The sequence below is a fragment of the Micromonospora sp. NPDC005298 genome (assembly GCF_040607375.1).
Classification (GTDB): Bacteria; Actinomycetota; Actinomycetes; order Mycobacteriales; family Micromonosporaceae; genus Micromonospora.
Genome location: NZ_JBEXGP010000021.1, coordinates 55039 through 111737, shown reverse-complemented (window position 1 = coordinate 111737; position 56699 = coordinate 55039). Strand labels below are relative to the sequence as shown.

At 73.1% G+C, this 56699-nt stretch carries 49 protein-coding genes and 1 pseudogene (2 of these 50 only partly in view); 19 read left to right on the top strand and 31 right to left on the bottom strand.

What is annotated here, in order from left to right:
* Both ABZS77_RS24190 and ABZS77_RS24185 read right to left on the bottom strand, forming a co-directional pair.
* On the bottom strand, positions 1-1112 hold the 5' portion of the coding sequence (locus ABZS77_RS24190; RefSeq protein ID WP_354826910.1) for a hypothetical protein. It extends 148 nt beyond the left edge of the window; 1112 of the gene's 1260 nt are visible here — the first part of the coding sequence; the start codon lies at positions 1110-1112; its stop codon lies off the left edge, out of view.
* Between the two features lie 57 nt (positions 1113-1169).
* Positions 1170-2999 carry a DUF2079 domain-containing protein gene (locus ABZS77_RS24185; RefSeq protein ID WP_354826907.1) on the bottom strand — a complete coding sequence of 610 codons (1830 nt, stop codon included), beginning with the start codon at positions 2997-2999 and terminating at the stop codon, positions 1170-1172.
* 235 nt (positions 3000-3234) lie between these two features.
* Between ABZS77_RS24185 and ABZS77_RS24180 the strand changes: the two genes are divergently transcribed.
* The gene (locus tag ABZS77_RS24180; RefSeq protein WP_354826905.1) at positions 3235-4482 is read left to right on the top strand and encodes a PHB depolymerase family esterase; all 1248 of its coding nucleotides are present in this window, start codon (positions 3235-3237) and stop codon (positions 4480-4482) included.
* Between the two features lie 69 nt (positions 4483-4551).
* Here the strand turns inward: ABZS77_RS24180 and ABZS77_RS24175 are convergent, their stop codons facing one another.
* Both ABZS77_RS24175 and ABZS77_RS24170 read right to left on the bottom strand, forming a co-directional pair.
* Complete coding sequence (locus tag ABZS77_RS24175) at positions 4552-5469, bottom strand: TIGR01777 family oxidoreductase (RefSeq protein ID WP_354826903.1); 918 nt, start codon at positions 5467-5469, stop codon at positions 4552-4554.
* A gap of 145 nt (positions 5470-5614) precedes the next feature.
* On the bottom strand, positions 5615-6604 hold the full coding sequence (locus ABZS77_RS24170; protein ID WP_354826900.1) for an aldo/keto reductase: 990 nt from the start codon (positions 6602-6604) through the stop codon (positions 5615-5617).
* A gap of 56 nt (positions 6605-6660) precedes the next feature.
* On the opposite strand from ABZS77_RS24170, the gene ABZS77_RS24165 reads away from it, so the two are divergent.
* On the top strand, positions 6661-7026 hold the full coding sequence (locus ABZS77_RS24165) for a MerR family transcriptional regulator (protein ID WP_354826897.1): 366 nt from the start codon (positions 6661-6663) through the stop codon (positions 7024-7026).
* Positions 7027-7029: 3 nt separating this feature from the next.
* Here the strand turns inward: ABZS77_RS24165 and ABZS77_RS24160 are convergent, their stop codons facing one another.
* From ABZS77_RS24160 to ABZS77_RS24150, 3 genes are all read right to left on the bottom strand, one after another.
* The gene (locus tag ABZS77_RS24160; RefSeq protein WP_354826947.1) at positions 7030-7557 is read right to left on the bottom strand and encodes a hemerythrin domain-containing protein; all 528 of its coding nucleotides are present in this window, start codon (positions 7555-7557) and stop codon (positions 7030-7032) included.
* A gap of 61 nt (positions 7558-7618) precedes the next feature.
* The gene (locus ABZS77_RS24155; RefSeq protein ID WP_354826894.1) at positions 7619-8956 is read right to left on the bottom strand and encodes a low temperature requirement protein A; all 1338 of its coding nucleotides are present in this window, start codon (positions 8954-8956) and stop codon (positions 7619-7621) included.
* 46 nt (positions 8957-9002) lie between these two features.
* On the bottom strand, positions 9003-9572 hold the full coding sequence (locus tag ABZS77_RS24150; RefSeq protein ID WP_354826891.1) for a helix-turn-helix domain-containing protein: 570 nt from the start codon (positions 9570-9572) through the stop codon (positions 9003-9005).
* Positions 9573-9720: 148 nt separating this feature from the next.
* Here ABZS77_RS24150 and ABZS77_RS24145 point away from each other — a divergent pair, with 148 nt between their 5' ends.
* Positions 9721-10656: an SDR family NAD(P)-dependent oxidoreductase gene (locus ABZS77_RS24145; RefSeq protein WP_354826888.1), complete on the top strand. Its 936-nt coding sequence runs from the start codon at positions 9721-9723 to the stop codon at positions 10654-10656.
* Positions 10657-10717: 61 nt separating this feature from the next.
* Here ABZS77_RS24145 and sucB read toward each other — a convergent pair whose 3' ends face one another.
* Entirely contained in the window at positions 10718-12559 is a 1842-nt protein-coding gene (sucB, locus tag ABZS77_RS24140) for a 2-oxoglutarate dehydrogenase, E2 component, dihydrolipoamide succinyltransferase (RefSeq protein ID WP_354826885.1), read from the bottom strand.
* A gap of 66 nt (positions 12560-12625) precedes the next feature.
* Entirely contained in the window at positions 12626-14017 is a 1392-nt protein-coding gene (gene lpdA, locus ABZS77_RS24135; protein ID WP_354826882.1) for a dihydrolipoyl dehydrogenase, read from the bottom strand.
* Positions 14018-14195: 178 nt separating this feature from the next.
* Here lpdA and ABZS77_RS24130 point away from each other — a divergent pair, with 178 nt between their 5' ends.
* A complete protein-coding gene (locus tag ABZS77_RS24130) occupies positions 14196-14525 on the top strand; it encodes a hypothetical protein (protein WP_354826879.1) in 330 nt (109 codons plus the stop codon).
* A gap of 45 nt (positions 14526-14570) precedes the next feature.
* On the opposite strand, the gene ABZS77_RS24125 is transcribed toward ABZS77_RS24130, so the two are convergent.
* Complete coding sequence (locus tag ABZS77_RS24125) at positions 14571-16145, bottom strand: leucyl aminopeptidase (RefSeq protein WP_354826787.1); 1575 nt, start codon at positions 16143-16145, stop codon at positions 14571-14573.
* A gap of 162 nt (positions 16146-16307) precedes the next feature.
* On the opposite strand from ABZS77_RS24125, the gene gcvT reads away from it, so the two are divergent.
* Entirely contained in the window at positions 16308-17438 is a 1131-nt protein-coding gene (gene gcvT / locus ABZS77_RS24120; protein ID WP_354826784.1) for a glycine cleavage system aminomethyltransferase GcvT, read from the top strand.
* 57 nt (positions 17439-17495) lie between these two features.
* Here gcvT and ABZS77_RS24115 read toward each other — a convergent pair whose 3' ends face one another.
* From ABZS77_RS24115 to ABZS77_RS24100, 4 genes and pseudogenes are all read right to left on the bottom strand, one after another.
* Positions 17496-18800, bottom strand: coding sequence for a DUF2314 domain-containing protein (locus tag ABZS77_RS24115; RefSeq protein WP_354826782.1), 1305 nt, complete (start codon positions 18798-18800; stop codon positions 17496-17498).
* 66 nt (positions 18801-18866) lie between these two features.
* A complete protein-coding gene (locus tag ABZS77_RS24110) occupies positions 18867-19640 on the bottom strand; it encodes an adenosylcobinamide-GDP ribazoletransferase (RefSeq protein ID WP_354826779.1) in 774 nt (257 codons plus the stop codon).
* On the bottom strand, positions 19630-21504 hold the full coding sequence (locus tag ABZS77_RS24105) for a bifunctional adenosylcobinamide kinase/adenosylcobinamide-phosphate guanylyltransferase (RefSeq protein ID WP_354826776.1): 1875 nt from the start codon (positions 21502-21504) through the stop codon (positions 19630-19632). Before ABZS77_RS24105 ends, ABZS77_RS24110 begins: the two co-directional genes overlap by 11 nt.
* Before the next feature lie 389 nt (positions 21505-21893).
* A pseudogene (locus tag ABZS77_RS24100) lies at positions 21894-23303 on the bottom strand (protein kinase); the annotation flags it as partial.
* A 146-nt stretch (positions 23304-23449) separates the two neighbouring features.
* On the opposite strand from ABZS77_RS24100, the gene ABZS77_RS24095 reads away from it, so the two are divergent.
* Positions 23450-23650: a hypothetical protein gene (locus tag ABZS77_RS24095; RefSeq protein ID WP_354826774.1), complete on the top strand. Its 201-nt coding sequence runs from the start codon at positions 23450-23452 to the stop codon at positions 23648-23650.
* Positions 23650-24447 (top strand): site-2 protease family protein, encoded by a 798-nt coding sequence (locus ABZS77_RS24090; protein WP_354826772.1) that lies wholly within the window; start codon positions 23650-23652, stop codon positions 24445-24447. The genes ABZS77_RS24095 and ABZS77_RS24090 overlap by 1 nt, the downstream gene beginning before the upstream one ends.
* A gap of 55 nt (positions 24448-24502) precedes the next feature.
* Here the strand turns inward: ABZS77_RS24090 and ABZS77_RS24085 are convergent, their stop codons facing one another.
* The 6 genes from ABZS77_RS24085 to nadA all read right to left on the bottom strand — a co-directional run bounded on the left by ABZS77_RS24085 (position 24503) and on the right by nadA (position 34756).
* Positions 24503-25501 (bottom strand): aldo/keto reductase family protein, encoded by a 999-nt coding sequence (locus ABZS77_RS24085; protein WP_354826769.1) that lies wholly within the window; start codon positions 25499-25501, stop codon positions 24503-24505.
* A gap of 74 nt (positions 25502-25575) precedes the next feature.
* Positions 25576-30189 carry a WG repeat-containing protein gene (locus tag ABZS77_RS24080; protein WP_354826766.1) on the bottom strand — a complete coding sequence of 1538 codons (4614 nt, stop codon included), beginning with the start codon at positions 30187-30189 and terminating at the stop codon, positions 25576-25578.
* 387 nt (positions 30190-30576) lie between these two features.
* A complete protein-coding gene (locus tag ABZS77_RS24075; protein ID WP_354826764.1) occupies positions 30577-31137 on the bottom strand; it encodes an XRE family transcriptional regulator in 561 nt (186 codons plus the stop codon).
* A gap of 144 nt (positions 31138-31281) precedes the next feature.
* The gene (locus ABZS77_RS24070) at positions 31282-31875 is read right to left on the bottom strand and encodes a DUF3043 domain-containing protein (protein WP_354826761.1); all 594 of its coding nucleotides are present in this window, start codon (positions 31873-31875) and stop codon (positions 31282-31284) included.
* A gap of 113 nt (positions 31876-31988) precedes the next feature.
* Entirely contained in the window at positions 31989-33344 is a 1356-nt protein-coding gene (gene murA, locus ABZS77_RS24065; protein ID WP_354826759.1) for a UDP-N-acetylglucosamine 1-carboxyvinyltransferase, read from the bottom strand.
* A 212-nt stretch (positions 33345-33556) separates the two neighbouring features.
* The gene (gene nadA / locus ABZS77_RS24060) at positions 33557-34756 is read right to left on the bottom strand and encodes a quinolinate synthase NadA (RefSeq protein WP_354826757.1); all 1200 of its coding nucleotides are present in this window, start codon (positions 34754-34756) and stop codon (positions 33557-33559) included.
* Positions 34757-34824: 68 nt separating this feature from the next.
* Here nadA and ABZS77_RS24055 point away from each other — a divergent pair, with 68 nt between their 5' ends.
* From ABZS77_RS24055 to ABZS77_RS24045, 3 genes are all read left to right on the top strand, one after another.
* Positions 34825-35964 (top strand): glycerate kinase, encoded by a 1140-nt coding sequence (locus ABZS77_RS24055; protein WP_354826945.1) that lies wholly within the window; start codon positions 34825-34827, stop codon positions 35962-35964.
* Between the two features lie 171 nt (positions 35965-36135).
* Positions 36136-36504, top strand: coding sequence for an iron-sulfur cluster insertion protein ErpA (gene erpA / locus ABZS77_RS24050; RefSeq protein ID WP_074313193.1), 369 nt, complete (start codon positions 36136-36138; stop codon positions 36502-36504).
* 167 nt (positions 36505-36671) lie between these two features.
* Positions 36672-37649 carry a carbohydrate kinase family protein gene (locus tag ABZS77_RS24045; protein WP_354826754.1) on the top strand — a complete coding sequence of 326 codons (978 nt, stop codon included), beginning with the start codon at positions 36672-36674 and terminating at the stop codon, positions 37647-37649.
* 112 nt (positions 37650-37761) lie between these two features.
* On the opposite strand, the gene ABZS77_RS24040 is transcribed toward ABZS77_RS24045, so the two are convergent.
* Both ABZS77_RS24040 and ABZS77_RS24035 read right to left on the bottom strand, forming a co-directional pair.
* Positions 37762-37995 (bottom strand): sulfurtransferase TusA family protein, encoded by a 234-nt coding sequence (locus ABZS77_RS24040; RefSeq protein WP_354826751.1) that lies wholly within the window; start codon positions 37993-37995, stop codon positions 37762-37764.
* Positions 37992-39143, bottom strand: coding sequence for an aminotransferase class V-fold PLP-dependent enzyme (locus ABZS77_RS24035; protein WP_354826748.1), 1152 nt, complete (start codon positions 39141-39143; stop codon positions 37992-37994). Before ABZS77_RS24035 ends, ABZS77_RS24040 begins: the two co-directional genes overlap by 4 nt.
* Before the next feature lie 194 nt (positions 39144-39337).
* Here ABZS77_RS24035 and coxB point away from each other — a divergent pair, with 194 nt between their 5' ends.
* Together coxB and ABZS77_RS24025 are read left to right on the top strand one after the other, a co-directional pair.
* Complete coding sequence (gene coxB / locus ABZS77_RS24030; RefSeq protein WP_354826745.1) at positions 39338-40309, top strand: cytochrome c oxidase subunit II; 972 nt, start codon at positions 39338-39340, stop codon at positions 40307-40309.
* A gap of 10 nt (positions 40310-40319) precedes the next feature.
* The gene (locus ABZS77_RS24025) at positions 40320-40745 is read left to right on the top strand and encodes a cytochrome c oxidase subunit 4 (RefSeq protein WP_354826742.1); all 426 of its coding nucleotides are present in this window, start codon (positions 40320-40322) and stop codon (positions 40743-40745) included.
* Between the two features lie 73 nt (positions 40746-40818).
* On the opposite strand, the gene ABZS77_RS24020 is transcribed toward ABZS77_RS24025, so the two are convergent.
* From ABZS77_RS24020 to ABZS77_RS24005, 4 genes are all read right to left on the bottom strand, one after another.
* Positions 40819-41025, bottom strand: coding sequence for a hypothetical protein (locus ABZS77_RS24020; RefSeq protein WP_354826739.1), 207 nt, complete (start codon positions 41023-41025; stop codon positions 40819-40821).
* Positions 41026-41159: 134 nt separating this feature from the next.
* Complete coding sequence (gene trpD, locus ABZS77_RS24015) at positions 41160-42206, bottom strand: anthranilate phosphoribosyltransferase (protein WP_354826736.1); 1047 nt, start codon at positions 42204-42206, stop codon at positions 41160-41162.
* A gap of 91 nt (positions 42207-42297) precedes the next feature.
* A complete protein-coding gene (locus tag ABZS77_RS24010) occupies positions 42298-42693 on the bottom strand; it encodes a hypothetical protein (RefSeq protein ID WP_354826734.1) in 396 nt (131 codons plus the stop codon).
* Between the two features lie 107 nt (positions 42694-42800).
* Positions 42801-43730, bottom strand: coding sequence for a cytochrome c oxidase assembly protein (locus tag ABZS77_RS24005; protein ID WP_354826942.1), 930 nt, complete (start codon positions 43728-43730; stop codon positions 42801-42803).
* Between the two features lie 99 nt (positions 43731-43829).
* Here ABZS77_RS24005 and ABZS77_RS24000 point away from each other — a divergent pair, with 99 nt between their 5' ends.
* The 5 genes from ABZS77_RS24000 (at position 43830) to ABZS77_RS23980 (ending at position 48999) form a co-directional block, all read left to right on the top strand.
* Positions 43830-44429 carry a heme-copper oxidase subunit III gene (locus ABZS77_RS24000; RefSeq protein WP_139585788.1) on the top strand — a complete coding sequence of 200 codons (600 nt, stop codon included), beginning with the start codon at positions 43830-43832 and terminating at the stop codon, positions 44427-44429.
* A 70-nt stretch (positions 44430-44499) separates the two neighbouring features.
* Entirely contained in the window at positions 44500-45336 is an 837-nt protein-coding gene (locus ABZS77_RS23995) for a cytochrome c (protein ID WP_354826731.1), read from the top strand.
* A 64-nt stretch (positions 45337-45400) separates the two neighbouring features.
* Positions 45401-46489, top strand: a complete 1089-nt coding sequence (locus ABZS77_RS23990) for a Rieske 2Fe-2S domain-containing protein (RefSeq protein WP_354826728.1) — start codon at positions 45401-45403, stop codon at positions 46487-46489.
* The gene (locus tag ABZS77_RS23985) at positions 46486-48117 is read left to right on the top strand and encodes a cytochrome b N-terminal domain-containing protein (RefSeq protein ID WP_354826725.1); all 1632 of its coding nucleotides are present in this window, start codon (positions 46486-46488) and stop codon (positions 48115-48117) included. Before ABZS77_RS23990 ends, ABZS77_RS23985 begins: the two co-directional genes overlap by 4 nt.
* Before the next feature lie 192 nt (positions 48118-48309).
* On the top strand, positions 48310-48999 hold the full coding sequence (locus ABZS77_RS23980; RefSeq protein ID WP_354826722.1) for a DUF4142 domain-containing protein: 690 nt from the start codon (positions 48310-48312) through the stop codon (positions 48997-48999).
* A 69-nt stretch (positions 49000-49068) separates the two neighbouring features.
* Here ABZS77_RS23980 and ABZS77_RS23975 read toward each other — a convergent pair whose 3' ends face one another.
* The 5 genes from ABZS77_RS23975 to ABZS77_RS23955 all read right to left on the bottom strand — a co-directional run bounded on the left by ABZS77_RS23975 (position 49069) and on the right by ABZS77_RS23955 (position 54574).
* A complete protein-coding gene (locus ABZS77_RS23975) occupies positions 49069-49356 on the bottom strand; it encodes an Lrp/AsnC ligand binding domain-containing protein (RefSeq protein WP_282257498.1) in 288 nt (95 codons plus the stop codon).
* 79 nt (positions 49357-49435) lie between these two features.
* Positions 49436-50287 (bottom strand): sugar phosphate nucleotidyltransferase, encoded by an 852-nt coding sequence (locus ABZS77_RS23970; protein ID WP_354826718.1) that lies wholly within the window; start codon positions 50285-50287, stop codon positions 49436-49438.
* A 14-nt stretch (positions 50288-50301) separates the two neighbouring features.
* Positions 50302-50844, bottom strand: coding sequence for an NUDIX domain-containing protein (locus tag ABZS77_RS23965; protein ID WP_354826716.1), 543 nt, complete (start codon positions 50842-50844; stop codon positions 50302-50304).
* A gap of 53 nt (positions 50845-50897) precedes the next feature.
* Positions 50898-52691: an HD domain-containing protein gene (locus ABZS77_RS23960; protein ID WP_354826940.1), complete on the bottom strand. Its 1794-nt coding sequence runs from the start codon at positions 52689-52691 to the stop codon at positions 50898-50900.
* 128 nt (positions 52692-52819) lie between these two features.
* A complete protein-coding gene (locus ABZS77_RS23955) occupies positions 52820-54574 on the bottom strand; it encodes a DEDD exonuclease domain-containing protein (RefSeq protein WP_354826712.1) in 1755 nt (584 codons plus the stop codon).
* A 127-nt stretch (positions 54575-54701) separates the two neighbouring features.
* On the opposite strand from ABZS77_RS23955, the gene ABZS77_RS23950 reads away from it, so the two are divergent.
* Positions 54702-56123, top strand: coding sequence for an NYN domain-containing protein (locus ABZS77_RS23950; protein WP_354826710.1), 1422 nt, complete (start codon positions 54702-54704; stop codon positions 56121-56123).
* 106 nt (positions 56124-56229) lie between these two features.
* Positions 56230-56699: the 5' portion of a DinB family protein gene (locus ABZS77_RS23945; RefSeq protein ID WP_354826707.1), read on the top strand. It continues 250 nt past the right edge of the window; 470 of the gene's 720 nt are visible here — the first part of the coding sequence; it begins with the start codon at positions 56230-56232; the stop codon falls past the right edge of the window.

Sequence of the window (56699 nt, the reverse complement as noted above, 5' to 3'; positions counted from 1 at the left end):
AACGCGGCCCGGGTCAGCAGCTCGCCCGGCACCGCCAGGTCGGTCGACCCGGCCGGTGCGGTCACCAGCACCTCTCGGGCCCCGCCGGGCGACAGCGCGGCGAGGACGACCCGCCGGTCGGTGTCCCGCTCCGTCCCGCTCACCTCCTGCACCACCGGGTCGTCACCGCGCCAGCCGACGATCTTGCTGGTCGAGGTGGCGACCGGCAGCGGCTGACCGACGGCCTGACCGGAGGCGGCGTCCACGAACTCGATCCGCCAGGCGCGCGCCGCCGTCTGCTCCGGGGTGCAGCCGGGGCCGGCGCACCCGTCGAACGCGAGCAGCGCGACCCGGCTGCCGTCCGGGTGCCAGGCGGCCGGGCCGGCCAGCACCCGCCGATCACCCAGGTCGACCTGCCAGCGAAGGCTGCCGGAGGCCGGATCGACCACCACCAGCCGCTGCCGCTCGGCGACCGACGCGGCCACGTCCGGTGGACCGGCCACCGCCACCAGGTCACCGGCCGGCGACCAGGCCGCCGCGTGGTGGGCGGCGAAGGTGCCGGCCGGGACCACCTGCTCGGTGCACTGGTACGGGTCCACGACGAGCAGGTCGTCGGGCTTCTCCGGGTCGTTGAGCTGCTGATTGTCCGGCCCGAAGCTGATCACCGAATCGTCGTTGCTGCGGGTGCCGAGCACGCGCCGCCCGTCCGGCGACCACGCGAACGGGCCCAGCCCTGGCTTCATGGTGCGGCGCTGCCGGCCGGTGGTGAGGTCCAGCAACTCACCGGACTGCGGCCGCAGGTAGTGCCGCCCGTCGGGGGAGAGCAGCCCGTGCCCCTCGGCGACGCGGATCGGGATCAGCCGGTACGCGCCGTCCCGCGCGACCAGTACGCCTGTCGACTCGAAGTAGCGGGTGCGGTCGGTGAAGAACACGAGCGCCGCCGGGCCGGCCGGCCGTTGCCCGACGGTGGCCTGCCACAGCCACGGATCGCGCACCTGGCTCGGCACGACGCCGGCCGTGCTGTCCGCGACGGCGCTGTTCGCGGCCGTGGCGGCCGGCGCGCCGAGCACGACGAGCCCCAGCGCGACCCCGACCACTGTGGCGCGCCGCAGCCGCCCAACGGTCTTCCTCATCGGCCCATTAGACGCGATGACTGTCGATCACGACGCCCCACCCGGTCAGGTGGCGGTCTAGCGGTCGGCCGGGGGGATTCGCCAGAGCCAGACGTCGTCGACCCGTTGCGGTTCGCCGAACAGGGCCGTGGCGGTACGCCGGACGGCGTCCTCGTCGACGGGGAACTTCGCGCCGTGCACCTGGTCGGCGAGCACCACCGTCTCGATCCGCCAGTGCCGCAGGTCCGACTCGACCTCCCGCCGGGTGCCGTCGGTGACGATCGGCACCAGCCCGGTACGACCGGCCTGGTCCATGAGCGCGCTCAGGGTGCGCGGCACCGGGCCGATCCGGCCCCGCCCGTCGGGCCCGCCGGGGCCGAGGAAGAAGCCGCCCGGAATGGCGAACTCGCCCTGCCGGTGCGACAGCGCGTACGCCTGCCAGCGCTGACCGTCCGGGTAGATGTCCACGGTCAGCGGCACCGGTGTGAGCACGCCGTCCGGCGACACGTACTGCCGCCAGGTGCCGGACGTGATGAACTGCGGGATCGGCTCCCGCTCGTGGGTCAACAGCGGGGTGGGCAGCAGCGGCAGCAGGGCCACCGCGAACCCGAGCGCCCAGGCCACTTCCGTGGAGCGGTGCCGTGGTGGCGCGGCACGCAGCTGGTCGACGGTGAACGCCAGCAGCAGCCCGATCACCGGTGCGACCACCAGGGCCAGCCGGGCGGGCAGCGCGGCGTTCACCACCGGCAGTTGCCCGAGCACGTCGAACGGCATCGGCAGGTCGGTACGCCGTCCGTCGATCTTCGCGACCGGGCCGAAGGAGAGCACCGTGAAGATCAGCGCGAGGATGCCCAGCGCCCAGAGGGTGGCGCGCCGGCCGGGATCGGCACGCCGCCACAGCGCCACGAAGCAGACCACGGTGAGGACGAGCAGCCCGATGCCGAAGAACGAGTTCTCCTCGGTCGGGTTCGGCGCCAGCGAGGTGCCGAGCCCGACCTCGCCGGCGAGCGAGCGGCGCGGGAACGCGGCGAACGCGGCGATGTCCTCGGAGTGGATCACCGGGTCGAAGCCGGTGCCGTGGAACCGTTGCGGCCCGGCGAAGTGCAGCCACAGCGGGTACGACAGCAGCACGCCGGCGACCACGGCGGTCACGCCGAGCCCGCGCAGGAAATTGGGCAGCGCGGCACGGGCCTCGGCCCGGCGGGCCGGGTGCAGCGCCCAGACGGCGACGAAGATGCCGAGCGCGAGCGCGGTGAAGAAGAGCCCCTCGGCGGCGATCGAGAAGGCGACCGCCACCAGCAGGCCGAGGATCACCCCGTCGCGCAGCCAGTGCCCGGGTCGGCGCAGCGCGAACAGCCGCCAGATCAGCAGCGGCACCAGCCAGCCAGCCGTCCAGTTCAGGTGGGCGTTGGCGTGCGAGACCATGCCGGGGGAGTAGGCGATGAACAGGCCGCCCACCCCGGCGGCCAGCCGGCTGCGGACCAGGTGCCGCGAGAGCAGCCAGTACCAGGCCAGCGCGGTGGCGAACAGGTTGAGCGTGAGGATCACCAGGAACGTCGCCGGAGCCCCGACCAGGTACGTGAGCGGGGCGAAGACCACCGCGTACACCGTGATCGAGGTGTTGACCGCGAGGTTGACGCCGTCCGGGACGTTGATCAGGTACGTGAAGAACGGGTTCTCCCCGTGGGTGACGGCGTGCCCGCCGAAGGCCAGCAGCCACTCGAAGAGCGCCTGGTCGCTGGAGTTGACGGTGATGGTGCGGACGTTCGGGTCCCGCCACAGGCCGCTGGTCACCCACACGGCGAGTACGAGCGCCACCAGCACGACGATCAGGTCGGCCCGGCGGTCCCGGACGGCACGCGGCGGTGACGTGGGAGCGGGCCCGGTGGCCAGCGACGAGGACGGCACGCAGCGGACGTTACCAACCGGACCTGGACGGGCCGGTCAGACCTGCAAGGAGGGGACCCCTGTTATCGCCTGAGGTAGAGGAGGGGGCCCTTCCTAACACGTCGACGCCTACGGCGTACACACCGGTCGTCGTGAATGTGTGCGTGCGCGCCATGTCATGGCGGCGACACATGGACGTAACGTCGCGGCAATTCGACCGTGACCCAGTTCACAGTCCGCTCCTCAGGAGGCCGCCGTGCGCCGCTCCTCGTCCACCCTCAACCGCCTGATCGGTGCGGTCGCCGGGCTCGTCCTCGCCGCGGCCGGTGCGATCACCCTCGCCACCCCCGCCCAGGCCGCCACCCTCACCCAGGTCACCGGGTTCGGCTCCAACCCGGGCAACCTCGCCATGTACGCCTACCGGCCGGACAGCCTGCCGGCCAACTCGCCGGCCGTGGTGCTGCTGCACGGCTGCACCCAGAACGCCTCCGGCTACTTCGCCAACTCCGGCTGGCAGAAGTACGCCGACCAGTGGAAGTTCGCCCTGATCGTCGCCCAGCAGCCGTCCGGCAACAACGCCAACTCCTGCTTCAACTTCTTCGAGTCGGGAGACACCACCCGGGGGCAGGGCGAGGCGCTGTCGATCAAGCAGATGGTCGACCACGCCAAGACGAACTTCGGCGTCAACGGCTCCCGCGTCTACGTCAGCGGCCTCTCCGCCGGCGGGGCGATGAGCGCCGTCATGCTCGCCACCTACCCGGACGTCTTCGCCGCCGGATCGATCATCGCGGGTATCCCGTACCGCTGCGCCACCAGCATGGTCAACGCCTTCAGCTGCATGAACCCGGGCGCGGACAAGACCCCGGCCGCCTGGGGCGACCTGGTCCGTGGCGCGTACTCCGGCTACACCGGCCCGCGGCCCCGGGTCGCGATCTGGCACGGCACCTCGGACACCACCGTCACCCCGCTCAACGGCACCGAGTCCCGCGACCAGTGGACCAACGTGCGGGGGATCTCGCAGGCCCCGACCAGCACGTCGTCGCTGCCCGGCAACACGAGCCTCGAGGTGTACGGCAACGACGAGGTACGCCTCTACCGGGTCTCCGGAATGGGGCACGGCACCCCGGTCGATCCGGGCTCCGCCGCCGAGCAGTGCGGCACCGCCGGCGCCTACTTCCTGGACACCATCTGCTCGACGTACCGGGACGCGCTCTTCTTCGGACTGAACGGCGGCGGCACCACCCCGACCCCGACGCCCACGGCCACGGCCACCCCGACGCCCACTCCCACGGCCACTCCGACGCCGACGCCGACGCCGACCCCGACCACGCCGGCGACCTGCGTGACGGCGAGCAACTACGCCCACGTCACGGCCGGGAGGGCGTACCAGTCCGGTGGCTACGCCTACGCGAACGGCTCCAACCAGCGGATGGGCCTCTACAACACCTTCTACACCAGCGCCCTCAAGCAGACCGCCCCCAACTACTGGGTAATCGGCTGCTGACCCCCCTCGGACCTGTTGATCAAGAGGTTTGCGTCAGATTCCGGCCGCCGGATGACGCAAACCTCTTGATCAACGCAAAGGGCTGGGGGTGGGGGTCAGGGCTGCCTGTAGCGCACTGCGTAGGTCGGGGTGGTGGTACGGGAAGGCGGCGCGCGTCAGGACGCCGGGTAGGACGCGGGTGCTGGTGAGAGCCTCGTGGGAGAAGCCGCCGAGGGCCACCTTGAGCGCCAGTGCGGGGATCGGGATGATCGCCGGGCGGTGCAGCTGCCGGGCCAGCTCGCGGGTGAACTCGGCGTTCGTCACCGGGTTCGGGCCCACCACGTTGACCGGGCCGGCGATGTCGGCGCGGGCCAGCAGGAAGAGCGTCGCGTCCAGCCAGTCATCCATCGAGATCCATGGCAGCCACTGCCGACCACTGCCCAACCGGCCGGCGATCCCCAGCTTGAACGGCAGCAACTGCGGCTTGAGCAACCCGCCGTCGCGGTGCAGCGGCAGGCCCGTACGCAGCCGCACCACCCGTACCCCGGCGTCCTCGGCCGGGCGGGTCGCGGCCTCCCACACCCGGCAGACGTCGGCCAGGAAACCCTCGCCGGCCGGCGCGTCCTCCTCGACCACCCGGTCACCGGTGTTGCCGTACCAGCCGACGGCCGAGGAGTTGAGCAGCACCCCCGGACGGTCGGCGGCCGGCAGCCCGGCCAGCGTGGTCGCCAGGGTGGTGGTGCTGTCGACCCGACTGGTCCGGATCAGCCGCCGGTAGTCGTCGTTCCAGCGCTTGTCACCGACACCCGCGCCGGCCAGGTTGACCACCGCGTCCGCACCGGCGACCTCGGCCGGGTCGAGCTGACCGGCGGCCGGGTCCCACCGCCGCTCCCGCGGGTCGCGGGGCGCCCGTCGGACCAGCCGGATGACCTGGTGCCCGTCGGCGGCGAGGCGGTCGCCCAACCGGGTGCCGAGGAAGCCGGACGCGCCGGCCAGAATGATCCGCATGCCCACATCTTCGTCGAAAACACCGCGCACGGACGCGTCCCGGCCCCACTCCTCGCCGATCTTGCACTTCGTGTCGCCGTTTCGCGAGGAGAAGACCGTTTCGCCCGGACAGCAAGTGCGAGATCGGCGAGGTGGCGGGTGCGGGTCAGGCGGTGCGTAGGTCGGTCAGGAGGCGCTCCACCTCGGCGTAGGACTCGGGGCTCAGGGGGCCCAGGTTCAGCGTCGCCAGGTTCTCGTCGGCCTGGGTCACGGTGCGCAGGCCGGGGATCGGCACCGTACGCGGGCTGCGGGCCAGCAGCCAGCCGAGCGCGCCCTGGGCGAGGGTCCGCCCGTCGGCGGTGAGCGCGGCGCGTACCTCGTCGACCCGTGCCGCCCAGCGCGGCGTCGGCTTTCCGTCGGTGAACCACTTCAGCCACTCGGGCGCGCGACCGCGCACGTCGTCCGCGCCGAGCGCCCGGGTCGAGCCGGTGAGCAGGCCCATCGCCAGCGGCCCCCGGTTGAGGCTGGCCAGGTCGTGCCGGTCGCAGACGGCAAGCACCGCCGCGTTGTCGCTGAGCACCGACTCGTCGTGCTGGATCGCGGCGCAGTGCGGGCCGGCCGCCGCGAAGGCTTCGGCCGAGGCCGGGTTGTCGGTGCTCCAGCCGTACGCCCGGATCTTGCCCTGGTCGACCAGGGCCTCCAGGGTGCCGACCAGGTCGAGCGCGGCGGGCACCGGCAGGTCGTTGATGTGCAGTTGGTAGAGGTCGACGTGGTCGGTGCCGAGGCGGCGCAGCGAGTCCTCCAGGCTGCGGACCGCGAAGGCGGGGCTGGCGTCGGTGCCCAGCGCCCGTCGGGTCGCCTCGTCGCTGACGTTGCCGAACTTGGTGGCGATCACCGCGCTGTCGCGGCGGCCGGCGAGTGCCCGGCCGAGGACGCGCTCGCTGTGCCCGGCGCCGTAGTTGCTGGCCGTGTCGAACAGCGTCACCCCGAGGTCGAGCGCGCGGTGGATGGTGCGGATCGACTCGTCGTCGTCCACCTCGCCCCAGCCGAACGGCTGCCCGTCGTCACCCCAGAGCGGTCCACCGATCGCCCAGCACCCCATCCCGATCGCGCTAACCTTGATGCCGCTGCGCCCCAGCGTCCGTGTCGTGGTCATGGGGAGCAGCCTCCAACCTGGAGTGCGCTCCAGGTCAAGGGCTACCATCGGCCGACATGACCGGTTACGCCCCCGCGGAGGCCGCTCGGCGCAGCGGCTTCAGTCTGGACACCCTGCGGTACTACGAGAAGATCGGCCTGCTCGCCGACGTGGAGCGCACGGCGGGCGGGCAGCGGGTCTTCACCGACGACGACCTCAGCTGGCTGGTGCTGTTCCGGTGCCTGCGCGACACCGGGATGCCGATCGCGCAGATGCGCCGCTACGCGCAGCTGGCCCGCGAGGGCGAGCACACCGTGGACGAGCGCCGGGAGCTGCTGCGACGGCACGCCGAGCAGGTCGAGGAGCAGATGCGGCTGCTCCAGCGCCAGTACGACCACCTGCGGGAGAAGATCCGCTTCTACGAGCGGCTGCCCGGCCGGTGACCGTCAGTCGAAGGCCGGCGCGGTCAGGCCGAGCAGTGCCTCTGCCGTCCCCGGCTGACCGCTGAGGGCGTTCAGCGCGGTCACCAGTCGCTTCTCCTCGTACCGGAAGTGGGACTCCAGCAGCGCGGCCAACCCGTCCAGCTCGGCGCGCACCTGGGCCGCCGGCATCGACGTGTCGGCGCCCAGCAGCGCCTCGACCCGGTGCAGGATCCCCGCCACCACCTCGTGGTCGGTGATCAGGTTCGCGATGACCGGGCGCAGCTCCGGGACCTGGTCGGCGAGCAGCCGGAACGCGCCGTCGTCCTCACCGGTGTGGTGCCGGCCGAGGGCGGCGCAGAAGCTCAGGCAGTGTGCGCGCAGGTCCCGTGACCGGTCGGCGCCGTCGGGGTCGTCGAGGCTCTCCCGCAGGCGGGCCAGCTCCGCGCCGAGCCAGAGGTGGACCTCGATCATCTGGTTGCCGACGGCGGCGAGCCGGTCGGCGGGTGAACTCGTCGGGTGCACGTTCGTCCCATGCCGTCCCCGCGCCTCCATGCCCACGGCGGCCTTCGTGCCGGGTGCACCGCGACGCTGTGCCGGAGCCTACCCCGGCGGGTCACGGCGTGGTGGGCTCGTCCGGCTCGCGGAGGTCGTGCCAGCGGGCCCGCCAGGCGGCCTCGTGCGCCTCGTGGCTGGTCCGCTCCTCGAAGACGGCCGCGCGCAGCGCGTGCCGGGACTGCGACATCACCAGCACCTCCACGGCCACCAGCGCGACGCAGATGACCGTCGCCAGGGTGAGCGCGCCAAGCGCGGGCAGGACCCGGCCGACCGGCAGTGCTGCGGTCAGCACCACGATGACGCCCACCCGGGTCCAGGAGAGGGTGTGCAGGGTACGGAGCTGGAACAGGATGTTGACGGCGTAGTAGCAGATCAGCCCGCCGAACAGCATCGGCACGGCCGGTCCGTCGACCTTCTCGGCGAGCCCACCGGCCGGGTCGGTGATCTTGTGCAGGATCTCCTCGTTGCCGATGGAGAAGAGGATGATGCCGGCGATCATCGGTAGGTACAGGTACGCGTACGCGTCGCGGGCCATCGCCACGCGCGGGGCGCCCTCCGCCGCGTGCAGGGCGATCCGGGCCGCCGGGCCGATGAAGTCGAAGTGCGCCCACCACAGGGCGGCGGTGACCACGATGCTGAGCGTGGCGGCCGCGACCGCCGGCCAGGTCACCGGCTTGCCGAGCAGGTTGCCGCCCACGCCCGTGGAGATGACCGACTCGCCCAGCGCGATGATCAGGATGAGGTCGTAGCGCTCGGTCCAGTGCTCGGCGCTGGTCACCCCCCAACCCCAGGTGCCGACGATGAAGCCGGTGGCGAACTGGACCACCACCACGGCGATCCACAGGCCGTCCCGGATCATCGCGGCATGGTCCGGGTCGGCGACCTGCGGCGGGATCAGCGCGGCGGCCAGCAGCAGGACGATGCTGGCCGCCAGCTCGGGGGCGAACCGGCGCAGCTGCCGGCGCTCCTGCGGGCTGTCCCGCACCACATGCTGGTAGAGGATCATGTGGACACCGCGGACCACCACGTAGCTGATGGCCACCAGCATCGGGCCGCCGGCGCTGCCCGTCGGGTCGCTGAAGGCCTGCGGCAGGGCCAGCGCGAACGCGAACAGGGCGGCCATCGCCACCACCATGAGCACCGGGACGTACCCCTCGCCGAGGCGTACCCGGGTGGCGACCAGGCTGTGCACCACCCAGCACCACCAGAGCACGGCGAGCACCAGGGCGGCGTGCAGCAGTTGCCGGCCGGAGACGTTCGCGGCGGTGGCCCGGGTGATGATGAAGAACGAGAAGACGAAGACCAGGTCGAAGAAGACCTCGAACTTGTCCACCCGCGCGCCGGGGGCGATCGGGACGGCCGGCCCCAGTTGCCCACGCCGCCGGTAGCCGCCCACGGTCCCACTCTGGCAGCGTCCGGCCTGACCAGAGGCCGGAACGGGCTCAGTCCGTCCGGCGGTGTCGCAGGCCGTCCATGAGCAGGTCGAGCAGGCGGTCGGCCTGGTCGCGTTCGCCGGTGGCGAGGCTGATCCCGCTCACGCCGGCCAGCACGTCGGCGACGTCCACGTCGGCCCGGACGCTGCCGTCGGCGACACTCGCGCCGAGGAGCCGACCGAGCGCCTCCAGCAGCCGGTCGCGGCTGTGGGCGTACGGGTTGGCGCCGGAGGCGATCACCAGGCGCAGGGCGTCGGCCATGCCGCGTTTGGTGGCCAGGTAGTCGACGAACCGGGACATCCAGGCCCGCAGGGCCTGATCGGGCGGCAACCGGTCGAGCAGGTCCGGTGCCGCGTCGCAGAGCTTGCCCAGCTCGTTGCGGTAGGTCGCCTCGACCAGGGCCTCGCGGGTGGGGAAGTGGCGGTAGAGGGTGCCGATGCCCACGCCGGCCTGCCGGGCGATGGCGTCGAGCGTTACCTCCGGGCCGGGGCGGGAAAACGCCTGGACCGCGGCTTCCAGCAGCCGCTCGCGGTTGCGCAGCGCGTCCGCCCGTAGGGGGCGGGGGCTGGTCTCCGGCACGTCTCCTCCTTGGCGGTGCGGGGCCGACGGTTCGCCGTCGAGTGGTAAACGGAGGCAGCTCCGGTTAGTCTCGGCCTTAGCGGAGGATCCTCCGCTTCCATCGTACCGGCGGGCCGGTGGGCCCGCCCTCCCCGAACAAGGATGGATCATGACGACGAGCAACCCGATCACCACCCCGTTCGCCCATCACTCCACAGCCATGGACGTGATCCAGGGCGTGGACCTCGTCGGGCGACGGGCGGTCGTCACCGGCGGATCGTCAGGCATCGGCGTGGAGACCGCCCGCGCCCTCGCCAGCGCCGGCGCCGAGGTCACCCTGGCCGTGCGCAACACCGACGCCGGCCGGAAGGCCGCCGACGACATCACCGGCACCACCGGCAACGACCGCATCCTGGTCGCCCCGCTCGACCTCGCCGACCAGGGCTCGGTCGCCGACTTCGTGGCCAACTGGGACGGCCCGCTGCACATCCTGGTCAACAACGCCGGGATCATGGCCGCGCCGCTGAGCCGCACCCCGCAGGGCTGGGAGATGCAGTTCGCGACCAACCACCTCGGGCACTTCGCGCTCGCCACCGGGCTGCGCCGGGCGCTCGCCGCGGCCGGCGGGGCCCGGATCGCCTCGGTCAGCTCCGCCGCCCACCTGCGCTCCGCGGTGGTCTTCGAGGACATCCAGTTCGACCGCCGGGAGTACGACCCCTGGCAGGCGTACGGGCAGTCCAAGACGGCGAACGTGCTGTTCGCCGTGGACGCGACCCGCCGCTGGGCCGACGACGGCATCTTCACCAACTCGTTGATGCCCGGCGCCATCCGTACCAACCTGCAACGCTTCGTCAGCGACGAGGAACTGGACCGGATGCGCGCCGGCAACGCGGCCGCCTGGAAGACCGTCGAGCAGGGCGCCGCCACCTCGGTGCTGGTCGCCGCGTCGCCGCTGCTGGACGGCGTCGGCGGGCGCTACTTCGAGGACTGCCGGCAGGCCGCCCCGGCCCAGCCCGGCGGTCGCACGGGAGTCGCCGACTACGCGCTGGACCCGGAGGCCGCCGAACGGCTCTGGGAGGTCTCCGAGACCCTGCTCAAGAGCTGAGGCACGCACACGAAAGGGCGCCCCGGTCGACGACCGGGGCGCCCTTCGGCGTTGGCGCGGATCAGGCCAGGCCCAGCTCCGACTCGAAGTTGCCGGCCTCCAGCCGCTCCTTGACCGCGGTCAGGAAGCGGGCCGCGTCGGCACCGTCGATCAGCCGGTGGTCGTACGACATGGCCAGGTAGACCATCGAACGGACCGCGATGACCTCGCCCAGCTCCGGGTCGTTGACCACGACCGGCCGCTTCACAACGGCACCCGTGCCGAGCATCGCCGACTGCGGCGACGGCACGATCGGGGTGTCGAAGAGCGCGCCCCGGCTGCCGGTGTTGGTGAGCGTGAAGGTCGCCCCGGCCATCTCGTCCGGGGTGATCTTGTTGGCCCGGGTGCGCTCGGCCAGGTCGGCGACCCGCTTGGCGATACCGCCCATGTTGAGGTCGCCGGCGTTGTGGATGACCGGCACGAGCAGGCCGCGCTCGGTGTCCACGGCGATGCCCAGGTGCTCGGCGGCCGGGTAGGTGATCGTGCCACCCTCCAGGTCCATGCTGGCCTGGATGATCGGGTGGGTCTGGAGCGCCTCGACGGCGGCGAGGGCGAAGAACGGCAGGAAGGACAGCTTCACGCCGTGCTTGGCCTGGAACGAGTCCTTGGCCCGGACACGCAGCTTGGCGACCTTGGTGACGTCGACCTCGACGACGGTGGTCAGCTGCGCCGTCTCGTGCAGCGACTGCTGCATCCGCTTGGCGATGGTCGCCCGGATCCGGGGCAGCTTCTCGGTGGTGCCCCGCTTGGCGCTCGGCTGCGGCTTCGCGGCCGGTGTGGCCGGTGCCGCCGACTGCGCGGCGGCCGGCTGCGCCGCGGCCGGAGCGGCCTGGGCCGACTTGGCCTTCTCCGCCGCGTCGAGGACGTCCTGCTTGCGGATCCGGCCCCCGACGCCGGTGCCGCTGAGCGACGACAGGTCGACACCGTGCTCGCTGGCCAGCTTGCGCACCAGCGGGGTGACGTACCCGGCGGCCTCCTCGCCGTCACCCTTGGCCGGCGCGGACGGGCGCTGCGGTGCCGCCGTCGGCGCGGACGGCTGCGCCGCCTGCTCGGCCTTCGCCGGCTCCGCCGACGTCTCGGCCTCGGCCGACGGCTCGTTGTACGACATGCCCGGGGTCGGCTCCTCGACCTTCGGCTCCGGCTTCGGCTCGGCCTTCGGCGCCGGCTCGGCCTCCGCCTTCGGCTCGGGCTTCGGCTCGGACTTCGCCGGGGCCGCGCCCGCGACGCCGATCACGGCCAGGTCGGCGCCGACCGCGGCGGTCTCGTCCTCGGCGACCTTGATCTCCAGCACGGTGCCGGCGACCGGCGACGGGATCTCGGTGTCCACCTTGTCGGTGGAGACCTCCAGCAGCGGCTCGTCCACCTCGATGGTGTCGCCCACCTGCTTGAGCCAGCGGGTCACCGTACCCTCGGTGACGCTCTCACCCAGTGCCGGCATCTTCACCGGGGTGCCCTCGCCCGACGGCGCGGCGGACGGCGCCGGCTCCTCGGCCGGGGCCTCGTCCTGGGCCACCTGGTCGGCGGTGCCCTCGGCGGCGGCGGTCGGCTCGGCGGCCGGCTCGACCGCCTCGGCCGGGGCCTCCTGCTGCTCCTGCGGCGCGGCCTCGCCACCGCCGGTCGACTCGCCCTCACCGGCGATGACCGCCAGCTCGCTGCCGACCTCGGCGGTCTCGTCCTCGCCGACCACGATCCGGCTCAGCACGCCCGCCGCGGGCGACGGGATCTCCGTGTCGACCTTGTCGGTCGAGACCTCGAGCAGGGGCTCGTCGACCTCGACCGTGTCGCCCTCCTGCTTGAGCCAGCGCGTGACGGTGCCCTCGGTGACGCTCTCGCCGAGCCGGGGCATGGTGACCGATACCGGCATGTTCTCCAGACTCCTTCATTCCCCTGGGGGATCTTCGCCCGTCGCCGGACGCCGCGGTTTGGGTGATCAGGCGTGCGCGTGCAGCGGCTTGCCGGCGAGGGCCAGGTGCGCCTCGCCCAGGGCCTCGTTCTGGGTCGGGTGGGCGTGCACGAGCTGGGCGACCTCCGCCGGGTAGGCCTCCCAGTTGTAGATGAGCTGCGCCTCACCGATCAGCTCACCCACGCGGGCGCCCACCATGTGCACGCCGACGACCGGGCCGTCCTCCACCCGGACCAGCTTCACGAAACCGGTGGTCTTGAGGATCTGGCTCTTGCCGTTGCCGCCGAGCGGGTAGTTGTACGACTGCACCTTGTCGGCGCCGTACTGCTCCTTGGCCTTCGCCTCGGTCAGCCCCACCGACGCCAGCTCCGGGTCGCAGTAGGTGACGCGCGGGATGCCCACCTCGTCGATGACGGCCGGGGTCTGCCCGGCGATCTCCTCGGCGACGAAGATGCCCTGCTGGAAGCCCCGGTGCGCGAGCTGGAGGCCGGGCACGATGTCGCCGACCGCGTAGACGTTCGGCACGCTGGTGCGCAGCCGCTCGTCGGTCAGCACGTAGCCGCGGTCCATCTTGACGCCCTGCTCCTCGTACCCGAGGTTGGCGGTGTTCGGGCCGCGGCCCACGGCGACCAGCAGCAGCTCGGCCTCGACGGTCTCGCCACCCTGGATGGTCAGCTTGACGCCGTTCTCGGTCTTCTCGACCTTCTCGAACGGCTTGCCGACCTTAAAGTTGATCTTCCGCTTGCGGAACGCCCGCTCCAGCGCCTTGGACGACTCCTCGTCCTCCGCGGCGACCAGCCGGGGCAGCGCCTCGACGATCGTCACGTCCGCGCCGAACGACTTCCACACGCTCGCGAACTCGACGCCGATCACGCCACCACCGAGGACGATCACCGACGACGGGACCCGGTCCAGGGTCAGCGCGTGGTCGCTCGTGATGATCCGCTCGCCGTCGACCTCCAGGCCGGGCAGGCTCTTGGCGTACGAGCCGGAGGCCAGGACGATGTTCCGGCCGGTGTAGCGCTTGCCGTCCACCTCGACGACGTTCTTGCCGACCAGCTTGCCGGCGCCCGCGACGAAGGTGATCTTCTTCGAGCCGCCCACCAGGCCCTGGAGGCCCTTGTACAGCCGGGAGATCACCCCGTCCTTGTACGAGTTGACCCCGGCCATGTCGACGCCGACCAGCTCGGCCTTCACACCGAACTGCTCCGACTCGCGGGTCTGGTCGGCGATCTCGGCCGCGTGCAGGAGCGCCTTGGTGGGGATGCAGCCGTTGTGCAGGCAGGTGCCGCCGAGCTTGCCCTTTTCGATCAGCGCGACGGAGAGGTCAAGCTGGGCGGCACGCAGCGCCGCCGCGTAGCCGCCGCTGCCACCTCCGAGGATGACGATGTCGAAGGTCGCTTCGTTCGGCTCGCTCACGTCCAACTCCCAGGTCGCGTCGCTGCATCGGGGGTCACTACGGGGTAACACGGACACACCCCACCTCGGTCATCTTGTCACCACCGGGCACAGAGCGCGTAGTGAGGTGCCCAACGACACGTCATCGACACGTACCCTTGGCACCGTTCTCGACGACGCTAGATGGGGGAGAGATCCGGTGGGGTTGTTCCGGCGCCGCAAACAGGCACGTGTGCCGAGCCACGACCGCGCGGCCGACCGAGGCGATCTGACCCATCTGGAGAACTTCATCCGGAGCCGTCGCGGCGTCGAGGCGTTCATCGAGCCGCGGACGACAGTCACCGAGACAACGGTCATCCTGATCGCCGACGACGGCGAATGGACCCGCCGGCGGATCGACGGCCCCGACGGCGCCCGGCGCTTCGCGTACCGGATGGGCATTCCGGTGTACGACGTCCGCCTGATGGGCTACCCGCAGCGGATGCGCGACTTCAACGAACGCCGCAAGCGTCGCCCCGAGCGGTACTGAGAAGGGCCCCCGGTCGATCCGGGGGCCCCTCGCTTCTCAGTGCCGTCAGCCGTTGGCGGCGACGTCCTCGACGAGCTGCACCAGGGTACGGACCGGAACGCCGGTGCCCCCCTTGGTCCAGTAGCCGACCGCCTCCCCGGAGTGGTAGCCCGGACCGGCGATGTCGATGTGCGCCCAGGCCACGTCGTCGCTCACGAACTCGCGGAGGAACACGCCGCCCTGCAACATGTGACCGGCGCGGTCCATCCCGGCGTTGACCTGCGAGATGTCCGCCACGTCCGAGTCCATGCCCTTGCGCACGTCGTCCGGCAGCGGCATCGGCCACGCCGGCTCGCCGACGGCGTCGCCGATGACCTTCACCCGCTCGCACAGCTCCGGGGTGCCCATCACGCCGGCCACCCGCTTGCCCAGCGAGATGACCTGCCCGCCGGTCAGGGTGGAGGTCTCGAACAGGTAGTCGGTGCCGTCCGCGCAGGCCCGCGCGATGGCGTCGCCCAGGATCATCCGACCCTCGGCGTCGGTGTTGAGCACCTCGACCCGCTTGCCGTTGAACATGGTGATCACGTCACCCGGCCGGTAGCTGGTGCCCGACGGCATGTTCTCCGCCATCGGCAGGTACCCGCTGACCGCGACCGACGGCTTGAGCGCCGCGATCGCCAGCATCGCCGCGCCCACCGCGGCGGCGCCCGCCATGTCGGACTTCATCTCCCACATGCCCTGCGCCGGCTTGATCGAGATGCCGCCGGTGTCGAACGTGATGCCCTTGCCCACGAGCGCGACCCGCTTGCCGTTGCCGCCGTCCTGCGGGGTGTAGGTCAACTTCACCAGCCGCGGCGGCGCCTCCGAGCCCTGCCCGACGGCGACGATGCCGCCGTACCCGCCGGCGGCGAGCGCCGCCTCGTCCAGCACCTCGACCTCGAGGCCCGCGTCGCGGGCCGCGCCGGCCACGGCGTCGGCGAACGACGGCGGACGCAGCTCGTTCGGGGCGGTGTTCACCCAGTCCCGGCTGAGCCGGACCGCGCCGGCCACCGCCTGCGCCCGGGTGAGCTCCGCCTGGGCACCCGCGTCGGCGGCGTCCGGCACCGCGATGACCACCTCGGCCACCGGCTCCCGCCGGGCCGGCTGCGGCCGGGTCTTGTAGCCAGCGAACCGGTACCCGCCCAGCAGCGCGCCCTCGGCGACCGCGCGCAGCGCCGCCGGGGCGTCCGCGTCGTCGGGCAGCGGCATGGCCAGCGCCACCTTCGGCGCCCCCGCCAGGGCCCGGACGGCCGAACCGGCGGCCCGGCGCAGCGCCTCCGGCGCCGGGGCGGCACCCGACGGCTCCGGGCCGAGGCCCACGGCGACGACCAGCGGGGCGGTGACCGTGCCCAACGTGGCCAGCTTGATCACCTCACCGGGGCCACCGGTCGCGCCGAGCAGCGCCAGCGTCTCGGTCAGCTTGCCGTCGAACGCGGCGGCGATGCTCTCCGCGCCGCTGGCGAGCAGGAGGGTGCCGGCGAGGCCGCTGGTGGCGCCCTGCTCTCCGGTCTGGCTGTGCACGCCGATCACGATCGCGTCGACGGCGAGCTCCGCGGGGTCGGTGTCGACCAGGCTCAGGATGGTGGTGCGGGGCGATGTCACTGAAGCTACTCCGGGCGGGCCGGGCCGGTCGCGGCGTCGCGTACCGGCGGTGAAGGTCTCCGGCGGAACCTACCCGCCGGACGTCATGGCTGTCCCGCCGATCGTGCCGGCAGGATCCCGCCGATGCTAACCAGCCACGTTGCCCCCGGTAAGTTGCCACCCATGACCGACGTGACCTCCGACGCCGCCGCGACCCGGCTGCGCCGTTCCCCGCTGCACCAGCGGCACACCGCCGCCGGCGCCAAGTTCGCCCCCTTCGGGGGCTGGGAGATGCCGCTGGAGTACGCCGGCGGCGGGGTGCTCAAGGAGCACACCTCGGTGCGTACCGCGGTGGGGGTCTTCGACGTCTCACACCTGGGCAAGGCCCGGGTGAGCGGCCCCGGCGCGGCCGACTTCGTCAACGCCTGCCTCAGCAACGACCTGGGCCGCATCGGCCCCGGCCGGGCGCAGTACACGCTCTGCTGCGACGACGCCACCGGCGGCGTGGTGGACGACATCATCGCCTACCTGTACGCCGACGACCACGTCTTCCTCATCCCGAACGCCGCGAACACCGCCGAGGTGGTGCGCCGGCTCCGCGCCGCCGCGCCGGAGCGGGTCACCGTCACCGACGAGCACGAGGCGTACGCGGTGCTGGCCGTGCAGGGCCCGCGCTCGGCCGAACTGCTGGACGCCCTCGGCCTGCCCACCGAGCACGGCTACATGAGCTTCTCGGCGGCGCCCCTGGCCGGTGTGGAGCTGACCGTGTGCCGCACCGGCTACACCGGGGAGCTGGGCTACGAGCTGGTCGTACCCGCCGAGCACGCGGTGGCCGTGTGGGACGCGCTCTTCGCCGCCGGCGAGGCGTTCGAGCTGCGCGCCTGCGGGCTGGCGGCCCGGGACACGCTGCGCACCGAGATGGGTTACCCGCTGCACGGGCAGGACCTGTCGCTGGACATCACCCCGGTGCAGGCCCGCTCCGGGTGGGCGGTCGGCTGGGACAAGCCGGCCTTCTGGGGCCGCGACGCGCTGCTCGCCGAGAAGGCCGCCGGCCCCCGTCGTACGCTGCGCGGCCTGGTGGCGGTCGACCGTGCCATCCCGCGCCCGGGGATGACCCTGCACGTGGGTGACGCCCAGGTCGGCGTGGTGACCAGCGGCACCTTCAGCCCGACGAGGAAGCAGGGCATCGCCCTGGCCCTGCTGGACGCCGACGCCAACCTGTCCGACGGCGACGAGGTCGAGATCGACATCCGAGGCCGCCGGGCCCCCCTGACCCTGACCAGGCCCCCCTTCGTGACCCCCTCCGTACGCTGAGGTTGATCATGAGGTTGACGGGTTCTTCGGAGATCGAAGTCACCGTCAACCTCATGATCAACGCTGCTTGTCGGGTGGGGTGGGGGGTTCCCCGGAGTCCAGGACCGCCTGGGTCCAGCCGCCCTCGATGACGCCCGTCGCGTCCAGGACGGCCCAGTCGACGACCTCGGTCGCCTCCACCACCACCGGGGCGCCGATGCGCACGCTCGGATCGGTGTTGGCGTCGCTGGCGCTCACGCCGACGATCCGCTCCGGGGTCTCCCACGAGGTGACACCCGCCCAGACGTACTCGGGGCCGTCGTCGCCGGGCAGGCCGTACTTCACCACCAGCTGCGACTCGGCGGGCAACCGGCCGGCCACGAACCGGGCCCGCGCGTCGCCAAGCGCGGCGCGGGCCGTGGCCACCGCCCGGCTCATCGCGTCACCGGAGCGGGCGTAGCGCACGTCCGGCTGGATCCCGGAGAACAGCGTCGCGCAGGCGGCGGCGTAGTAGCGCCCGTCCGGACCGGGATGCCCCGCCGGCGGGCGCAGGCTGAGGAACGAGTCGGCCTCCGGGTCGGTCGCCGGATCCAACTCCAGGCGCAGCAGCACCGGCGCGGTCGCCCCGTGCTGCTCCGGGTTGCCGTACGCCACCGCGATGTCGTGCCCGGTCACCGTGGCCAGCACCGGCAGCTGCACGAACGCCGGCACCTCCTCGCCGGTGAGCCCGTCGGTCCAGTCCCGCAGCAGCCGGCGCGCCGCCCCGGTCATCACCGCGCCCCAGGCCCGGGTCAGGTGGTCGGGCACCCCCTGGGTCTGCAACTCCAGCAGTCCGAAGCGGCGCAGACCCTTCGTGGTGAACCACAACCCCTCGGTGTCCGAGGAGTACGGAACCAGCACCCAGTCGACCAGCCGGATCCGGCCCTGCTCGTCGGGGAGCGAGCGCAGCGCGGTCGCCGGGTCGAGGAACTGGAGGCCGAACACGTCCACCACGTCGCTGTCGACGGACTCGGCGACCGCCGCGGCGACCGCCCGGGCCGCCCACTCGTGCGCCGGCGGCCAACCCGGCCGGTACTCGGCCTGCACGACGACGAGGTGCGTGGCCGCCGCCAGCCGCGCGAGCTGCTCCTCGGTGGCGCCGAACGCGGTGAGCAGATCCGGTGGCAGCTCGGGGAACTCCGCGATCGGCCGGGTGTCCACGCTCATCAGCGGGCTGTCCAGCATCTGCCGGGCGAGCCCGTGCACCGGCTCGGCGAGCCGGCCGGTCAGCGCCGCCACCGCCGTCTTCGCGCTGACCTTCGGCAGCCCGACCATCGGCACCAGGTAGGTCGCGCTGAGCGACTCCGGCACCGGTACGGGCAGGAAGTCGTCAGTGATGAGCATGTGGGTTCCCCCGGTGGCCGTGCCGGTGCTGTCGTGCCGAACGCTACCCGGCCCGCCGCGCCCGCTTCAGGCGGACAGCACCAGACCCAGGTAGACGAGCGTGGTGACCACCTCGACGGTCGCGCCGAGGACGTCGCCGGTGATCCCGCCGAACCGGCGTACCACGTGGTGGAGCAGCGCGAGCGCGACGGCGAGCGCGACGACGACGACCAGTGGCCCCTGCCACGGGCGGCCCGGCACCGCGGGCATCGCCAGCAGCGCGACGGCGACCACGCCGGCGGCCGGTGCCAGTGGGCCCACCGTGCCGGCCACCAGCGCGCCGAGGCCGTCGGGTCGGGCCGCCGGTACGCCCCGACGGCAGGCCAGCGTCACGCCCAGCCGCCCGGCTGCGGTCGCCGCGACCACCGCCGCGAGACACGCCGGCCAGGGGCGGCTGGCCAACTCGCCCAGCGCCGCCGCCTGCACCAGCAGGACGACCACCAGGGCGACCACGCCGAACGGACCGACGTCCGGCTTCTTCATGATCTCCAGTGCCGCCCCGCCCCGCCGGTACGAGCCGAGGGCGTCCACGGTGTCGGCCAGCCCGTCGAGGTGCAGCCCCCGGGTGAGCAGGGCCGCCGCCCCCAGCGTCACGCCGGCGGCCACCAGCGGTGCGGTGAGCGCGCCGACGAGCAGCAGCACCCCGGCCAGCGACGCCCCGAGCAGCGCGCCGACCACCGGGGCGAGCGCCATCGCGGTGCCGGCCACCGGGCGGTCGATCCGCCCGGCGCGCACCGGCAGGATGCTGAACGTGGTGACCGCCAGTCGGGCGCCCGCGACGAGCCGCGACTCAGCCGGCACGCCAGCCCGACGCCGGCTGCTCGTCGACACCGGTGCTGGCCGGGCCCGGCCCGTCCGGCTCCGGCTCGGCGAAGTCCGGCTCGGTGTACTCCTCGTCGGTGGACTCCGGCGCCGGCTCGCCACCGCCGAGCGACGGGTGGGTCGGCAGCGCGGCGGCCAGCGCCAGCACCGAACGCAGCAGCGGCAACGCGACAAGCGCGTTGGCTCCCTCGCCCAGGTCCAGTCGAAGGTCCAGCAGCGGGGTGAGGCCGAGCACGTCGGCGGCGAGCCGCACCGCCGGGTGACCGCCGTGGTCGGCGAGCAGACACCAGTGGCGGGCCTGCCCGGCCAGGTCGCGGCTGATCATGCCGGCGGCCAACCCGACCGGCCCGTCCAGCAGCACCGGCACCCGCCGGGCGGTCGCGCCCAGCAGCACGCCGGTCGCCACCGCCACGTCACCGCCACCCAGTTCGGCCAGGACGTCCTTGGCGCCGCGCGCCGACCTGCGGGTGCGGTGCAGCGCGTCGCGTACCGCCGCGCAGCGGACCATCCAGGCCGCGTCGTCGATCTCGCCGGACTCGGTGAACACCCGGCCGAGCACGGCCGGCGGTTCCGCGCCCGCCGTGGCCGCGAGCACCGCCGCGGCAGCCGCCTCGGTGCCGGCCCCGCACGCCCCCAGCACCAGCAGTTGTACGCCGGCGTCGGCGGCCTGCTCGGCCAACCGCCAGCCGTACCGCAGCGCCGACTCGACCTGCTCGGGGGAGAGCGCCGGCTCGTCCTCCATGGCCGCCGCCGTCGGGGCGTCCACCACCTGGAGGCTCGCGCCGCTCTCGGCGGCCAGCCGGGCCAGCGCGCCCTGGCCGGCGCGGGCCTGCCGGGCCCGGCGTGCCGACTCACCGGCGACCGTGCCGGCCGAGGCCCCACCCGCGTGGTCGCCGTGCAGGAGCAGCACCCGCACCGAGCCCCAGGCGGCCGGCGTCGAGGTGGCCTGGGTGGCGGCCGCGAAGCCGACCACCCGGTCCAGGACGCCGAGCCCGGCGCCGGGTACGTCCAACGTGGCCAGACGGTCCACCGCCTGCGGGCCGGCGTACTCGTCGGGCATCGGAAGCTCCATGCCCGGCTGGATGACGAGGCCGGTGGCCACCATCGGCAGCGCCATCGTCGGGGCGGCCCACGGGTTGCCGGGTTCCTGGTTCGGGGCGGCCGGCGCGGGGTGGGTCAGCACCTCCGGCAGCTGCACCTCGGGCGTGGGCTCGGTGTCGGTGTCGGCCGGGACCGGCTGCGGGGCGACCCGCGCGGTGGCCGTCGCGGCGGCGGGCGCCGTCGCCACGGCACGGTCGGTCGGCTTCAGCCACACCGGCTGGCCGGCGACCACCAGCGCCACCGCGTCGCAGGCGTCGGCGACCGCGCGGTTCGCCGCACCCAGCGCGTCGGTGAACGCCCGCCCCAGCGGGGTGGTCGGCACCAGCGACAACCCCACCTCGGGGCTGACCAGCACCACCCGCGCCGAGCAGGTGCGGATCGCCTCGGCCAGCTCGGCGATCGTCGCCACGTCGTCGGCCGGCTGGTGCTCGGGGTCGAGCAGCACCGTCACCCAGCCGCCCAGGTCGTCCACGAGCAGCGTCTCGTTGGGCTCGGCGGACTCGAGCACGTCGGCCAGCCGGCGCGGCTCCGAGGCCGTCTCCTCGGTGCTCCAGCTGCCCGGCCGGCGGGCGCGGTGCGACGCCAGCCGCGTCGCCCACTCGGTGTCCTCCGGGTCGCCCTGCGGCGCGGTGGCGAGGTAACGGACCACCGGCGCGTCGATGACCAGGGACTCGGCGAACTCCGACTTGCCGGACCGGATGCCGCCGAGCACCAGGACCGTGTTCCACCCGTCAACGGACATGCCCGTACCTTAAGGCCGGCCGGGGTCACCCTGCCTGCCGGCCCGGTGCTCCTGTCCGGTCAGTCGCAGTGCTCGAAGCCGCTGCCGTAGCTGATCCCGCCGGTGGAGCCGCCCCACCTGACGCACGTCCCGGCGGCGGTGGCCCGTACCGGCCCGGCGTAGTAGTCGAACGACCCGCTGTCGGTGTCGCGTGCCCGCCCCCGCACCTCCAGGTACGCCGACACCGCCGACCTCGCCCCGACCGCGGTGTCCTTCAGGGTGACCACGCAGTTGGCCCCGGTGCCCGCGTGGTAGAGCAGGTAGACCCGGCCCTTACGCTGCCCGCCGCCGGTCAGCGTCGCCGAGTCGATCACCTGGTAGCCGCTGCCGCAGACCTGCGCCGCCGTGTACGGGTTGGCGCGGCTCGTCGCGCCGCCGCTGGGCGTCGACCGGCCGCTGGCCGTCGGGCCCGGCGAGCCGGCCGGCGCGGTGGTGCGGGCCGGTCCGCCGCTGGTCGGGGCGTCCGGCCGCGTTCTTTCGCCGGTCGGCTCGACGGTGGCGGCGCGGCCCGGGGTGCCGCCGGGCCGGCCCGACGGGCTGCCCGCCTGTGGGGAGGGCAGGGGGAGACCCTCGGCCGACGCCGGCTCACCGGCCAGCGCCGGCCCGTCCGTGTCGCCGGGCTCCCCACCGTGGCGCAGCGCGGCGACGGCCACGGCGACCAGTGCCACGAGGACGACCACGCCGGCCCCGATCGCCAGCGGGACACGCCGTCCGGACGACGCGCCGGGCAGCGCGTCCTCCTCCCGGGTCGGCCGGGTCGCCGACAGGTACGGGTCCGCCGGGGGACGTGGCGGCACCGGGGCCGTCGCGACGCTCGACGGTGCGACGGGCGGCGGCGGTGTGGTGCGCGGCGGCGGTGCCGTGGGGACGGCCGGGGTGGGCGCGGCCACCGCCCACGGCGGGCGGGCGGCGGGCGGGACGCGGACCAGGGTGGCGTCCCGGGCGTCGCCGGCGGCCGCGGCCAGCTCCGCGGCGCTGGCGAACCGGTCCGTCGGACGTTTGCCCATCGCCCGGGCCACCACCGCCGCCACCGCCGGCGGGGTGTCCGACGGCAGCGGCGCCGGCTCGTCCTCGGCGTGCCGCAGGGCCACCGCGAGCGGGTTGTCGCCGTCGAACGGCGGCTGCCCGGTGAGGCAGAAGTACGCCACCGCGCCGAGCGCGTACACGTCGGTGGCCGCGGCGACCCGCTGCCCGGTGGCCTGCTCGGGCGACATGTACGCGGCGGTGCCGAGCACCATGTTCGCGGCGGTCAGCCCGGTCATGCTCCGGGAGCGGGCGATGCCGAAGTCGACGAGCACCACCCGGCCGTCGGCCTTGACCAGCAGGTTGCCCGGCTTCACGTCCCGGTGCACGATGCCGGCGAGGTGGGCGGTGTGCAGCGCGTCGGCGGCCTGGGCCAGCACCGACATGGTGGTGGCCGCGTCGAGCCGTCCCGCCGCGCGTACCTTCGCCGACAGTGGCTCGCCCTCGACGTACTCCATCACCAGGTAGTCGACCCGGCCGCCGTCGGCGAGCCCGGTCTGCCCGACGTCGTGCACCCCGACCACGCCGGGGTGCCGTAGCGCCGCCAGCATCCGCGCCTCGGCCCGGAACCGGGCGGTGAACTCGGGATCCGCCACCAGCGACGGCAGCAGCACCTTGACCGCCACCTCGCGTTCCAGCAGCACGTCGGTGCCACGCCACACCGCGCCCATACCGCCCGTCGCCACCCGCTCACCCAGCCGATAACGGTCGTCGAGCAGCACTCCCCGAGTCAGCACCGAGCCACCGTACCGACCGGCGTCGCCCGGGATTGATCAACCCAGGGGTCGCGGTGGGGGCGAGCGAGCGGCCGTCGGGCGCGGGGGCGGACTACGCTGGCGGGGGTTCGTCCCACGGGGACTTCAGCGGCGAGGGGAGACGCGGCATGGCGTGGAGCTGGCGGTACGAGGGCACGGACGGCCAGACGGTCGAGGGACCTGCGGAGTCGTTCGGCAGCCAGGCCGACGCCGAATCATGGATCGGTCAGACCTGGCGGGAGCTCGCGGCGTCCGGCGTCACCTCGGTCGCGCTCGTCGAGGACGAGCGGGTGGAGTACCGGATGAGCCTGCTGCCCACGGCCGAGTGATGAGCTACGACCGGCCGGGCGCCGACGGGCTGGTGCTCGGGGTGCCGAAGGCGGCGTTCCGGCCCAGCCCCGTCTTCCTCGGCCTGGTCGCGCTCTTCGCGGTGAGCGGGGTGCTGACCTGGAACGGGTACGGCAACGCCCGCTTCAACGTTTTCCTGTTCGTGGTCTCCGGCTGGCTGGTGTCGCTCTGCCTGCACGAGTACGCCCACGCGGTGGTCGCGTACCGGGCCGGTGACCGGGACATCGCCCACCGCGGCTACCTGACGCTCAACCCGTTCAAGTACACCCATCCGCTGCTGTCGATCGTGCTGCCGGTGGTGGTGGTGCTGCTCGGCGGCATCGGCCTGCCCGGCGGCGCGGTGTGGGTGGACCGGCACTCCATTGCGGGGCGGCTGCGGCACACCCTGGTGAGCCTCGCCGGCCCGGCCACCAACGTGCTGTTCACGCTGCTGCTGGTGCTGGCGGTGCGGGTCGGTACGTCCTCGGGTGGCCCGGTGGAGTTCTGGGCGGGGGTGGCGTTGCTGGCGTTCCTCCAGCTCACCGCGAGCGTGCTCAACCTGCTGCCGGTGCCCGGCCTGGACGGCGGCAACATGATCCAGCCGTGGCTCAACCCGCAGTGGCGCCGGATGTACGACCTGTTCGCCCCGTACGGCTTCATCCTGCTCTTCGCGCTGCTGTGGAACCCGCGCATCGGAGGTTGGTTCTTCGACGCGGTCTTCGCGGTCGGTGACCTGCTCGGTCTGCCGTCGTGGCTCTACGCCACCGGCCTCGACCTGATCCGCTTCTGGCAGAGCTGAGCTGACCGGTCCGGCCGGCGCGGAAGATGAACGCGCCGAACGAACCGGGCTGGCGTCAGGGACGCTGCGCGGGAGACTCGGTCTTCGCCGGGTCCCGTTCGGTGACCGGCTCGACGATCTCGTCGATCGCCTTGAGCAGCTCGGCGTCGAGCTTCACCCCGGCCGCCTTCACGTTGTCGTGCACCTGGTTGGGGCGGGACGCGCCGATGATCGCCGACGAGACGTTCGGGTTCTGCAGGACCCACGCCACGGCGAGCTGGGCCATGCTCAGCCCGGCCTGCTCGGCGAGGGGCTTGAGCCGCTGCACCCGGGTCAGCACGTCGTCGTTCATGAACCGGGAGATGAAGCCCGCGCCGGACTTCTCGTCGGTGGCGCGGGAACCGGCCGGCGGCGGCTGCCCCGGCAGGTACTTGCCGGAGAGCACGCCCTGCGCCATCGGCGACCAGACGATCTGCCCGATGCCCAGCTCCTCGCTGGCCGGCACCACCTCGGCCTCGATGACCCGCCACAGCATCGAGTACTGCGGCTGGTTGGAGACCAGCGGGACGTGCAGCTCCCGGGCGAGCGGGTGCGCGGCGCGCAGCTGCTCGGCGGTCCACTCGGAGACCCCGATGTAGTGCGCCTTACCGGAGTGCACGACGTCGGCGAAGGCCTCCATCGTCTCCTCCAGCGGAGTGCTGCAGTCGTACCGGTGGGCCTGGTAGAGGTCCACGTAGTCGGTGCGCAGCCGGCGCAGCGAGCCGTTGATCGACCCCATGATGTGCTTGCGGGACAGGCCACGGTCGTTGCGACCCGGCCCGGTCGGCCAGTAGACCTTGGTGAAGATCTCCAGGCCCTCCCGGCGCTCGTTCTCCAGCGCCCGGCCGAGGACGTCCTCCGCTCGGGTGCCGGCGTACACGTCCGCGGTGTCGAAGGTCGTGATCCCCGCGTCCAGGGCGGCCCGCACGCAGGCGAACGCGGCGTCCTCCTCGACCTGCGAACCGTGGGTGATCCAGTTGCCGTACGAGATCTCGCTGACCATCAGGCCGGAACGGCCCAGGTGTCGGAATTCCATTCCCCGACCCTAGCCCCGCCAGGTGAACACCGCCGACCGGCGGCTGCCGGCCGGCGTCCCGTCCGGTGTGGCGCTCAGAGCACCGGGTTCGCGTCGGTGAGCAACCGGTCGATCTCCTCGAGCACCGCCGCGCGGTCGGGGTGCACCGGGTCGATCAGCGGCCCCGCGCCCCGGTCCAGCGCGCCCCACCGCCCGTCGGGGGTCTCGACGACGAACGCCACCGGGTGGATGACGAGCGTCGGGTACGCCGGCGGCACCAGCACCGCCCCGGCGCGGTCCACCACACCCCGCCGACCCGCCACGTCGACGACGGCGAGACCCTCGTCGGTGAACCCGTCGACCTGCTCCCCACCGGCCAGTTCGGTGTGGAAGCCGTGGTAGCGGGTGGGCACCACGATCCGGCCCGCCCGGTCGACGGCACCCCACCCCTCCCGCCGTACCGCCGCCACACCCTGCCGGAACGGGCGCACGTCGGCGAAGTTCGGCGGCACCTGCACCGAGCCGGTCGCGTCGATGGCCGTCCAGCCGCCCTCACCGACCACCCACGCCAGACCGTCGCTGAACGGTTGCGCCATCCGGTACGACGGCGGGATCACCGTCGTACCGAGCAGGTTGATCAGCGACCACCGGTCGGTGTCGGGGCGGCGCACCCAGGCCAGCCCGTCGTGGAACGGCTGCACCTCCGCGTACCGGGCGGGGATGACCAGGTCACCGTCCGCGTCGGTGTAACCCCAGAGGGCTCCGTCCTGGCCCGGCATCGGGGGCCGGTCCCGGTCGAGAATGTCGTCCCGACTCCGGGGGTACGGCCCGAAGCCGTCCGCCGACGCGCGGGCGGTGACCGCGTCCAGGGCCACCCGGATCCGGTCCAGCAGTTCGGCGTCGCCGGCACCGCGCAGGTCGAGTGCCCGCTCGAAGTGGTGGCAGGCCTCCATGAGCCGCCCCTGGTCGTAGCAGGACCGACCGGCGTGCTCGTGCAGCGCCGCCCGCAACCGGTCGGGCAGTTCGATCGAGTTCGCCCGGGCGAACAGCAGGTCGGCCTCGGCGAAGTCACCGCGCCACCGCAGCACGTGGGCCAGCCGGGCCTGGGCCAGGGCGGTCCGGCGCAGCTCCCCGGTGGCCTCGGCGTACGTGAGGGCCAGTCGACCGTCGGCCAGCGCGTCGTCCAGTTCGCCGAGGATCCGGGACGCCACCGCCCGCAGGCTGAGCAGCCGTGCCCGCGCCCGGTTGTCGGCGGCCGAACCCAACTTGCCTGTCAGCCGCCGCCGGATGGCCCGCAGGTCGTCCGGCTCGGTCAACTCCTCCCGCAGGGTGACCGGGTCCAGCCGCCAGCGGTACGCACCCAGGACCTGCTCCGGGTCGCCCTCGTCGGCCAGCGACGGGCGGGTCGGCTCCGGCGGGTCGGCGGGTGGCGCGGACACCGGCGTGCTCTCGGCGGACGACCCGCTCCGGGGCGCCGGAACGACAATGGCCGGGACACCGGAGGCGGGTGCGTCGGCAGCGGGTGCGCCGGAGGCGGGTGCACCGGAGGCGGGTGCACCGGAGACGGGTGCGTCCGGCAGGGGCGTCGCCGGGGCGGGTGGTGCGGAGACCGGTCCGGACGGGAACGGCGGCGCGGACACCGGCGGGGCGGACACCGGCGGGGCGGACACCGGCGGGGCGGACACCGGCGGCGCGGACACCGGCGGGGCGGACACCTGCGCTGCCGCGTCGGGCCGCTCGGGGTCCTCGGGCCGCGCGGAGGTCACCTCGACCGCAGGTTCGTGGTCGTCCCACACCGGTGTCGCGGGTGGCTGGGTTGCCGCGTCGAAATCGGCGACGTCCGTCGGTCCGCCTGACGCGCCGGAGCTGAGGGAGGGCGGCTCGGATTCGGTGTACGGGTACGACAGCGTGCCGTTCGGCGCCCCGGAGACCGGGCGTGCCGGCGGTGCGGAGATCGGGCGTGCCGGCGGAGCGGACACCGGGTCGAGCGCCGCCGACCCGTAACCGGGTTCCCCGTCCGTGGCGACACCGCCACCCCAGGGATCCTCGTCACCCCGGCTGGCGCCGTCCGCGCTTCCTGCCGGCGGTGCCGAGACCTGTCGCATCGGCGGTGCCGAGACCGACGCCGCCGGTGGTGCGGAGACCGGGTATGCCGGCGGTGCGGGGACCGAGGCCGCCGGTGGTGCGGAGACCGACGCCGCCGGTGGTGCGGAGACGGGCGGTGCGGAGTCCGGGTAGGCCGGCGGGGCGGAGACGGGCGGCGCCGAGACCGGGTATGCCGGCGGCGCGGAGACCGGGCGTGCCGGCGGTGCGGAGACCGGGCGTGCCGGCGGTGCGGGGACCGAGGCCTCCGGTGGTGCGGAGACGGGCGGCGCGGAGTCCGCGTATGCCGGCGGCGCGGAGACCGGGCGCGCCGGAGGTGCCGAGACCGACGCCGGTGGCGCGGAGACGGGCGGAGCGGAGACGGGGAGTGCCGGCGGCGCGGAGACCGGGGGTGCGGAGACCGGGGGTGCGGTCGGTTCGACTGCCACGTCGTCCCGTCGGTCGGTCGCCGTACCGGCGGTCGGTGTCGACCGCTCGTGGCGTTCTTCCGTGCGGGGCGGCGGGTCGTCGGTGACCGGCCGTCCCGCTGTCGACGGCTGGTCCGTCGTCGTTCCGTCCTGGTCGGACTCCGCCGTCTGCGCGGGGCTGAACCAGGCGTCCGGCCCGCGCACCGGCGTCTCGGTTGGCTCCGTGGCGGGCGGTACGGACGGTTCCGAGGGCGGCGGAGGGATGTAGCGGCGTGGTACGCCAGGGGCGATCGGGAGCGCCGGCTCGGCGTCCGCCGAGGCCGGGTCGGCGGCGGAGGGCGTGGCCCGGTCGGGTTGCTGCCAGGCGGGCGGGGCGGGGTCGCCGGGCGGTCGCTGGTCGGGTGTCCGCTCCCCGGTCGGCCGTTCGTCGGCCGGACGGTTCGTCGGGGTGGTGCCGGGGTAGCGCGGCGGTGCGGCGGGCTGCGCCGAGGCGGACGGCGCCGGCGGTGTCCGCCGCTCGGCCGGCTGCGACTGGGCTGGCGACGGCTGCCGGGGCGGCTCGTCGGACGGCGGCGGATCCACGGGCGCGGGCAGGAACTCCAGCCGGAGGCGGGCGGCCGGCGGAGCCGAGACGGGTACGTCCGCTGCCGGCGAGACGGGGGTCGCCGAGACCGGCCGGTCCCGGTCCGGGCGACCGGGTGGGCTGTGCTCGGCCGGCCGGTGCCCGTGCTCGGATGCGGGGGAGACCGGCGCGGCCGAGACCGGCCGGTCCCATCCGGGTGTCGCGGCGGGGGAGACGGGTGCGGAGGGCACCTGGCGCTCCGGGCGTGCGGGAGTGACCCGGTCCGGGGTGGCGGGGGAGACCGGCGCCGGCGGCACCGCAGCGGTCCGACCGGGGGTGGCCGGCGGCGGCGCGGGACGGCCCGTTCGCTCGTCGTACCGGGGCGGTGGGGCCGGCGGGCGCTCGGACCGGGCGGCCGGTCGCGCCGCGACGCCGGGTTCGGTGGGCCGGTGGGGTTCGGGACGGTGGCCCGGCTCCCGGGCGCGGTCCTGCCGCACCGGACCGGGTGGCGGCCACGGCAGGTCGCCGTCCGGCCGGTGTCCGGGCCGTGGCCGGGCCTCGCGGTAGGCGTCCTCGCGGTAGGTGTCCGGTCGGACCTCCTCGCGGGGACGCCGCTCCGGGTACGTCTCGGCGCGGGCCGCCGCTTCGCGTGGCTGCTGCCGGTACGGGTCGGCGTCGGGTCGCCGGCGCTCGTCGTCCCTGCGCGGCTGGCCTGTCGTCTCCGGGTCGGGCCGGCGGCGGCGTCCGTCCTCGGGTGTGCGTGGCGCGCCGGCGCCCTCGTCGGGGCGGTAGCGCGGGCGGCTGTCCACGGGCGCCCACTGGCCCGGACCCTCGGCGGCCCAGCCGTCGGCCGGGCGGGCGTCGGGACCCCGGGTGGGCCGGGGGCCGTACCCGTCGGAGGGGTGCCGGTCGTGGCCGGCGGCCGGCCGGTCCTGCGCGCCACGGCGGCGCGGCGGCTCATCGGGCTCCGGGACCCAACCGGGATCGGCGCGGGGCGCGGGGGAGCCGTGTGGTGTGCCTGGGTAGCCCCGGTCCCGTTCGGCCGGCTCGTGGCGGGACGGGCGACCGTCGTACCGCTCGGTGGCGGGCTGGTCGCGGTGCCAGGCGGCCTCGCGGGCCGGCGCGCGTTCGTCGCCGGGGCGCCGGTCGGACCAGGCGGTACGCCGGTCCGGCTCGGCCGGGCGGCGGTCGTCGCGTCGGGGCGGCTCGGGCAGGGGCCGCCGGTACGGCTCGTGGTCGTAGTGGCGGGTGTCGGTGGAGCGGCCGTGGCCGGACGTCTCGACGGGGCGCTCGTCGCCGCGGGGGCGGCCGTAGCCGTCGTCGTCGGCCCGGGACCGGCCGGGTCCCTGCTCCTCGTCGGGCCAGGGTCGGCCGTACGGGTCCTGCTCGGGCGGGGGTTCGTCGGTCCACGACCGGCCCAGGTACGTGCCGTCGGGGCGGGTGGGCGCCAGGGGCGGCACCTCGGTCCGGCCGACGACGGCCGCCCGGCCGCGTGGCGGCGGCGGTGGCTGGTGGGACATCCCGATGTCGCCGGGGTAGCGCTGTCCGGGGAACTGGGGATGCCACTCGGTGGTCGGTTCGAGCACCCAGGACGGTTCGTTCGGGTCCCGCCACCGGTCGGTGTAGCGGCCGTTCATGCGTCGAGCCCGTCGCCGCACGCGGGCGTTCGGCCGATCCCCGCCGGGGGTGGTCCGTCCGCGTTCGTGCCCCGGTGACCGCCGGGCGTCCGGTCGCCGCCTGCCACGCCCCGGTGGCCGGCTCGCGTCCGCTCGCTCACGGCGTTGTCACCTCGTTGCACATTGTCGCGCTGGGGCCCTCGCGTACCGGTTCCGGGTCGCCCGTCCCGGCAGGGCGTGGCTGCGGATGGAGGGTAACGGCGTGGGCTCTTCCACCGCCACTGTGGCACCGCCCACGGGCGCAAACGTTATCCCATAGTTTCGGACATTTGGGTCTATAACCGAATCTGGCTTCCGACGATACTCCCACCGCCGGCCCAGGGCTGGGGCGGGCCTGCCGGCAGAGGATCAGGGATGCTCCATGACGAGTACGGCGACGGTGCCGGGCAGCAGCGCCTCGTAGCGGTGCGGCGCGTCGCCGGGGAACGCGGCGTAGTCGCCCGGATCGATCTCGACCGGGCCCGACTCGGGGCCCACCCGCAGCCGTCCGGCGGTGAGCACCACGTGCTCGACGCTGCGCGGCGTGTGCGCGTCGGCGGTCCGGATCGCGCCCGGCTCCAGCTTGATCAGATAGATGTCCCGGCGCAGGTTCGCCGCGCCGGCGCTGAGCAGGGTGCCGGTGAAGTCGGCCTGCTCGGAGCGGACCTGTGGCCCCTCGCCGGCCCGGATCACCCGCACGCCGTCCGACGCCGGCTCCACCAGCCGGCCGAGCGGTACGCTCAGCGCCACGCTGAGCGCCCACAGCGTCTCCATGCTCGGGTTGCCGGTCCCCGACTCCAATTGGGACAGGACGGACTCTTCGACCCCGGCCCGGCGGGCGAGCTCGGCCAGCGAGATGCCGACCCGTTCGCGTTCCCGACGCAGGGCACCGGCGATGGTGGCGAGCGGGCCGTCCGGCTCAGCAGGCATGGCGGGTGCTCCAGGGATCAGTGTTCGTCGCGCCGACCAGCGACGACCTGTTCACCGGGGTGAACTACGCGTACCGTACAACGAACTTCCGGGCCCCGGACGCTTCGTGGCGGGCTTGGGTCGACGCCGCTCGTGCGCGGACGCTCAGACCTTGTCGCCGAGGTTCACCTGGGGAGCCGGAGCGCGCATCCGCCGGAAGGTGATCGAGCGCATCACCGCGTACAGGTAGAGCGAACCCATGCGCTGGTCGGTCTTCGGGAAGCGTTCCCGGACCAACTTGCCGATCTTGCGGCAGATCAGCACCGAGTCGACGATCACGCCCAGCGCCAGAGCGCCCCAGAGCAGGTTGGAGATCAACCGCACCGGGGCCGGCATCGCCGCGTTCGACCCGATCAGCACGATCAGCGCGCCGCCGAAGAACCAGGTGCCGACGGTACGCCGGGAGTCGACCACGTTGCGCGCTAGCAGCCGCTCCGGACCGCGGTCGCGGGGGCCACCCTCACGGCGGAACTCCGACGCGGCCTCGGCACGCAGCTGACGGCGGCGCTCCCGCTCCTCCTCCTTGGTCAGAGGACGGCTGGGGCCGGCCGGGCGGCGGCCGACGGTGGGCCGCTTCGGAGTCTCACGACCCTTGGCCGGGGTGTAACCCCGGGGACGGTCGGCGGTCTCCTCGGGGGTCACCGAGGTGACGGCCTCGTCGACGAGGTCGGTGGACTTGCGGCGAAAGAGCGACGGCACGCGGCAAGGGTAGCCAACGGTCCGCGCCCGGTGCACATCGCGGTGTACCGGCAAACGGCTCCGGGCCGTAGCGCGACCCGGAGCCGTCGAAGCCGAACGATGGGTGACCGGGATTACGGGCGCTCGGTGTGCGCGCCCAGGTGGGCGAGCTTGGCCTCGAAGTCCTCGTAGCCCCGGTTGATCAGGTCGACGCCGTACACCCGGGAGGTGCCCTCGGCCGCGAGCGCCGCGATCAGGTGGCTGAACCCGGCCCGCAGGTCGGGGATGACCAGGTCGGCGGCGTGCAGCTTGCTCGGCCCGGCGATGACCGCCGAGTGCTTGAAGTTGCGCCGGCCGAAACGGCACGGGGTGCCGCCGAGGCAGTCCCGGTAGACCTGGATGTTGGCGCCCATCGAGTTCAGCGCCTCGGTGTAGCCCAGCCGCTGCTCGTACACCGTCTCGTGGACGATCGACAGGCCACGGGCCTGGGTCAGCGCCACGACCAGCGGCTGCTGCCAGTCGGTCATGAAGCCGGGGTGCACGTCGGTCTCCAGCGCCACGGCGTTCAGCTCGCCACCGGGGTGCCAGAAGCGGATGCCGCCCTCCTGGCCCGGGTCGCCCAGCTTCGGCGCACGCGCGTCGGTGACCTCGTACTCGCCGCCGACCGACCGGAAGATGTTGAGGAAGGTCATCATGTCGGCCTGCTGCGCGCCGAGCACCTCGACGTGGCCACGGGTGGCCAGCGCGGCGGCCGCCCAGCTCGCCGCCTCGATCCGGTCCGGGATCGGCCGGTGCGTGTAGCCGTGCAGCTTCGGCACGCCCTGGATCTCGATCACCCGGTCGGTGTGCACCTTGATGATCGCGCCCATCTTCTGCAGGATGCAGATCAGGTCGATGATCTCCGGCTCCACCGCCGCGTTGCGCAGCTCGGTGACACCCTCGGCCATCACCGCGGTCAGCAGCACCTGCTCGGTGGCGCCGACACTCGGGTACGGCAGGGCGAACTTGGTGCCGTGCAGGCCGTTCGGCGCGGACAGGTGCAGACCCTCCGGCCGCTTCTCCACGGTCGCGCCGAACTCCCGCAGCGCCTGGAGGTGGAAGTCGATCGGACGCGGGCCGATGTGGCAGCCGCCCAGGTCCGGGATGAACGCGTGCCCCAGCCGGTGCAGCAGCGGGCCGCAGAACAGGATCGGGATCCGGCTCGACCCGGCGTGCACGTTGATCTGGTCGGTGCTGGCGCTCTCCACGTTCGCCGGGTCGAAGACGAGCTCGCCGTCCTCGGCGCCGTCGGTGACCTTGACGCCGTGCAGACCGAGCAGACCCCGCACCACCTCGACGTCGCGGATCTTCGGCACGTCGAACAGTCGGCTCGGGCTGTCGCCGAGGAGCGCGGCGACCATCGCCTTCGAAACCAGGTTCTTCGCGCCGCGCACGCGGATCCGCCCTTCAAGCGGAGTGCCTCCGTGCACGACCAGGACGTCGTCGGTCAACGCAACCTCCAGCGCTTCGGTGCTGCTGTGTTGATGGTGGGGAGCGTGAACCTTGTCGCTACCCCGGATGCGGCCATATCGAAACGGCCCGCTCGCGTCGTCGCTCCGGCAGCATAGCCCTCGGTGACGAAAAAGGACTCGGTCACACCGGCGTGTGTGGCATTAATCGGTGATCCGGTGCTTTTGGGTACCAACGACGCTACGGATCGTGATCAGCCGGCGGTCGGTGGCGGAGTGTCCGCTCCCGGCAGGGCGAGCATCTGGTCCAGTGCCACCCGGGCGTGGTGGGCGGTGTCGGCGTCCACCGTGATCTGGTTGACCACCCGACCCGCGACCAGCTCCTCCAGGGCCCACACCAGGTGCGGCAGGTCGATCCGGTTCATCGTCGAGCAGTAGCAGACCGCCTTGTCCAGGAACATGATCTGCTTGTCCGGGTGCGCCAGCGCGAGCCGGCGGACCAGGTTCAGCTCGGTGCCCAGCGCCCACGCCGAGCCGGCCGGGGCCGCCTCGATCGTCTTGATGATGTACTCGGTGGAGCCGACGTAGTCGGACGCGGTGACCACCTCGTGCCGGCACTCCGGGTGGACCAGCACGTTGACCCCCGGCACCCGCTCCCGTACGTCGTTGACGCTGTCGAGCGTGAACCGGCCGTGCACCGAGCAGTGCCCCCGCCAGAGGATCATCTTGGCGTCGCGCAGCTGCTCCGGGGTGAGCCCGCCACCGGGCTTGTGCGGGTCGTAGAGCACGCAGTCGTCCAACGACAGGCCCATCTCCAGCACCGCCGTGTTGCGGCCCAGGTGCTGGTCGGGCAGGAAGAGCACCTTCTGACCCTGCTCGAACGCCCAGTCCAGGGCGCGCTTGGCGTTCGACGACGTGCAGACCACGCCGCCGTTGCGCCCGACGAAGCCCTTGATGTCGGCCGAGGAGTTCATGTACGTCACCGGGACCGTCTCCCCGGCGATGCCCAGCTCGGTCAGCGTGTCCCAGGCGGCCTCGACCTGACCCAGCACCGCCATGTCCGCCATCGAACAGCCCGCCGCGAGGTCGGGCAGGATCACCCGCTGGGTGTCCGTGGTGAGGATGTCGGCGCTCTCGGCCATGAAGTGCACGCCGCAGAAGACGATGTACTCCGCGTCCGGACGGGCCGCCGCCTCCCGGGCCAGCTTGAACGAGTCGCCGGTCACGTCCGCGAACTGGATCACCTCGTCGCGCTGGTAGTGGTGCCCCAGCACGAAGACCTTGCTGCCCAGCTTCGCCTTCGCGGCCGTTGCGCGGGCCACCAGATCCGGATCGCTGGGCGCCGGCAGGTCGCCCGGACACTCGACGCCGCGCTCGGTGTCGGGGTCGCTGCCCCGGCCGAGCAGCAGCAGAGCCGTCGCCGTGTTGGAGGGTTCCACCCAGGTCGAAGTCACGTAGCCCATGGTCCCACAGCGCGAGCGCGGCGCAGCTTCGCTCGGTGTGGGCTGCCACACTGCTCGGCATGCGCGTGCTGCTCTGCCCGGACAAGTTCGCTGGCACCCTGTCCGCACCGGAGGTGGCCGACGCGGTGGCCGCCGGTTGGCGTTCCGTCGCCGACGGTGACGACCTGCTGATCCGGCCCCTCGCCGACGGCGGGCCGGGCTTCGTCGAGGTGCTCGCCGAGGCCCTCGGAGGGCGGCGCGTACAGGTGTCGACGGTCGACCCGCTGGGCCGGCCCGCGGCAGGTGAGATCCTGCTCACCGCCGACGGCACGACCGCCTACCTGGAGAGCGCCCAGGCGTGCGGACTGCACCTGCTCACCCCCGCAGAACGCGACCCGAAGGCCACCACCTCGTACGGGCTGGGTCTGCTGGTGGCCGCAGCTGTGGAGAGCGGGGCGCGGACGGTGGTGATCGGGCTGGGCGGCTCGGCCACCAACGACGCCGGCGCCGGCATGCTCGCCGCGCTGGGTGTGACACCGCTCGACGCCACGGGTGCCGCGTTGCCGTACGGCGGGGCGGCGTTGGCTCTCGTCGACGCCCTCGACGGCGCGCCACGGCTGCGCGGTGCCCGACTGGTCGCCGCCACCGACGTGGACAACCCGCTGCTCGGTCTGCACGGCGCGAGCAACGTGTTCGGCCCGCAGAAGGGCGCCGACCGTGCCGACGTCCTGCTGCTCGACGCCGCCCTGGAACGCTTCGCCGCGGTGCTGGAGCGGGACCTGCCCGGCTGCCCGGCCGGGCTCGGCGCGTTGCCCGGCGGCGGTGCCGCGGGTGGTCTCGGCGCGGCCATCCTCGCCCTGGGTGGCGGCTGCGAGTCGGGCATCGGCCTGGTCACCCGCGCCACCGCGCTGGACGCCGCGCTGGACACCGCCGACCTGGTGATCACCGGGGAGGGGTCGTTCGACCATCAGTCGCTGCGCGGCAAGGTGGTCGCCGGGGTGGCCGGCGCGGCCCGGGACCGGGGCGTCCCCTGCGTGGTGGTGGCCGGTCAGGTGAGCACCGGCCGGCGCGAGGCCGCGTCGGCCGGGGTGACCGACGCGTACAGCCTGGTGGAGCACTTCGGCGGCGAACAGGCCGGCGGGCTCGACGCCGCGCTGAGCAGGCCCGCCGAGGGGCTGCGCGAGCTGGGCGCCCGACTGGCCCGGCAGTGGAGCCGCTGAGTGCCCGGGGGTCACCCCGTCGGCCGGCCGACCTGCGGCGGCGATCACGCCACGCGGGTGCGCCCGGCCGGGGCGGCGTACGATCGGTCCAGGACCACAACCGGGAATCACTGGACGGCGCGCGACGTTGGCCAGTGCGTCCGGACCCACACCGCGCAGGGAGACTTCCACGTGACCACGCCAGCGCAGACCGAGTCGACCGAGGCCAAGGCCCCTACTTCCGTCGTCCTCACCGACGTCGCGGCGCAGAAGGTCAAGGCCCTGATCGAGCAGGAGGGCCGCGACGACCTGCGGCTCCGCGTCGCGGTGCAGCCTGGTGGCTGCTCCGGCCTGCGGTACCAGCTGTTCTTCGACGAGCGTTCGCTCGACGGTGATGTCGTCACCGATTTCGGTGGTGTCGAGGTCGTCGTCGACCGGATGAGCGCCCCGTACCTGTCCGGCGCGACGATCGACTTCGCCGACCGGATCGACGCCCAGGGCTTCACCATCGACAACCCCAACGCGGGCAACTCCTGCGCCTGCGGTGACTCGTTCAACTGAGTCACGCGCCACGCACCACCCATGACCGGGGCCGTCCTTCGGGGCGGCCCCGTCGTCGTGCCTGGGAGCGGTGTTCCGAACGGTCGCCGTTGTCCGACCGACCGGACACCGCCCGTTCACCGGGCCGGTAGGCTGACCGCGCCCTGCTCCCGACCCCGAGGGTTGACATGAAGATCGCCGTGACCGGCTCGATCGCCACCGATCACCTGATGAGCTTCCCCGGTCGCTTCGCCGACCAGCTCATCGCCGATCAGCTGCACAAGGTTTCGCTCTCCTTCCTGGTGGACGACCTGGTGCTCCGCCGTGGCGGTGTGGCGGCGAACATCTCCTTCGGCATGGGGCAGCTGGGTCTGCGCCCGGTCCTGCTCGGGGCGGTCGGCGCCGACTTCGCCGACTACCGCTCCTGGCTGGAGCGGCACGGCGTCGACTGCGATTCGGTGCACGTCAGCGAGGTCGCGCACACCGCGCGGTTCGTCTGCACCACCGACACCGACATGTGCCAGATCGCCTCGTTCTACGCCGGTGCGATGAGCGAGGCCCGCAACATCGAGCTGGCCCCGGTCGCCGACCGGCTCGGCGGTCTGGACCTGGTGCTGGTCAGCGCCAACGACCCGGAGGCGATGCTGCGGCACTCGGCCGAGTGCCGCTCCCGCGGGTACGCGTTCGCCGCCGACCCGTCGCAGCAGCTCGCCCGGATGGGCGGCGAGGACGTGGTGGCCCTGATCGAGGGCGCCGAGTTCCTGATGACCAACGACTACGAGAAGTCGCTGTTGCAGAGCAAGGCGCAGCTGAGCGACGACCAACTGCTGGACCTGGTCAAGGTGCGGGTCACCACGCTGGGCAAGCACGGCGTGGACATCGCCGGGCGCGACATCGACCCGATCCACGTGCCCATCGCGCGGGAGATCCGGGCCGTCGACCCGACCGGTGTGGGCGACGGCTTCCGGGCTGGTTTCTTCACCGCGCTGTCCTGGGGCGTCGGCCTGGAGCGCGCCGCCCAGGTCGGCTCGCTGCTGGCCACGCTCGTGCTGGAGACCGTCGGCACCCAGGAGTACGAGGTGCGCCGCGACCTGTTCGTCAAGCGCCTGGCCGAGTCCTACGGCGACACCGCCGCCGAGGAGATCCGCCCCCACCTGCTCCCGTAAGGCCTCCCGTAACCCGGGCGATCTTGCACTTTCTGCCGGGACGAGAGCCCGCGGAAGCCGCATATCGGCGACTGAAAGTGCAAGATCGCCCGGGGAGGGGCGGGGTGCGGGGTTAGTGCAGGCGGCGGATGTCGTAGGCGGGGCCTTCGGGGCCCGGTATGGCCCTGAGGAACTCCTGGCCGCGCATGCGGCACCAGGCCGGGAGGTCCACCGCCGCGGCCGGGTCGTCGGCGAGCACCCGGACGACCGTTCCGACGGGCACCTGGGGCATGCGACGTGCCGCCGCGATCACCGGCAGCGGGCAGCGCTGGCCCCGGCAGTCGAGCACCTCGTCGGGCATGGTCACAGCCCCACCACCCCGGCCTCGGCGCGCAGCCCCGCGACGATCCCGGGCAGCTCGGTGAGGAACCTCTCGACGTCCGCCTCGGTCGTCTCCCGGTGCAGGCTGACGCGAACGTTGCCGTGCGAGAGCACCCCCATCGCCTCCAGCACGTGTGAGGGCCGCAGCGTCGACGACGTGCACGACGAGCCGGACGACACGGCGAAGCCCCGCCGGTCCAACGCGTGCAGCAGCGCCTCGCCGTCGACGTACAGGCAGGAGAACGTCACCAGGTGGGGGAGCCGCAGCACCGGGTCGCCGACCACCTCCACGTCGGGCACCTCCGCCGCGACCCGCGCCCGGATCCGGTCCACCAGCGGCGCCAGCCGGGCCTGCTCGGCCGCCGCGTCGGCCGCCGCCGCGCGCAGGCTCGCCGCCGCCGCCACCACCGCCGGCAAATTCACCGACCCGGGGGTACGACCACCCTCCCGCTCGTCGGCCGGCCACGGTGACTCCCAGCGGGTGCCCTTGCGTACCGCCAGCACCCCCACCCCGGGCGGGCCACCCCACTTGTGCGCGCTGGCGGTGAGCACCGACCAGCCGGCCGGAAGCGGCACCCGGCCGGCCGACTGCGCCGCGTCGACGTACAGCGGCACCCCGGCGTCGGCGCACGCGGCGGCCGCCTCGGCGACCGGTTGCACCGTGCCCACCTCGTGGCTGGCGCTGATCAGGGCCGCCAGCGCGACACCGGGGGCGCGGACGGCAGCCGACCAGGCGTCCAGGTCCAGCCGGCCCAGCCGGTCGACCGGCACCTCGTCGGCGGTGCCGCCGGCCGCGACGTGCCGCTCGGCGGCGTGCAGCACCGCGGAGTGCTCGATCGCCGAGTGCACGAGCGTCGACCCGACCCGGCGCCGCCCGGCCAGGCCGCCGAGCACCGCGCCGTGCGCGGCCGTCGTACCGCTGGACGTGAAGGACACCTCGTCGGCGCGGACGCCGAGCGTCTGCGCGGTGGCCTCGCGGGCGGCGTCGAGCAACTGCCGGGCGCGGCGGGCCTGGGTGTAGAGCCGGCCCGGGTCGGCCCAGCCGTCGTCGAGGGCGGCCAGCAACGCCTGCCGGGCGACCGGATGCGTCGGCGCGGCGGTCGCCGCGTCCAGGTAGACCGGGGATCCGCTCACGGGACCTCTGCTCCTCGCACTCACGGATCCCCACGCTATCGCGGCGGTATGCCCAGGATCCCCCCGATGGGGGCGGACAGTGACCCCACCACGGCCGAGTCCGTCATGGTCGAGTAATCTGCGACCGTCGGTGACGCCTTTGCCGTCGGTGCCGAGGACAGACGCACCGCGGCGCGCTAGGGAGGCAGGACCAGGTGGTCGCAAGGAGTTCGGAGGTACGGCCGTCGGCCGTACGGCACAGCGCTTCCCCAGGGGCCGGTGGGCGCCGGCGGCGCGGTGCTGGTCGGCTGGCCGGGCTCGGTCTCGGTGGCGTGGCGCTGCTGGTCCTGCTCACGGGCTGTGACGTTGGAGCGGCGTTCGACGGCTTCGGCTGGCCGCAGGGGGGCATCTCGGCGGAGTCCCGGCGGATGTACGACCTGTGGATCGCCTCCTGCATCGCCGCCCTCGCGGTGGGTGTCTTCGTGTGGGGCCTGATCTTCTGGTGTGTCGTGCGCTACCGCAAGCGTGGCAACGCGCTGCCGGTGCAGACCCGCTACAACATGCCGATGGAGTTCCTCTACACCATCGCGCCGATCCTGATCGTCTCGGTGCTCTTCTACTACACGGCGATCGTGCAGACCGACGTGGACAAGCTGTCGAAGAACCCGGACGTCACGGTCGAGGTCGTCGCGTTCAAGTGGAACTGGCAGTTCAACTACCGCGACGGGCAGGGCCCGGAGGCCCGGACCACCGCGTCGACGCTCGGCACCAGCGAGGTCATCCCGGTGCTGGTGCTGCCGACAAACCGGTCGATCCGGTTCGAGGAGACCAGCCGCGACGTCATCCACTCCTTCTGGGTGCCGGAGCTGCTCTTCAAGCGGGACGTCATGCCCGGCAAGATCCGCAACGTGTTCGAGGTCTCCAGCCTGGAGACCGAGGGCGCCTTCGTCGGGCGCTGCGCCGAACTGTGCGGCAGCTACCACGCGTTCATGAACTTCGAGCTGCGGGTCGTCTCGCCGGAGAAGTACGACCAGTTCCTCGCGGCGAAGCAGGGCGGCAAGTCGACCCAGGACGCGCTCGCCGCGATCGGTGAGGAGCCGTACGCGGAGACCACCAAGCCGTTCGACACCCGGCGGACGCAGAGCAACTTCAACCCGGACGACGCTCCGGCCTTCCCGGGAAGCTGAGGGCAGTCGCATGAAGACCGAGTGGCGTATCTTCCTGATCATCGCCGGGTTCCTCTTCGGCGCCACCATCCTGTACGGCGCGTGGACGCACGGTGAGTCCGGCCACGTCGAGTGGGTGGGCACCGTCGCCCTGCTGCTGTCGTTCCTGCTGTGCACGATGTGCGGTGGCTTCTTCTGGTTCGTCTCGCGCCGGATCGACCTGCGCCCGGAGGACCGCCCGGACGCCGAGATCGCCGACGGCGCTGGCGAGGTCGGCTTCTTCAGCCCCGGCAGCTACTGGCCGTTCGGTCTGGCGCTGGCCGCCGCGATCGCCGCGCTGGGCATGGTGTTCTGGCAGTACTGGCTGATCGGCGCCGGCCTGGTGGCCGTCGTCTTCGCCGCCTGCGGGCTGCTGTTCGAGTACTACACCGGCACCCGGCGCACCGCCGAGCACTGATCCACCCCGAGCGCCGCGAAGGCCCGTTCCCCGGTGGGGGAGCGGGCCTTCGTCATGCCCCGGCCTGACGTGGTCAGGCGGCGCGGCGGCGGACGGGCTCAGGACGTCGCCGGTCGGCCAGCCGGGTGACCCGGAACGCGAACGTGGCGATCACCACTGCCGCACCGCAGCCGGTGCAGATCAGCTCGGGACAGTCGGTGCCGTGGCCGTCGGCGCACGGCGGCGCCTCGAACGCTGCCACGCCCTCGCAGACGTCGCAGTAGAGCTCGCGGTGCGACACGGGCGTCTCCTCTCAATCCGGGCGACCCACCCCCGGACGCGACAGTGCCGCACGGACGGGAGCGGAGAACTACTCGGCTGTACTTTCCCACCCGGGTCCGACAATTCCCCGCCCGGTCCCCTCCGGGCGTCGGGTCAGGCGGCGGTGGACGCCTCGATCCAGCGGTCCAGGGTCCCGGCCGCCGCCCCGGAGTCGATCGACTCGGCGGCCCGGTCCAGGCCCGCGCGCAGCGCCTCGGTCAGGTCGCCGTCCAGTGGGCCCTGGGTGGCCAGCGCCGCCGCCGCGTTGACGAGCACCGCGTCCCGGACCGGACCCTTCTCGCCGGCCAGCAGGCGACGGGCCACGCCGGCGTTGTAGGCGGCGTCACCGCCGCGCAGGTCGGCGAGGGTGGCCCGGGGTACCCCCAGGTCCGTCGCGTCCAGCACGGCCTCCCGTACGGTGCCGCCCTGCGCCACCCAGACCCGGGTCGGCGCGGCGGTGGTGAACTCGTCGAGCCCGTCCTCGCCGCGCATCACGATCGCCGAGTCGCCCCGGCCGGCGAACACGCTCGCCATCACCGGGGCCATCCGGGAGTCGAAACAGCCGACCGCGCCGGCCCGGGGGCGCGCCGGGTTGGTCAGCGGGCCGAGGAAGTTGAAGAAGGTGGGCACACCCACCTCACGGCGGACCGGACCGGCGTGCCGCATCCCTGGGTGGAACCGGGCCGCGAAGCAGAACCCGATGCCGGCCTCCTCGACACAGCGGGCGACCTGCTCCGGGCCGAGGTCCAGCGGGATGCCCAGGAACTCCAGCAGGTCGGCGGTGCCGCACAGGGAGGACGCGGCGCGGTTGCCGTGCTTGACGACGCGGACGCCCGCGCCGGCCACCACCAGCGCCGTCATCGTGGAGATGTTGACCGTGTGGGCGAGATCACCGCCGGTGCCGACCACGTCGAGCGCGGTGTCGCGCAGGTCGTCGGAGAGCACCACCGGGACCGAGCGGCCCAGCATCGCCTCCACCAGGCCGGCCAGCTCGGCCGGGGTCTCGCCCTTGGCCCGCAGCGCCACGGCGAAGGCGGCGATCTGCGCGGCGCTCGCCGAGCCGGTCATGATCTCGTCCATCGCCCAGGCGGTGTCGGCGGTGGTCAGCTCCTCGCCGCGCAGCAGCGCGTTGAGCAGGTGCGGCCAGGTCCGATCGCCCATGGCGGGCCTCCCGAGCGTACGAAGTGCGGGTGGGCTGGAACCGGCGCCGACGTGTCCGGCGCCGGGGTGACGGTGCCGGAGGGCTGGGACGTCAGGCGGGTGCGTGCGTCCGCAGCAGCTCGGCCACCGTGCCTCCGGTGGTCACCGGGTCGAGGGGGTGCATCAGCGTGGCGTCGACCTCGGCGTACGCGGCGAGCCATCGGTCGGCGGCGCGGGCGATCACCAGGCAGGTCGGGGGCGCGTCGTCCCGGTCGTCCTTGATCTGCCGGGCGATGCCGATGCCACCGCCGGGGCTGGCCTCACCGTCGAGCAGCAGCAGGTCGATCTCGTAGTCGTCGACCAGCCGGATGGTCTCGGCGTACGTCGACGCGTCGACGAACTCGATGCGCAGCCCGGGCGCGGGACGGGTGCCGACGGCGAGCCGCATCCGGTCCCGGACCTGCGGGTCGTCACTGTAGAGCAAAACGGTGCAAAGACGATCGCTCATGCCGGCACTCCGCTTTCACCTCGTAGCTGCCCGCCGATCGTACCGGTCGACGTGACGCAGTCGACATCGCGCCCGACGTCGCCGGCCGGGCGTACCGTCTGCGCAGCTCAGACGGCCGCCGGCCCGGCGGTGCGCTCGCGGGCCTCCTGGCGGTCCAGTTCACGGTCGACCCGGCGGGCCTCCCGCTCGGACTGCTTGACCCACTGCACGACGAGCACGGCGAGCATGGTGACGCTGACGAACTCGCCGCCGGCCCACAGGATGCCGCCGGCGACCACCTGGTCGTCCCAGGGGTCGGACCAGCTCAGGTTGAGCGACGGGTACCAGTCGCCGCCGAAGAGGGTGCTGCTCTGCATGATCGTGAGACCGAGCACGGTGTGGAACGGCACGGACAGCAGCATCAGCAGCGCCCGCGCCGGGTACGGCCAGCGGCCGGGCAGCGGGTCGAGACCGAGCAGCGGCCAGAAGAACACGCAGCCGGTCAGGATGAAGTGCGCGTGCACCAGCTCGTGCGCCCACGCGTGTTCGAGCGTGAAGCGGTACAGGTCACTGAAGTACAGCGCGAACGGGTTGACCACGAAGATGGCGAACGCCACAAGGGGGAAGCTGTACACCCGGGCGACGCGACTGTGCACGATCGCCAGCAGGCGCTTGCGCGGCCCGACCGGCAGGGTCCGCAGGGCCAGGGTCATCGGCGCGCCGAGCGCCAAGAAGATCGGCGACACCATGGAGAGCACCATGTGCTGGATCATGTGCACCGACAGCAGCGCGGTGTCGTACGCGTGCAGTCCGCTGATGGTGACCAGCGCGATGCCGCCCAGGCCGGGGCCGAGGAAGAACACCGTACGGGCGACCGGCCAGCGGTCGCCGCGGACGCGCAGCCGGTGCACTCCGTAGAGGTACAGGCCGGCGGCGAGCACCAGGCCGAGGGCCAGCCAGCTGTCCAGCCTGGTCTCGGTCAGCACCCGACCGACGGTGAACGGCGGCGGGGCCGAGGTGGCGGCGAGGATCGGATCGACGTGCAGCACGCTTTTCAGGCTAGGCCAGGCGAACCGGACCTCGACGCCCGGGCCACGGAAGGCGCAGGTTTGCCACCCCGCTGATCGCCGGCCCCGGTCAGGGGCAATAATGACGGCGTGACTGCGGCCCCAGCCATTGACAAGAGCCGGATCCACTCCCTGACCCGACCGAACATGGTCAGCGTCGGGACGATCGTGTGGCTCTCCAGCGAACTCATGTTCTTCGCGGCGCTGTTCGCGATGTACTTCTCCATCCGCGCTGCGGCGCCGGAGCAATGGGAGAAGCACACCGAGCACCTGAACATCCCGTACGCGACCACCTTCACCGTGATCCTGGTGCTCTCGTCGGTGACGTGCCAGCTCGGTGTCTTCGCGGCGGAGAAGGGTGACGTGCACGCGCTACGGCGCTGGTTCACCGTCACGTTCGTGATGGGCCTGATCTTCGTGCTCGGCCAGCTGAACGAGTACCGCGAGCTGGTGCACGAGGGTGTCAAGATCAACGAAGACGGTTACGGGTCGATGTTCTACCTGACCACCGGCTTCCACGGTCTGCACGTGACCGGCGGTCTGATCGCCTTCATCATCTTCATGGTCCGTACGACCATGGGCCGGTTCACGCCGGCGCAGGCGACCTCGGCGATCGTCGTGTCCTACTACTGGCACTTCGTCGACGTCGTGTGGATCGGGCTGTACGCCATGATCTACTGGCTCCAGTGATCTTGCGCGTCACACTCCGCACTGCTGCTCCGTCCCCTGAGACAGGTCCAACCGGTTAAGGACACCGCTCATGACTTCTGACAACGACCGCCGACGCGGCCTGCTCGCGCGGTTGCGCGGGCGGCCCGCCGCGCGCAGCAGGGGCCGCCGCCGGCTGGGCGCCGCGGTCCGGCTGTTCGCCGCGCTGATGCTCGCCGGTGGCGCCTACACCGTCTTCGCCCCCGGTGCGCAGGCACAGGACAACCCGCCGCTGACCGGCGCCGCAGCCGAGGGCAAGGCGCTGTTCGACGTGAGCTGTGTGACCTGTCACGGACGCAACGCCCAGGGCGTCGAGGGTCGCGGACCGAGCCTGGTCGGCGTCGGCGCGGCCTCGGTCGAGTTCCAGGTCAGCTCCGGCCGGATGCCGATGGCCCGGCAGGAGGCCCAGGCGCACCGCAAGCCCCCGGTCTTCGCCGACGAGCAGACCCGCCAGCTGGCCCAGTACATCCAGGAGCTCGGCGGCGGCCCGGTCGTCCCCGAGGGCGACGAGCTGCGCGACGGCGGCAACGTCGCGGCCGGCGGCGAGCTGTTCCGGATCAACTGCTCGCAGTGCCACGCCTTCGGTGGCGGTGGCGGCGCGCTCTCCTCGGGCAAGTTCGCCCCCAGCCTGCACCCGGCCACCGACCGGCAGATCTACGCGGCGATGCTGAGCGGCCCGCAGAACATGCCGGTGTTCGGCGACAACCAGCTCCGGCCGGAGCAGAAGGCCGACATCATCGCGTACATCCAGGAGACGCTGAAGCACGACCAGGACCCGGGCGGGTTCAACCTCGGTCGGTACGGGCCGTCCACCGAGGGCCTGGCGATTTTCCTGGTTGGCATCGTGGCGCTCGTCTTCGCCAGCCTGTGGATTGCGGGCAAGTCGTGACCGAGCGGATCATCCGATTCAGTGCTGTGGTGCCGAGCGGCGCCACCCGTAGCGAGGTGACGGCATGAGCACCCACACCGAGCACCAGGCCTCGCAGGGCCCGGAGCCGCTCGACGTGAACGACCCCAAGCTGACCCGGTTCGACATCGTCCGCGAGGGCGCGCGCCGGGACGACATCGAGATCGTGCACTACGAGCCGCAGGTGCTGCCCGGCACCAAGGCCGAGCGGCGGCTGACCCGGGTCGTGGCCGGGTTCTTCCTGATCACCGGCCTGGCGGCGACCGCCTTCCTGGCCGTCTACATCTGGTGGCCGTGGCAGTACGAGCCGGGCCGCGGCGGCGACAAGTTCTACACGCCGCTGCTCGGCGCCACCCTCGGTGTGGCCCTGCTGGCGGTCGGCTTCGGCATCCTCACCTGGGGCAAGAAGTTGCTGCCCAAGGAGGTCTCGATCCAGGACCGGCACGAGGGTCAGGTCGACGCCGAGGGGCGCACCATCACCGGCCAGACCATGCTCTACATGGCCGACGAGCTGGGTGTGAAGCGTCGCCCGCTGCTCGGCATCTCGCTGCTCGCCGGTCTCGCGCCGGTCGGCGCGGTCGTCGCGGCGCCCCTGGTCGGCGGTCTGATCTCCCAGCCGCACAAGAACAACCAGATGTTCACCACCGGGTTCAGCGCGGCCGAGGGCGGCGAACGGATCCGCCTGGTCCGTGAGGACGGTCGCCCGATCCGCCCGGCGGACATCAGCGCCGGTGGCCAGCTGACCGTCTTCCCCGGTATCGACCACGGCGTGAGCAACCGGCACGCCGACTCGCCGACGCTGCTGATCCACCTTCGGGACACCGACGCGCAGGAGTCGCGCCGGGCCAACGAGCGGATCGGCCACGGCGACTACATGTGGGGCAACTACGCGGCGTTCTCCAAGATCTGCACGCACGCCGGTTGCCCGGCCAGCCTGTACGAGCAGCAGACCAACCGGCTGCTCTGCCCGTGCCACCAGTCCCAGTTCCTGATCACCGACAACGCCAAGCCCGTCTTCGGCCCTGCCAGCCGGCGGCTGCCGCAGTTGCCCATCGAGGTCGACTCCGAGGGCTTCTTCGTGGCGAAGTCCGACTACACCGAGACCGTCGGGCCTGATTTCTGGGAGCGGCCATGAAGCGTCGAAAGTTGGACCTGGCGGCCACGCCGGGCAAGGCCGCGGTCGGAGTGGACGACCGCTTCGCGGTGGCCACGCCACTGCGCAAGCTGCTGAACAAGGTCTTCCCGGACCACTGGTCGTTCCTGCTCGGCGAGATCGCGCTGTTCTCGTTCGTCGTGCTGCTGCTGACCGGTGTGTTCCTCACCTTCTTCTTCGAGCCGGCGATGACCGAGGTGGTCTACGACGGCAGCTACGCGCCGTTGCAGGGCACCCCGATGTCCGCCGCGTACGCCTCCAGCCTGGACATCTCGTTCGATGTCCGCGGCGGTCTGGTGATGCGGCAGATGCACCACTGGGCGGCGCTGCTGTTCATGGCCGCCATCGTCGTGCACATGCTGCGGGTGTTCTTCACGGGCGCCTTCCGCAAGCCGCGTGAGACCAACTGGATCATCGGTTCGCTGCTGTTCTGGGTGGGCTTCCTGGCCGGCTTCACCGGCTACTCGTTGCCGGACGACGGCCTGTCCGGCACCGGCCTGCGGATCGCCTCGGCGATCATGCTGTCCATCCCGGTGATCGGCTCCTGGGTCACGTCCTCGGTCTTCGGTGGCGAGTTCCCCGGCACGATCATCATCAGCCGGTTCTTCATCGCCCACGTGCTGCTCATCCCAGGTCTGCTGGTCGCCCTGATCAGCGTCCACCTCGGGCTGGTCTTCAAGCAGAAGCACACCCAGTGGCCCGGCCCCGGCCGGACCAACAACAACGTGGTCGGCGAGCGGATGTTCCCGCGGTACGCGTTGAAGCAGGGCGGCTTCTTCATGGTCGTCTTCGGCGTCATCGCGCTGATGGGCGGTCTGTTCCAGATCAACCCGATCTGGCTGTTCGGCCCGTACGAGGCGTGGGTGGTCTCGGCCGCCAGCCAGCCCGACTGGTACGTCATGTTCCTCGACGGCTCGACGCGACTCATGCCGGCCTGGGAGATCAACATCCCGATCGGCGACGGGTACGTCATCCCGCCGCTGTTCTGGCCGACGGTCGTGCTGCCCGGCATCCTGGTCGGCCTGTCGACGATGTACCCGTTCCTGGAGGCACGGCAGCTCAAGGACCGTAAGAGCCACAACCTGCTCCAGCGTCCCCGGGACGTTCCGGCCCGTACCGCCGTCGGCGCCATGGCCGTCGCGTTCTACATCGTCCTGACGCTCTCCGGCGCCAACGACGTGATCGCGGACAAGTTCCAGATCAGCCTGAACGCGATGACCTGGGCGGGCCGGATCGGCCTGCTGGTGGTCCCGCCGCTGGCGTACTACGTCACCTACCGGCTCTGCCTGGGTCTGCAGCAGCACGACCGGGAGGTGCTCGCGCACGGCGTCGAGACCGGCATCATCCGGCGCCTGCCGGACGGCCGGTTCGTCGAGGTGCACCAGCCGCTCAGCGCGGCTGACGGGCACGCCGACGGCCACGGTGAGCTGGAGTACGTGGGCTGGGTGGTGCCCAAGAAGATGAACCGGCTCGGTGCCCTCGGCCCGGCCATCCGGGGCTTCTTCTACCCGATCGAGAAGCCGGTCGAGGCGCCGGTCTCGCCGGGGCACCCGCCGGTCGAGGCGCGGCCCGAGCGCGAGGAGATCGGCAGCGGCGAGAGCCGCCGCTGACCGCCTGATCGCACCGTTACGAGGCGTCCGTCGGATTTCCGGCGGGCGTCTCGTCGTGTCCGCGTCCGCCGCCCATCCGACCAGGAGTGGGACGGCCACGGCGGGACCGGTCGACCCCGCGCGTCGGGCGATCGCAGGAATAACCCCGGTGAGCCGGGTATCCGTGCGGTCCAACGTCTCAAGGGGGGGAACATGTTGGGTATCAAACGCCTCGGCCTGTTGGCCGCGCTGGTCCTGGTCGGGGTCGCGCCGGCCGCGGCCGCGCAGGCCGCGGCACAGCCGTCGACGCAGGACACCCAGTATCTGCAGGCGGTGCACCAGGTCAACCTGTTCGAGATCACCGCCGGTGACCTGGCCCAGCAGAAGGGCCAGAACCAGGGGGTGAAGGACCTGGGCGCGATGTTCAAGACCGACCACACGCAGCTGGACCAGACGGTGCAGCAGCTCGCGTCCCAGCTCAACGTGCAGCTCCCGAACGAGCCCAGCGCGGATCAGCAGGCGGTCATCACCAAGCTGAACAACGCCAGCGGTGAGCAGTTCGACAAGGAGTGGGTGACCGCGCAGCTCGCCGGTCACGTCCAGGCCATCCAGGCCACCCAGACGGAGATCTCGCAGGGCTCCGAGCAGTCGGTGGTCCAGCTGGCCCAGACCGCCCTGCCGACGCTGCAGGCGCACTACGACGAGCTGGTGCAGCTCGCCAACCAGCTCGGCATCCCGGTCCCGCAGACCAGCGCCAGCGGTACGCCCAGCCCGGGCGGCACCGGCACTGAGTCGCCGGTCCCGGGTGGCACGGGCACCGAGTCGCCGGCTCCGGGTGGCGGCACCGAGTCGCCGGCTCCGGGCGGCGGCACCACCGAGACGCCGGCTCCCAGCGAGAGCTGACGTAGCGGCAGCAGACGGCCGGTCCACCCCCGCGCGGGGGTGGACCGGCCGCCGTGCGTCCGGTGGTGGTCAGTCGGCGCCGGCCAGGCCGATCGCGAACGCCTCCTCCAGGTCATGCTGGGAGTACGCCCGGAAGGCGATGTGCGACTCGGTGTTCAGGACGCCCGGCACCTTGGAGATGCTGCCCGCGATGACCTGGGCGATCTGGTCGAACTCGCGGACCCGGACGATGGCGATGAGGTCGACGTGCCCGGCCACCGAGTAGACCTCGCTGACGCCGGGAAGGTTGGCCAGGGTCTCCGCCACCTCGGGGATCGCGTCGGTGGCGCAGTCGATCAGCACGATCGCGGTGATCACGGGGCATTTCTCCGTTCGTCGGCGTCGCCACCCATGCTAGATGTTCCCGGTCGACCCCGGCGGCGGGAGTCGTCGGGGCTCAGCCCTGCGCGGCGGCGGGCACGGTGCGACCGTCCCCGAACCGGATCACGTCGTGCAGCCGTTCGGTGTCGCGGACGACAGCCCCCGGCCACACCACGGTGCGGCACACGTCGCCGCTCACCCGCGCGCCCGCGCCGACGACCGACTCCACGCAGTGTCCGGTCACCGTCGCGGACGCCTCGACCAGGACCCCACCGCCGGCGGCGTGCAGGTTGGCCGCCAGGTAGTCGGCCGGGGTGCCGGTGTCGAAGAAGGTGCCCGGATAGGGCACCACCTCCAGCTCACCGGCCGCCTCGGCGGGCCGCCAGAGCGCGCGGACCAGGTCGGAGAAGACCACCGGCAGGTCGCGGACCAGCCGCCAGGGCAGCAGCGAGAAGCCGGTGAAGCGGTGCCCGTCGAAGGTGCCCGGCGCCGTCGGGTCCGCGGCGGGCTGGCCGAGCAGGCGTACGGTGTGCCCGTCCCAGCCGTCGAACAACGCGGCCACGTCGGGGCCCGGGGGAGCCGCCGGGTCGGCGAGGTACGCGTCGGCGTTGCCGACCAGCACCGGCCGGCCGTCGATCCAGTTCCGCAGGTTGGCCACCCCGCCCGCGGTGCCCAGCGGCTCGCCGGGTTCCACCGACAGGTGGGCGCGGTCGCCGACGTGCGCGACCACCTGGTCGGCGAGGTAGCACGCGTTGACCGCGACGCGACCCGGCCCGGTCAGGTCGAGCCCGGCCAGCCGGGCCAACGCCCGGTCCAGCAGCGGCACGTTGCCCACCGGGCACAGCGCCTTGGGGACGTGTTCGGTGAGCGGACGCAGCCGGGTGCCCTCGCCGGCGGCGAGCACCACCGCGCACACCTCCGGCGGCACGCCGGCCGTCCCGCTCACGGCGTGGCGTCGGGCACCGGTGGCGGAAACTGCCCGGCCAGCGGCCCGATGTCGTAGTAGGCGAGCAGTCGGGCCGTCGACCAGCTCAGCTTGGGCAGGTCGTCCAGCGGATGCCAGGCGGCCTCGAAGACCTCCGCGCCGTCGACCACCAGCTCGGTGCTGGACGCCGGCACCTCCGTCTCGAAGACCACGTCAACCCAGCCCTTGGCGTGCACGATGGCGTTCGGGACGGCGGGACGCAACCGGGACGGGGCAAGCCGGACGCCGGACTCCTCGAACAGTTCCCGGGCCGCGCCCACCACCGGCGGCTCGCCGCGGTTCAGCAGGCCAGCGGGCAGCGACCAACCCTTGCCGGGCGGTTGGCGCAGCAGCAACAACCGGCCCGCGCCCGTCGCCTCGGAATCGCGGACCAGGGTGACCGCGCCGACGATGTACTTCGGCACCGCCAGCTTGACCAGGCGCCGGCGTACCGGCAGGGGCAGCCGGTAGAAGGCCTGGTAGAAGAGGGCCCGGCCGGTGACGCGGGAGCGGGGGATCATGACTCCAGGCTAGTGGTCACGAATGTCCTTCGGACGCGCTGGGGCCGGCCCGGTCACTGCCGATGGTCGACCAGGTCGATGAGCTGGCGTACCACGGTGTCCGGTTCGATCACCCGGTCGAAGACCGCGACGAGCAGGGTCTCCAGGTCGGGATAGCCCAACTCCTCGGAGAGACGCAGCAGCGGCAGGTCACTCGCCAGGCCCCGGTTGTGCTGGCGCAGGGCCAACCCGATGGTGGCCCGACCGAGGCGTACCTTGTCGCTGATCGTGATGCCCGGCTCGGTGTGCTCCGCGAACCACCTGTTGATCTGCATCTGCGCGTGCGGTGACTTGACGAAGCCCAGCCACTCCCGGCGCGGGCCGCGCGGTGCCACGCCCGCCTCGAAGCCGTTGTCGCCGTCGTTCTCGGTGAAGATCTCCACCACGTCGCCCTCGTCCAGCTCCGAACTGAGCGGGGCGAGCCGACCGTTGATCCGGGCCGCCAGGCAGTGGTCGCCCCGGTCGTTGCCCAGCTCGTAGGCGAGGTCGACGGGCGTGGCGCCGGCCGGCAGCACCACCTGCCGCCCGTCGGCGAAGACCTGGATCTGCCCCTCGGCGAGGTCGCACCGCAGCGACTCGTAGAACTGTGCCGGGTCGGCGGCGTCCGGCTCCCAGTCGAGCACCCGGCGCAGCCAGTCCAACTGCTCGGCCCGCGCCGCCGCGCTGCTGCTGCCCGAACGCGGGAAGCGGAAGTCGGCGGCGATGCCGTACTCGGCCGAGCGGTGCATCTCCTCGGTGCGGATCAGCACCTCCACCGTACGGTCCTGCGGGCCGCAGACGCTCGTGTGCAGCGAGCGGTACAGGTTGTTCTTCGGTGAGGCGATGAAGTCCTTGAAGCGGCCGGCGACGGGCCGCCAGGTGCCGTGGATCGCGCCCAGCGCGGCGTAACAGTCGGTGGCCGGGCCGTCCACCACCACCACGATGCGCGGCAGGTCGTACGGCGCGGTGTGGCCGCCGGCGATGGTGTCCTTCCAGATCGAGTAGAGGTGCCGGGGGCGGGGGCTCACCTCGGCGTCGACGCGGCTGCGGCGCAGCGCCACCCGGGCGCGGGTGACCACCGAGTCGAGGTACGCGTCCCAGCCCGGCCGGTCGTGCACGTGCCGGGCCAGCCGGGCGTGCTCGTCGGGTTCCAGGTGCAGCAGCACCACGTCGTCCAGTTCGCGCTTGAGGGTCTGGATGCCCAGCCGGTCACAGAGCGGGACCAGCACCTCCTGCGTCTTGCGGGCGATCCGCTCCCGCGACGACGCGGAGCGCACACCGAGGGTGCGCATGTTGTGCAGCCGGTCGGCCAACTTGATGATCAGCACCCGGACGTCCTTGGCGGCCGCGACGATCATCTTGCGGATCGTCTCGGCCTCGGCGGCCTTGCCGTAGAACGCCTTGTCGAACTTGGTCACCCCGTCGACCAGGTGGGCCACCTCGCCGCCGAAGTCCTCCGAGAGCGCCTGGAGCGTGTAGCGGGTGTCCTCCACCGTGTCGTGCAGCAGCGCCGCGACCAGGGTGGTGGTGTCCATCCCCAGCTCGGCGCAGATCTGCGCCACCGCGAGGGGGTGGGTGATGTACGGCTCCCCGCTCTTGCGGAACTGCCCGCGGTGCATGTTCTCCGCGATGGTGTACGCCCGACGCAGCACCGCCGGGTCGGTGCCGGCGTGGATGCCCCGGTGGGTGCGGACCAGCTGGGTGACCGGGTCGGAGTCGGTGGTTGGCCAGGTGAGCAGTGACCGCAGCCGGCGGGCGAGCGGCAGCTCACCCGGCTGGGTCGGAAGGGCGCCCCCCAGGGCGGCGCCGTGTCCGGCGTCGACGTCCACGAGGGACACCTCCTCACCCCGGCTCGACGACGCCGGTCGACGGCAGCCGGGAGCGGGCCCACGAATCGGGCAGGACTGCACTTCTCCAACAGCCTAAGCGAGTCGACGTAGTCCGATCGGTCACTTGGTCATGAGCGTTCGGTCGAGAGTTGGTGGGACGGGGCGTTCTCGGCCTTCGCCAGCAGGTCACGGAAGCGGGCCGCACCACCCACCGGCGACGACCAACCGGACGACATCTCCACCAGCCGGGTCTCCGGTCGTTCCAACCAGGACAGGATGCGTTCGGACTCCTCGGCGGTGGCCGCCGGCACCGGCCCGTGCCCGCCCGCCACCGTCTCGGCGGTGGCCCGGATGGCGCTGAGCGTGGGTCGCGGGTGGACACCCGGCGGGGAGACCCCCGCCCCGGCCAGCCGGCCGTGCCGGACCAGGGCCAGCTCCCAGCCACCCCGGGCCGCCGGGCGGGCCGCCGCCAGCTCGGCGATCCCGGTGAGCGCGGCCAGCCGCTGCATCCGCACGGTGGCGCGCAGCACCGCGGCCAGCCGGGACCGCACCACCGCGGCCTCCTCGTAGCGCTGGTCGCCGGCGAGCACGTCGATCCGGGCCAGCAACGCGTCCACGACCCGCTGCGGGTCGCTGGCGGTGGCCGTGCGGAACGGCGCGACGGCTCTGTCGTCGTACTCCTCGGGGGTGATCCGGTGCTCGCAGGGTGCCGGGCAGCGACCCAGCTCGGCCAGCGCGCAGGCGGGCGTGACGGTGCGCAACGAGAGCCGGTGCGTGCACTGGCGCAGCGGCACCGCGTCGTGGAAACCGGCGGCGGCCAGCTCGGCGGCCCGCCGGGAGGTGAACGGCCCGAGGTAGGCGGTGTCGGTGGGGGCCAGGTCGCGGACGATCGACAACCGGGGGTACGGACCGTCGGTGAGCTTGAGCCAGACCACCCGCTCCGGGTACTTCGACCGCCGGTTGTACGGCGGGGCGTGCGCGGCGATCAGGCGCAGCTCGCGGACCTCCGCCTCCAGCGAGTGGGCGCACTCCACCGCCTCGACCCGCTCGGCCGCGGCCAGCATCTCGGAGATCCGGGCGCGCTTCTCACCGGCGGTGAAGTAGCTGCGCACCCGGGTGGCGATGTCGCCGGAGGTGCCCACGTAGAGCGGCCGCTCGTCGGCGGCGCGGAAGATGTAGACCCCGGGGACCTTCGGCAGGCCTTCGGCCAGGTGCCGCTTGCGACGCTGGGTCGGGGTGACCGCCCGGGCGAACTCGATGGCGTCGCCGACCGTGTCCACCCGGTGCCCGCCGAGCCGGCCGATCAGCCCGTGCAGCACGTCGACCGTGGCCTTCGCGTCGTCGAGCGCGCGGTGGGTGGGTTGCGTGGCGGTGCGGAAGTACGCGGCCAGGGTGCCCAGCTTGCGGTTGGGCACCTCGTCGCGGGTCAGCACCCGGCGGGCCAGCGCCGCCGTGTCCAGCACCCGGGGGTTGGGCCAGCGGTAGCCGTGCTTCGCGCAGGCGGCCTTGAGGAACCCCACGTCGTACGGGGCGTTGTGGGCCACCAGCACGGCGTCGGCGATGAACTCCAGGAAGCTCGGCAGCACCTGCTCGATAGGTGGCGCCGGCAGCAGCATGGCCTGGGTGATCCCGGTCAGCACGGTGATGAACGGGGGGATCGGCTGCCCGGGGTTGACCAGGGTGGCGAGCACCCCCAACTGCTCGCCGCCGCGCACCTTGACCGCGCCGATCTCGGTGATGCCGCCGCCGTCCGGCGCGCCGCCGGTGGTCTCCAGGTCGACCACCACGAAGGTGGTCGCGTAGAGCGGCAGCGCCGGGTCCACCCCGCCCGTCGCCGGGTCGAGACCGGCAAGTGACTCCTGGACGTACTCCGCCTGTGCCATCGGCGGCACGCTAGCGCCCCGGTCCGACACTCCTGTCACAACGTCCCCACCAGCCACCATGGGGGTAGGATGAGAGATCGGCTCACTCACCGGGCGGTGGGCCCGGTCGCGGTGGGAGACTTGCCACATGCCCCTCACCGAGCCGTACGACGACCACCTCCCGCAGGAGGATCCGGTCGCGCGCGACGGTGCCGTGGGCGACCCGGGCGGTGAGGTGGTCCCCGGTGGCGAATCCTCGATCGAACCCGAGCCCAGCCTCCCCGAGCCGGTCCGGCAGCGGATCGTCGCCCTGACCGCCGCCGTGCTGCCCACCCTGCCCGCCGACGAGGTGCCGGTGCCGCTGCGCCGGGTGGCCAAGTTCGCCCCCAACCGGCGGGCCCGGCTCGGTGCTCCGGCCATCGCCGCCCAGCTCACCGCCGACCCGCTGTTCCGGCAGCGGGTCACCGCCCGGGTCCTGACCGACTCCGGCGACCTGGGCGCGGCAGTCGTCGAGGGCACCGCGCCGGCCGCCGCCGATCCGGTCGAGGTGGCCGCGCTGGCGTACCTGGCCCGGCCGCGCGGCTGGCGGGAGCTGATCGACGCCAGCGGCGCTGCCGTGCGCGCCGAGGCGGACAGCGCCGTCGTCGCCGAGCTGGTCCGCGAGGCCGAGCAGCGGGCCACCCGCGCCGAGCACGACCGGGCGGTGGCCCGGGTCGAGGCGGAGAAGCTCCGCGACGAGCTGGCCCGGGTCCGTGAGGAGCTGGGTCAGCTCCGCGAGGAGTCCCGGCAGGCGGCCCGCACCCTGCGGGAGACCCAGGCCCGCGAGCGCAAGGCCACCGAGTTGCTGGCCACCGAACGCGGCCGGGCCGCGCGGGCCAGCGCCGACGTGGACGCGGAGCTGCGCCGCGCCCGGGCCCGACTGGCCGAGGCGGAGGCCGCCGCCGGAGTCGCCCGGGCCAGCGCCAAGGAGGCACGTTCGGTCGACGACGCCCGGCTCTGGCTGCTGCTGGAGACCATCGGCCAGGCCGCCGTCGGGTTGCGCCGCGAGCTGGCGCTCGACCCGGTCGACAAGCTCCCCGCCGACTTCGTCGCCGACACGTTCGCCGAGCAGCCCGGCGCGGCACCGGCCGGTCCGGCCGCCCGCGCCCGCGACACCGACGACCCGGCCCGACTGGACCAGCTCCTCGCCCTGCCCCGGGCGCACCTCGTGGTGGACGGCTACAACGTCACCAAGCGCGGCTTCGGCGAGATGTCCCTGGAACAGCAGCGCAAGCGTCTCATCACCGGCCTGGGCGGGATCGCCGCGCAGACCGGTGACGAGGTGACCGTCGTCTTCGACGGCGCCGAGCGGATGCACGGGCTGCCACCCGCGCCGCGCGGCGTGCGGGTGCTCTTCTCCCGCAAGGGCGAGACCGCCGACGAGCTGATCCGGCGGCTGGTCCGCGCCGAGCCGGCCGGCCGCCCGGTGGTCGTGGTCTCCTCCGACCGCGAGGTCGCCGACGGGGTACGCCGGCACGGGGCGTACCCGTTGGGCGCTGACTCGCTGCTGCGGCGCCTCGCCCGCTCCTGAGCGCACCCGCTGCCCGCTCTGACCCGGCCGGATGTGCATGCCGGTCGCCCCTCGCGTGTCGGTCCGGGGCGCTAGCATCGCGGCACCGCCTAGGAGGGGAGTCACGATGGGCCAGGACGACGTCGCGGTGTTCGTCGACCGCGATCTGGGCGGTGCGCGTTTCACCAGGTCGACGCTTGCCGGTGCGGTGATGCGCGGCGTGGAGGTGGCCGGTCTGGACATCGACGCGCCCTGGCTGGCCGACTCGACGCTCGTGGTCAACGGCGTCGATGTCGTGCCGCTCGTCGAGGCCGAGCTGGACCGGCGGTTCCCGGGCCGGGAGCTGAGGCGGGCCACCGACCCGGCCGACCTCCGCGCGGCGTTGGCGGCCACCGAGCGGGCCTGGGCAGCGGCCGTGGACCGGGTCCGCGCCCTGCCCGAGGGCGCCGCCGACGTATCGGTCGATGGCGAGTGGTCGTTCGCGCAGACGGTGCGCCACCTGGTGTTCGCCTCCGACGTGTGGTTGGGCAAGGCGATCCTGCGGCTGCCGCGGCCGTTCCACCCGCTCGGTCAGTCGCACGCCGAGTACGAGACGGA

Excerpts from the sequence above, each read along its gene's own strand:
- ABZS77_RS24025 (WP_354826742.1), top strand. The coding sequence starts at position 40,320 with ATGAAGACCGAGTGGCGTATCTTCCTGATCATCGCCGGGTTCCTCTTC.
- ABZS77_RS24175 (WP_354826903.1), bottom strand. The coding sequence starts at position 5,469 with ATGCGGATCATTCTGGCCGGCGCGTCCGGCTTCCTCGGCACCCGGTTG.
- ABZS77_RS23955 (WP_354826712.1), bottom strand. The coding sequence starts at position 54,574 with ATGGCACAGGCGGAGTACGTCCAGGAGTCACTTGCCGGTCTCGACCCG.
- ABZS77_RS24075 (WP_354826764.1), bottom strand. The coding sequence starts at position 31,137 with ATGCCTGCTGAGCCGGACGGCCCGCTCGCCACCATCGCCGGTGCCCTG.
- ABZS77_RS24105 (WP_354826776.1), bottom strand. The coding sequence starts at position 21,504 with ATGTCCGTTGACGGGTGGAACACGGTCCTGGTGCTCGGCGGCATCCGG.
- ABZS77_RS24080 (WP_354826766.1), bottom strand. The coding sequence starts at position 30,189 with ATGAACGGCCGCTACACCGACCGGTGGCGGGACCCGAACGAACCGTCC.
- ABZS77_RS24085 (WP_354826769.1), bottom strand. The coding sequence starts at position 25,501 with ATGGAATTCCGACACCTGGGCCGTTCCGGCCTGATGGTCAGCGAGATC.
- ABZS77_RS24115 (WP_354826782.1), bottom strand. The coding sequence starts at position 18,800 with ATGCTCATCACTGACGACTTCCTGCCCGTACCGGTGCCGGAGTCGCTC.
- ABZS77_RS23950 (WP_354826710.1), top strand. The coding sequence starts at position 54,702 with ATGCCCCTCACCGAGCCGTACGACGACCACCTCCCGCAGGAGGATCCG.
- ABZS77_RS23980 (WP_354826722.1), top strand. The coding sequence starts at position 48,310 with ATGTTGGGTATCAAACGCCTCGGCCTGTTGGCCGCGCTGGTCCTGGTC.
- ABZS77_RS23990 (WP_354826728.1), top strand. The coding sequence starts at position 45,401 with ATGAGCACCCACACCGAGCACCAGGCCTCGCAGGGCCCGGAGCCGCTC.
- ABZS77_RS24055 (WP_354826945.1), top strand. The coding sequence starts at position 34,825 with ATGCGCGTGCTGCTCTGCCCGGACAAGTTCGCTGGCACCCTGTCCGCA.
- ABZS77_RS24095 (WP_354826774.1), top strand. The coding sequence starts at position 23,450 with ATGGCGTGGAGCTGGCGGTACGAGGGCACGGACGGCCAGACGGTCGAG.
- sucB (WP_354826885.1), bottom strand. The coding sequence starts at position 12,559 with ATGCCGGTATCGGTCACCATGCCCCGGCTCGGCGAGAGCGTCACCGAG.
- trpD (WP_354826736.1), bottom strand. The coding sequence starts at position 42,206 with ATGGGCGATCGGACCTGGCCGCACCTGCTCAACGCGCTGCTGCGCGGC.
- ABZS77_RS23965 (WP_354826716.1), bottom strand. The coding sequence starts at position 50,844 with ATGATCCCCCGCTCCCGCGTCACCGGCCGGGCCCTCTTCTACCAGGCC.
- ABZS77_RS24090 (WP_354826772.1), top strand. The coding sequence starts at position 23,650 with ATGAGCTACGACCGGCCGGGCGCCGACGGGCTGGTGCTCGGGGTGCCG.
- ABZS77_RS24165 (WP_354826897.1), top strand. The coding sequence starts at position 6,661 with ATGACCGGTTACGCCCCCGCGGAGGCCGCTCGGCGCAGCGGCTTCAGT.
- ABZS77_RS24010 (WP_354826734.1), bottom strand. The coding sequence starts at position 42,693 with ATGAGCGATCGTCTTTGCACCGTTTTGCTCTACAGTGACGACCCGCAG.
- ABZS77_RS23995 (WP_354826731.1), top strand. The coding sequence starts at position 44,500 with ATGACTTCTGACAACGACCGCCGACGCGGCCTGCTCGCGCGGTTGCGC.
- ABZS77_RS24145 (WP_354826888.1), top strand. The coding sequence starts at position 9,721 with ATGACGACGAGCAACCCGATCACCACCCCGTTCGCCCATCACTCCACA.
- ABZS77_RS23985 (WP_354826725.1), top strand. The coding sequence starts at position 46,486 with ATGAAGCGTCGAAAGTTGGACCTGGCGGCCACGCCGGGCAAGGCCGCG.
- ABZS77_RS24160 (WP_354826947.1), bottom strand. The coding sequence starts at position 7,557 with ATGGAGGCGCGGGGACGGCATGGGACGAACGTGCACCCGACGAGTTCA.
- ABZS77_RS24170 (WP_354826900.1), bottom strand. The coding sequence starts at position 6,604 with ATGACCACGACACGGACGCTGGGGCGCAGCGGCATCAAGGTTAGCGCG.
- ABZS77_RS24045 (WP_354826754.1), top strand. The coding sequence starts at position 36,672 with ATGAAGATCGCCGTGACCGGCTCGATCGCCACCGATCACCTGATGAGC.
- gcvT (WP_354826784.1), top strand. The coding sequence starts at position 16,308 with ATGACCGACGTGACCTCCGACGCCGCCGCGACCCGGCTGCGCCGTTCC.